The organism is Nocardia sp. NPDC005746 (assembly GCF_040630785.1).
Classification (GTDB): domain Bacteria; phylum Actinomycetota; class Actinomycetes; order Mycobacteriales; family Mycobacteriaceae; genus Nocardia.
This window is the reverse complement of sequence record NZ_JBEXYE010000010.1, coordinates 113,912-170,878: the sequence shown is the minus strand read 5'-3', so window position 1 is coordinate 170,878 and position 56,967 is coordinate 113,912. Positions and strand designations below refer to the sequence as shown.

Below are 56,967 nucleotides of genomic sequence, written 5' to 3'. Positions count from 1 at the left end.
ATACCCTCCCCGCCCGGTGGGACACCGTGGTCGGTTCGGGCGGCATCGGATTGTCCCTGGGCCAGCGCCAGCGGCTGGCCCTCACGCGTACCCTCGCGGCCCCCCGCTCGATCCTGCTGCTCGACGAGCCCACCGCCCACCTCGACGACGACTCCGAGGCGACGGTGCTCGCGGCCCTGGTGGACCGCGCACGCGCCGGAGCAACCGTGGTGGCGGTGGCGCATCGCGCGTCGATCCTCGCCATCGCGGACCGGGTCATCGAGGTCACCTCCACGGCGGGCGGACGCCAGGGCCGGCCCGGCATCGGTGTGGCAGAGGGTCTTCCGCCCGGCGCCTCCGAATCGGGGCCGCCCGGCGGGAGCGGCATGCGTCCGGGCGCCGCGAAGGAGGCGTCGCTGCGATGAGGGCGATACTGGCCGACTTCCGGCGGATCCGGGAACTGCTCGAACTGTCACGGGCGCGGATGGCGCTGTCGATCGGATGGGGTGTGCTCGCGCTCGGCAGCGGGCTCGGACTGGCCGCGCTCGCGGCCTGGCTGATCGCCCGCGCCTGGCAGATGCCGCCGGTTCTGGATCTGAGCCTCGCCGTGGTGACCGTTCGGGCGCTGGGCATCTCGCGAGGGCTGTGCCGGTACCTCGAGCGGCTCGCCACCCACGACGTCGCACTGCGCGCCATGAGCACGGCGCGAACCACCACCTATCGCACGCTGGCCGGCGCGAATATCTGGCGGCCCCGACGGACCGGTGCCGCGAGTTTCGGAACAGCCGACGGCGCGGGCCGCTCCACCTCCACCGGCGCGCCCCGGACCGACGCCGAAGCCCGGCACGGGGATCCGACCCAGCTGCGCCGGGGCGAACTGCTCGGGCGGGTGATGAGCGATATCGACGACCTCGGTGCCGTCGTGGTGCGGGCGTTCGTGCCGATCGCGGTGGCGGTGATCCTGTCCGTGCTCGCCGTCGGACTGCTGGCGAGCATCTCGGTGCCGGCGGCGGTGATTCTGGCGGTGGCGCTGGCGGTGTCGGGGATCATCGCCCCCTGGCTGTCGGCGCGGGCGGCCGAGGAAGCCGAACTGGCGGTGCGGTCCGACCGCACCGAGTTCACCGCCGAGGCGCTGACCGTCCTGGATCACGCACCCGAATTGCGGGTCGCGGGACGGCTTTCCGAAGCGGTCGGCACGGCCACCGCTGCGGGGCAGCGCGCGGTCGCGGCCGAGGACCGGGCGGCGGCGCACAGCGCGTGGGCGGCGGCGGTGCTACCGCTGTCCATCGGGGTCAGCGTGCTGGGGGCACTGCTCATCGGGATCGTGTTGTACGGCGGCGGATCTCCGGTGCCGACGGCGGGATTCCAGACCGTCACGCCCGGCGGCATCTCGCCGATGGCGTTCACGGTGCTCGTGCTGGTGCCGCTGTCGGCCTTCGAAGCGGTCGCGGTGCTGCCCGCCGCCGCGCAGGCGCTCACCACCGGCCGGGCCGCTCTGCGCCGCCTCGACGAGCTCGAATCCGGGGACCCGGCTCCCCGCGAATCCCAGGCCGCCGCACCGAAATTCCCGCCCCTGCCGCAGGGCCGCCGGATCGCGGTGACCGGGCCCAGCGGTGCGGGGAAGACGACCCTGCTCATGGAATGGGCGGGACTGTTCGGCACACCCGAGCCCGGCGTCACGTTCTTCGCCGAGGACGCGCACCTCTTCGGCACCACCGTGCTGGAGAATCTGCGCGTGGCCCGCGGCGACATCACCGCCGCCGAGGCCGATGCCGCCCTGCGCGCGGTCGGGGCGGGGGAATGGCTGGACTCACTGCCCGACGGAGTCGAGACCGATCTGGTCGGCGGCGCCGCGGCGGTGTCGGGCGGCCAGCGCCGCCGGATCCTGCTGGCCCGAGCCCTCCTGTCGCCCGCGCGAGTGCTACTGCTCGACGAACCGACCGAGCACCTCGAGGCCGAGGCCGGGGCCGAAACACTGCGCCGCCTCTTGAACGAATCGAGTGGCCTGGTTGATCGCGACCGGACGGTCGTGGTCGTCACCCACCAGCTGCCTCCGGACACCAAGGCCGACACCATCGTTCGCGTCCATCCCGGAGGTGCGATCGACATCGGTCCCCGTATTCCCGAAACCACGGCCTGACCTGCCTTTTCGCAGTCCGCGAAAATACGTTGCCGCTGGTGCCGGATCCGACTAATTTCGTCGGTACACAGGAAGGAGGTGGTTCGAGAATGATTTCTAGGACGCGTGAGGTGGCTGCCAGCTAGGCGCTACCGCTGCAATCGGATTCCGATCGCGCGAGCCCTCGCGAATCCACGGCAGTCACCCGGCCCCCGAGTTACGGTCCGTCCGACCGGACTTGCGTGAAGAACGTTGCATCCTTCCGCGGGTATGACTCGAGGGCCGTACTGCGCCGCCTCCCCGGAACTTCAGCGGGCGGCTGAGAGCCGTATGAGTTGGCATTCCGTGCCTGCGTCGGGTGCCCAAACAATTTTGGGGGTACCCCATGAGGTACCCCCATCGCAGTGAAATCAGTTGTCGCGTGCCGTATCGGCAGGCTCTCAGCCGATGTACCGCTTCAACCGCGCGGAAAGTCGCGGCTCGAGCGCGCCGTCGGCCGCGATGCGCTCCTCGACGTAACCGAGGTCGCCGCCCTCGACGATGCCGTAGAGCCGCTTCGCGCCGCCCACCACGATGCCGGACTGGCTGCGGATCACCACGTCGGTGGCCAGCTCCCAGGACGACTGGGTCAGGGCCTGGCCATAGAACAGCTCGACAATGCCGGTCGAGTGCGTGAGCAGCAGCTCCAGCACCTCGTCGTCGCCGTCGATACCGACCCGCCAGAAGCCGCTCTCGCGCAGGTCCGGGCCGTCGAACTCGCCCTCGGCGGTCAGCTTCCAGGACCGGGCTTCCCAGGTCAGGTAGTCGCCGCCGTCGTGGGCGACGATGATCTGCTGACCGAAGCGGTAGTCGCCGGTCTCGGGGTCGTTGCCCTCGCCCTCACCGCGCCACACGCCGACCAGCGGCAGCAGCGCGAGCATGGACGAGCTCAGATCGGGGCCCAGCCGCAGATTCGCGGTGTCCACGGGCAGCGGCAGATCGGGGAGCGCCGGAACGTTCAGCCCCCCGGTCGACTTGGCCCGCTCGACCGCCTCCGCGACCGCCTGGTCGCCGCTGCGGCGCGAACCGGCGGCGTCATCGGACGCCGAGCCGTTGGCCACTCCGTTTTCGGTGTTCTCGTGGGCCGGATCTGTCACGACTCGGTGAACAGCCGGTAGAGGACGTACAGACCGAACCACGCGATCAGCACGGACACGAGTACCAGCAGAATTTCGAAGGTAAGCACCACGTCTCGGAGTCTAATCCCACCGCCGGGATCCGGTGAAAACGACCCCGGGAAAAATGCGCCGACCTACGAGAACGGCCCCGGGATCATGAATCCCGGGGCCGTTCTTGATGTTTCGCTTACTTGGCGACGGTGACGTCCACGTTGTGGATGCCGTTGCCCTCCGGCGACACCTCGGTGGTGCCGTTGCCGGACGCCGACAGCGCGCGGATGGTCCACGAGCCCGGCGCGGCGAAGAAGCGGAAGTCGCCGGTGCCCGAGGCCACGACCTCGGCGGTGAAGTCGCCGTTGCCGTCCAGCAGGCGGACGAACGCGCCACCGACGGTCTGGCCGTCAGCGGTCAGGACGCGGCCGGTGATGACCGTCTCCTTCTCGACGTCGACGCCGGCCGGGATGGCCTGTCCCTGGGTAGGTGCTGCACACATATTGATTACGCTCCCAACTCGATCGGTGCACCGACGAGGGAACCGTATTCGGTCCAGGACCCGTCGTAGTTCTTGACGTTCTGGTGGCCCAGCAGCTCCTGCAGCACGAACCAGGTGTGCGAGGAACGCTCGCCGATGCGGCAGTACGCGATGGTCTGCTTCTCGCCGTCCAGACCGGCCTCCTTGTAGAGCTCCGCCAGCTCGGCGTCGCTCTTGAAGGTGCCGTCCTCGTTCGCGGCCTTGGACCACGGGACGTTGATGGCGCCGGGGATGTGGCCCGGACGCTGCGACTGCTCCTGCGGCAGGTGCGCCGGAGCCAGGATCTTGCCCGAGAACTCGTCGGGCGAACGCACGTCGACCAGGTTCTTGGCGCCGATGGCGTCGATGACCTCGTCACGGAAGGCGCGGATGGACAGGTCCTGCGCGGAGGCCTTGTAGTCGGTGGCCGGGCGCGCCTTGATGTCCTTGACCAGCGGGCGGCCGTCCAGCTCCCACTTCTTGCGGCCACCGTCGAGCAGCTTCACGTCCTGGTGGCCGTACAGCTTGAAGTACCAGTAGGCGTAGGCGGCGAACCAGTTGTTGTTGCCGCCGTACAGCACCACGGTGTCGTCGTTGGAGATACCGCGCTCGGACAGCAGAGCCGAGAACTGCTCCTGGTTCACGAAGTCGCGGCGGACCTGGTCCTGCAGGTCCTTCTTCCAGTCGAGACGCACGGCGCCCTCGATGTGCCCCAGGTCGTAGGCCGAGGTGTCCTCGTCCACCTCGACCAGGACGACGCCCGGGGTGTTCAGGTTCTCTTCGACCCAGTCTGCGGAGACCAGGACATCGGAGCGAGCCATGTTGTTCCTTTCGGTGCGGTGCCGTGTTCAGGCGTTGCGTTCGTGTGGCTGAGTAATAGGGATGGTCAGGGGCGGAGTCGGGCGACCAGCGGATAGATCTGGCAACCCAGGCAGATGCCGAACGCCGCGTTCAGGAAGGCCGCGAACAACGCGAATCCGGCGAAGATGGAGCCTGCCACCGTGCTGCCGGCCGCGAAGCCGATCACGCCCAGCACCGCGAAGACCAGACCCACCAGCTGCGCGAACCGCAGCGGGGCAACGGGTTCCAGCTCGGTCGGCGCGCCGTTGCGCGGCGCGACCAGGGCGGCGTAGATCCGGCCGTACGGGCTGCGCTTGGGGCCGTTGGCCGCGCCCAGGCCGAAGACCACGGCCTGCGCGGCCAGCAGCACGGCGGCCGCGGGGGCCGAGACGGAAGCGAGAATCAGGACCAGGGTGAGCACCGCGGTGGTGATCCAGGCCGCGAACCGGGGACCCCGGACATCGACCTGCTCCACGGGCGGTGCGCTCGTAGTGGTGTTCGACATGGAAGGAAGGACTCCTGCGCTCGAGGATGTATTGGCCGGATCGCCGGAGGATCGACATGATCTCTCAACAGCGGGGGATACAACCGGTCGGCGACAGAGTTATAGAAAGGCCGACCGGCTAGCGGCACAGGCAGCAACAACCACCGAGCCGGCACAGGTCTACCGTGCGGCGTCGGGTGAGCATCAGCTCGCGGTTGGATTGCACGAGAGGGAGTTTACCCAATTTTCGGGGGAAATTGGACCCGGGGTCCGTAATGCTGGTCACTCATCGGCCGCGGCGATCGTCAACGAGGCCATTGACGTGCGCAGATCCGCGGCCTTCGGAACGCCGGAGATCCGGAAGCGTTCCAATCCTCGAGAATCCAATCCGAAAGTGGTCGGCAGCGAGAGCACGTTCAGCTCCCGGGCGAGCGCCGCGAACTCGTCGATGTCGACCTCCAGATCCAGCGGCGGCAGCTCGGCGGCGGCCAGTTCGGCCACCACGCCCGCGACCACGCGCCGCACGGCCACGCACGGGCCGCACCAGTCGGCGGAGAAGTGCAGGACGGTCGGCCGGCCCGGGACGACCCCGGCCGCGGCCAGCAGGGTGGCCCGGGTGGATTCCGGTTCGTGCCGCGGCGCGGCGGCGCGCTCGCGCACCCGGCCCTCGTTGCGGCGCAGCAGCAGGCCCACCGCGACCGCCGCGACCAGCATGACCGTCAGGACTCCGAGGGCGATCATTTCTGTAGCCGATCCAGGTCGACGGTCACGGCGCGACCGGTGCCCTCCACCACGATCTGCCCGGCATTGGCCTCCACCGAGGTCGGGGCGATGCCGAACGGCATATTGCGGGTGTCGATGGTGTGGGTGAAGCGGGCCAGGATGGCGGGCTTGTCCTGCTCGGAGATCACGGTCCGATCCTGTTCGGGCAGCACCGAATCGGAGTCGGCCTGCAGATCGCGCCCGGCGATCGAGATCGCGGTGATGCGCACCTCGGCGCCCTCGAGTCGCAGTTCGGCCAGCACGTGGACCTTCTTCTTGGTGACCTTCTGCGCGGTGTCCGCACGCGAATCGGTGACCGCGACGGTGTCGGCGTTCGGGCCGATCGGCACCGTGCCTTCCAGGATGATGATGCCCGTGGTGCTGGGCCCGGTGCCGGCGGCATTGCCGGAGCCGTCGGACTTGTCGGTGGGCGGGCCGAAGACCTGGAGGTCCGGAATCTTGAACAGGCGTCCGAGTTCATTGGGTTCGATGCGCATGCGGGCCTGCACCTCGTCGACCGGGACCTGCGCCACCTCGCCGTCGACCAGTTGGCGCATGGGCAGGCGGACGCCCTTCAGATTGGCCTCGACCATGATCTTGCCCGGAATGTCGGGGCGCATGGCGCGGGCGCGGATGTCCATATTGATGTACTCACCGCCCAGCGCCTGGGCCACGAACGGGTGGCGAGGCGACTCGTGGAAGGTGATCTCCGGATCGGCGCTCAGATCCGAACCGGTCCGCAGCAGCCGCGAGACGCGGTACTCGGAGTAGGCCGCGACCCCGAAATCGAGCAGCACGACCAGCCCTGCCAGGCAGAGCAATCCGATGAGCAGCCTCCGGAAACGCATAGCTGCACACTAATAGGGTGCCGTCGCCGATCCGCTTCGGATCCACCTACGGGAGTCCGTTCAGGAAGGGGCGGACGCTGGTGATTCGCGCCGTCAACCCGCCCGTGGTGGCAGCGGGGGGCAAATACGAGACACCACAGGCTAATGTAGGCAGCGATTACCTGTGATGACCTGCATGGGGTAGTGGCCGACAGCGCGGTAGCCACACACATGCCAGATGGGATGGAGGGCCCCCATGGAGCTGCTCCTGCTGACCTCCGACCCCAACCCCGAGGCGGTGCTGCCGTCACTGGCGTTGCTGCCGCATCATGTGCGGCCCGCTCCGACGGAGGTGGCGTCCCTGCTCGAGGCGGGATCCGCCGACGTGGCGCTGGTGGACGCGCGTACCGATCTGGCCGCCGCGCGCGGCCTGTGTCGTTTGCTGGGGAGCACCGGCTCGTCGGTGCCGGTGGTGGCCGTGCTGACCGAGGGCGGTCTGGTCGCGGTGAACGCCGACTGGGGGCTGGACGACATCCTGCTACCCGGTACCGGGCCCGCCGAACTGGACGCCCGGCTGCGACTCTTGGTGGCGCGCAACGGCGGCGTGGCCAGCCCGGAGAACACCGGCAAGATCACCCTCGGTGAGCTGGTCATCGACGAGGGCACCTACACCGCACGACTGCGCGGCCGCCCGCTGGACCTGACCTACAAGGAGTTCGAGCTCCTCAAGTACCTGGCGCAGCACGCCGGTCGGGTGTTCACCCGCGCCCAGTTGCTCCAGGAGGTCTGGGGCTACGACTTCTTCGGCGGCACCCGCACCGTGGACGTGCACGTGCGACGACTGCGCGCCAAGCTCGGCAGCGAGTACGAGTCGCTGATCGGCACCGTGCGCAATGTCGGATACAAGGCGGTGCGCCCGGCGCGCACCCCGGGCAAGGGCGACGCGGTCACCTTCCCCGACTCCGACGGCACCGACGACTCCGAACTGACCTCGGCGAACGGCGCGATCTGATGACCTCCTGGACCGACCGGCCCGATTCCGAGACGGCCGGGCAGGTGCGGGCGCTGCTGGAGCGGGCCACCGCGGCCGACGGCGTGGCCCCGGTGTCGGAGCAGGCGGTGCTCTCGCTGGCCGGAACTGATTCGCCCGCAAGACATCTGGTGGACATCCGGGACGGCGCCGTCGTGGGGTACGCGAACCTCGTGCCCGCGCACGACGAGCACCCGGCGATGGCGGAGGTGGCGGTCGATCCGGCGGCCCGCGGCCGGGGTATCGGCGCAGGTCTGGTGGCTGCCGCGCTCGAGGCCGGGGGCCTGGGCGCGCGCGTGTGGGCGCACGGTGACCTGCCGCCCGCGCGGGCGGTGGCGGCCCGACTGGGTCTGTCCGTTTCGCGTGAATTGTGGCAAATGCGAAGAGAGCTGGCTAATTCGGAGCTACCCGAGCTGGCGGTGCCCGCCGAGCTCGAACTGCGCACCTACGCCGGGCCTTCCGACGACGCCGAACTCCTCCGTGTGAACGCCTCGGCCTTCTCCTGGCATCCCGAACAGGGCGGCTGGACCCAACGCGATATCGACGCCCGCCGCGCCGAATCCTGGTTCGACCCGAAGGGTCTGTTCATCGCCGTGGATCCGGCCCACCCGGACCGCATCCTCGGATTCCACTGGACCAAGGTGCATTCCGACGAGACGCCGCCGATCGGCGAGGTCTACGTGGTCGGCATCGACCCCGACGCGCAGGGGCGCGGTCTCGGCCGGTTGCTCACCCTGGCGGGTCTGCACTACCTGAAGGACCGCGGCCTGGACGCCGTCCTGCTCTACACCGAGGGTGACAACACCGCGGCCGTACACACCTACACCCGGCTCGGATTCGGTCGATTCCATATCGACGTCGCCTACTCTAGCGTGTCCTGAATTACGCTCGGCAACGGTGCGGCTAATGTCACACGCGGTGCGCCGCAATCAGGGTGGGTTGTTCATCTCCCGTTCACCTGCCCTGGTCTAACTGTCAACCAGCCGCCCTTACGTTGCAAGTGGGCCGCAGACCGCTGCCCGGTGCGCTAGTTCGCAGCGAACAGCCGCCAAACGCGCCCGTCCGACCGTTGAGGGGTTGGACGTGCAAGTGATTCCCCCGGAGGAATTGGTGAATCTCAAGCGCAGCAGCGCCCTGCTCGGTGTGTTGGCCGCGGCCGGCGCCCTGACCCTGTCGGCCTGTGGCAGTGACAACAACGCCACCGGCGGCGGCGCCAAGATCGATGTCGCCTGTGGCGGCAAGACCTCGCTGAAGGCCAGTGGCTCCACCGCGCAGAAGAACGCGATGGACCGTTTCGTCGCCGCGTACCAGACCAACTGCTCGGGCGCGAAGCTCGACTACACCGGTTCGGGCTCGGGCGCCGGCGTCAACGAGTTCATCGGCAACCAGACCGATTTCGCGGGCTCCGACTCGCCGCTGAACGCCGAGAAGGGCGAGACCGACAAGGCCGCCGCTCGTTGCGCCAGCCCCGCCTGGAACCTGCCGGCCGTCTTCGGCCCGATCTCCGTGGCCTACAACCTGCCCGGCATCGAGGACCTGGTCCTGGACCCGCCGACCATCGCCAAGATCTTCTCCGGTGACATCACCGCGTGGAACGACCAGGCGATCCGGGCCCTGAACACCAACAAGGCCGACAAGCTGCCGTCGGACAAGATCGGCGTGATCTTCCGCTCCGACGAGTCGGGCACCACCGACAACTTCCAGAAGTACCTGACCACCGCCGGTGGCTACACCAAGGGCGCCGGCAAGGCGTTCAACGGTGGCGTCGGCGAGGGTGCCAAGGGCTCGGACGGCACCTCGGCCGCGGTCGCGAACACCAAGTTCACCATCACCTACACCGAGTGGTCCTTCGCCAAGGCGCAGAAGCTGTCCTCGGTGCGCGTGCTGACCACCGCCACCTCCAACGACCCGAAGCCGGTCGAGCTGACCGCCGAGTCCGCGGGCAAGGCCGTCGACGCCGCCAAGATCAAGGGCGAGGGCAACGACCTGGTGCTGGACAACAGCTCGATCTACAAGCCCACCGCCGCGGGCGCGTACCCGATCATGCTGGCCACCTACGAGATCGTCTGCTCGAAGTACAGCGACGCCGACACCGCCAAGGCCGTCAAGGCGTTCCTGACCTCCGCGGTCGGCAATGGCCAGACCGGTCTCGCCGAGGCCGGCTACGTGCCGCTGCCGGACGCGTTCAAGACCAAGCTCACCACCGCGATCAACGCCATCTCCTGATCGCCTGATCGAAACACGATGACCGTGCACGACGACATTGCATCCGCGGGTCTGTCCGTTTCGACCGACCCGCGGGAAGACCGTGCCCAACTGCCGGGGGATACTGCGCTCATGCCGACCGAACCCAGCACCACCCCGGCCGCGGGGCGCGCACCCAAGAAGTTCGGCGCGGAGTTCGCTTTCCGCTCGGCGGCCACGGCCGCCGGCGGGATCATCGTCGCCGCCATCGCCCTGATCGCCCTGTTCCTGCTGATCCGGGCGTGGCCCTCGATCATGGCGAACAAGGCGAACTTCTTCACCACCACCGAGTTCAACGTCAAGGACGAGAACAACCTGCGGTTCGGCATCAAGGACCTGTTCATGGTCACGGTGCTGAGTTCGCTGTTCGCCCTTGCCATCGCGGTGCCGATCGGGGTGGGGATCGCGCTGTTCCTGACGCAGTACTCGCCGAAGGCGCTGGCGCGTCCGTTCTCGGTCATCGTGGATCTGCTGGCCGCGGTGCCGTCGATCGTGTTCGGTCTCTGGGGATTCCTGGTCGTGGCCCCCAAGCTGGGGCCCTTCCAGGACTTCCTGAACAAGCACCTGAGCTGGTTGTTCCTCTTCTCCGACGGCAATGTCAGCATTGCCGGCGGCGGCACCATCTTCACCGCGGGCGTGGTGCTCGCGGTGATGATCCTGCCGATCATCACCTCGGTCTCCCGTGAGGTGTTCGGCCTGACCCCGCGCTCGCACATCGAGGCGGCGCAGGCGCTGGGCGCCACCAAGTGGGAGGTCGTGCGCCTCACCGTGCTGCCCTTCGGCCGCTCCGGCGTGATCGCCGGTTCCATGCTCGGCCTGGGCCGCGCGCTCGGTGAGACCATCGCGGTCCTCATCGTGCTGCGCACCTCGACCAAGGCGGGCAGCTGGTCGCTGTTCGACGGCGGCTACACCTTCGCCTCGAAGATCGCCTCCGCGGCTTCGGAATTCAGCTCGAAGCTGCCGACCGGTGCCTACATCGCCGCCGGTTTCGTGTTGTTCGCACTGACGTTCGTCGTCAACGCACTGGCTCGGCTCGCCGCCGGCGGGAAGGTCAACGGATGACCACCACACTCGACAAGCCGATCAAGGCGCCGACCTTCCGGCATGTCAGCCCCGCTCGCCGGATCAAGAACAACATCGCCACCGGCCTGGTCTGGCTGTGCTTCGGCCTCGCGCTGGTGCCGCTGCTGTGGGTGCTGTTCGTGGTGCTGCAGAAGGGCGGGGCCATCGTGGCCTCGGCCGGCTGGTGGACCAAGTCGCAGAACGGCGTGCTGCCCGACCAGCGCACCGGCGGTGTCTATCACGCCATCTACGGCACCATCGTGCAGTCCGGCATCGCCGCGGTGATCGCGGTGCCGCTGGGCATCATGGCCGCGGTCTACCTGGTCGAGTACGGCCGGGGCTGGCTGGCCAAGACCACCACCTTCATGGTCGACATCCTCGCGGGTGTGCCCTCGATCGTGGCCGCCCTCTTCATCTTCGCGCTGTGGATCGCCACCTTCGGCAACCCGCAGAGCGCCTTCGCGGTGTCGCTGGCCCTGGTGCTGCTGATGCTGCCGGTGGTGGTGCGCAGCACCGAGGAAATGCTCAAGCTGGTTCCGGACGAACTGCGTGAGGCGTCCTACGCGCTCGGTATCCCGAAGTGGAAAACCATTGTGCGGATCGTCATTCCGACCGCCGCGCCCGGCATGATCTCCGGCATGCTGCTGGCCGTCGCCCGTGTCATGGGTGAGACCGCGCCGGTGCTGGTGCTGGTGGGTTACTCGAAGGCGATCAACTTCGATGTCTTCAACGGCAATATGGCCTCGCTTCCGCTGCTGATGTACCAGGAGCTGTCGAACCCCGAGCCCGCCGGCCGCGAGCGCATCTGGGGTGCCGCGCTGACCCTGATCCTGATCATCGCGCTGCTGTACCTCGCCGCCGCGGCGGTCAACAAGCTGCTCACGCGGAACCGATAGAAGGAAAGACTGATGGCCAAGCGAATTGACGTCAAAGACCTCAATATCTACTACGGCAAGTTCCATGCGGTCGCCAATGTCGGGCTGACGGTGCTGCCGCGCAGCGTGACCGCCTTCATCGGTCCGTCCGGTTGTGGCAAGTCGACCGTGCTGCGCGCGCTCAACCGCATGCACGAGGTGACCCCGGAGGCCCGCGTCGAGGGCGCGGTGCTGCTCGACGGCGAGGATATCTACGGCGCCACCGTCGACCCGGTCGGCGTGCGCCGCACCATCGGCATGGTGTTCCAGCGGCCGAACCCGTTCCCCACCATGTCGATTCGCGACAATGTGGTGGCCGGGCTGAAGCTGCAGGGCGTGCGCAACAAGGGCCGGCTGGACGAGGTGGCCGAGCAGTCGCTGCGCGGCGCCAACCTCTGGAACGAGGTCAAGGACCGCCTGGACAAGCCGGGCGGCGGCCTCTCCGGTGGTCAGCAGCAGCGTCTGTGCATCGCCCGCGCCATCGCGGTGTCGCCGGACGTGCTGCTCATGGACGAGCCGTGTTCGGCCCTGGACCCCATCTCCACGCTCGCGATCGAGGATCTGATCACCGAGCTGAAGAAGGAGTACACCATCGTCATCGTCACCCACAACATGCAGCAGGCCGCGCGTGTGAGTGACCAGACCGCCTTCTTCAACCTGGAGGCGCAGGGCAAGCCGGGCAAGCTCATCGAGATCGACGAGACCGAGAAGATCTTCTCGAACCCGTCGCAGAAGCAGACCGAGGACTACATCTCGGGTCGCTTCGGATAGTCACAGACCTTCCGGCGTCTCTTACGGCCCCTGCCCTTGCGGCAGGGGTCGTTTTCTATGCCCTGAGTGGTTGTGTGCAACCGTTAGTAACAGTTAGTCTGACGCTCGTTGGTAAACCGATTGGTTTAGTACAAGGAGGTGTCGGATGACCGTCTCAACGGCGAGCCCGAAATCCGGACGGGCCGCGGCGGACCTGCCGCAACGGGCGAAGATCGCGGCGCTGGTCGCCATCTGTCTCGCGGAACTGCTCGTGGTCCTGGACAACACGCTGGTCAATGTGGCCCTGCCGTCCATGGCCGTCCAGCTGAAGGCCGACATGAGCGGCCTGCAATGGATCGTGGACGCGTTCACCCTGGCCTTCTCCGGCCTGCTGCTCGCCATGGGACACCTCGGCGACCGCTACGGGCGACGGCTGTTCATGATCATCGGACTGGGCGGCGTCGCGGTCATGTCCGCGGCGGGCGCGCTGTCCTCCGGACTCGGCCAGGTCATCGCGGCCCGCGCCGGCATGGGCGTGTTCGCGGCCGTGGTCTTCCCGGCCACGCTGGCCCTGCTCACCAATATCTTCACCAAGTCCCGCGAACGCGCCGCCGCCATCGCGCTGTGGACGGCCATGGCCGGGATCGCCGTCGCCATCGGGCCGACCGTGGGCGGCTGGCTGCTCGAGTACTTCTCCTGGCACTCCGTGTTCTGGATCAATGTCCCGGTGGCGCTGGTGGCCATCGGCGCGGTCCTGGCCACCGTGCCGGAATCCCGTGCACCGCACGTGGATCGGCTCGACCGGGTCGGCATCCTGCTCTCCCTGGCCGGGGTGACCGCGCTGGTGTGGTCCATCATCGAGGCCCCCAAACACGGCTGGTTCGCCACCGAAAGCCTTGCGGGCTACCTGCTCTCGGCCGCGCTGCTGGCCGCATTCGTGGCCTGGGAACTACGCGTGCCCGCACCCGTGCTGAACATGCGCCTGTTCCGCAACCGCCGCTTCGCGCTGCCGTCGCTGGCCATCACCGTGTCCTATTTCTCGGCGTTCGGATTCCTGTTCCTGATCACCCAGTACTTCCAGGGCGTGAAGGAGCTGTCGCCGCTCGAATTCGGCATCCACTCACTGCCTTTCGCGGTGGCGGTCGGCTTCGGCGCGCCCATCGCGACCCTGCTGGCGCAGCGGCTGGGCACCACGGCCGTGGTGGTGTCGGGGCTGCTGATCCTGGCGGTCGCCATGTACATCGCGGGCCGGACCACCGTCGACACCCCGTATCTGGGACCGGTGGTGGTGTCCATGATCCTCATGGGCCTGGGATTCGCGGTGGTGCAGGGTCCGGCGACCGAATCCATCATGGGCGCGGTGCCCGTGGAGGAGGCCGGCGCGGGCTCGGCGGTCAACGACACCACGCGGGAGGTGGGCGGAGCGCTCGGTGTGGCCCTGCTGGGGTCGATCATGACCTCGGTGTACGCGGACAGGATCGGCGGCCGGATCGCGGCGATTCCCGCGCAGATCATGAATCCGCAGCAGAAGGAGCTGGCGAGCAATACGCCGATCAGCGTCCTGGAGATCGTGAAGGCCCCGGTGAATCCGCTTGTCGCACCGGCGAAAGCGGATCTGATTCACGCCATGAAGGTCGCGGCCATGCAGGGCGCCGAGGCCGCGTCATACGTCGCGGTCGGCACCCTGGTCGTGTGCGCGGTCATCGTGGCCGCGACCTTGCCATGGCGTCCCGAACGGGGCCGTTCGGTCCTGATGGGCTGGCGTGAGTCCGACGAGGACTAGATCGATTCCTTCTCGGAATCCGGGTCCGGGGGCAGCACGCCGGTGACGAGGAAGACGACGCGGCGGCCGATCTCCACGGCGTGGTCTGCGAAGCGCTCGTAGTAGCGACCCAGCAGCGCCACGTCCACGGCCGCCGCGACACCGAACTGCCAGTCGCGGTCCATGATCAGCGTGAACAGGTGCTTGCGCAGGTCGTCCATCGCCTCGTCGTCGTCGGTGAGCTTGGCGGCCCGCTCGGGATCGCGGGTCTCCAGCACCTCCTTGGCGGTGGCGCCCATCTTGACCGCGACACGGCCCATCTCGGCGAAGTAGCTGTTCACGGCCTCCGGCACGGCGTGGGCCGGGAAGCGGCGCCGGGTCATCTTGGCGACATGCAGGGACAGCACGCCCATCCGGTTCACGTCGGAGACGATCTGGATGGCGCTGACGACCTGCCGCAAATCACCGGCGACCGGGGCCTGCAGCGCGAGCAGCGCGAAGGCCTTCTCCTCGGCCAGGGTGATCATCTCGGCGATCCGGTCGTACTCGCTGATCACCTGCTCCGCGAGCTCGAGATCGGCGGTGAGCAGGGACTGGGTGGCCCGCTCCATCGCCGATCCGGCGAGCCCGGCCATGCCGCCGAGCAGATCGGCGAGCTCGGCCATTTGTTCGTTGTAGATGACACGCATGAGTCAAGACATTAGTGCGCGTCTTTGACCAAGTCACCAACGGTGGGTTAAACGTAGGTTCTGGTCGGTTCCGGCAAAGTCGCCGCAGCTCCGACCGGTCCGGGGGACGGCCTACTTGCAGAGGTCGTCGGCGGCGTTCACATGCTCGAGGTCGGAGGGCAGTGTGACCGGAGCCGCACTGGGCCCGCCCGCGTCGCTCGGCGTGTCGGGCAGGGTCTGCCCGAAGGCGGTCGGGGTCTTCACGGTGCCCGAGAAATCCGACCCCACCACGACCTCGACGATGCTGCCCAGCCCGCTCGCCGGTTCCAGGATCGCGCCCGGAATCGCGCTGGCCACGGTTCCGGCATCGGCCTCGTGGCCGCTGGAGTAGCGGACCTTGGTCTTGGCGGAGACGCCGTCGGCGTAGTTGCCGGTGCTGTAGATCTGGAAGCCCTGCGCGGCCAGCTTGGTCGCGGTGGTGCCCGCGATGCCGCCCTGGCCGGAACCGTTGGACACCTGCACCGAGACCGTCTGCGGATCCACCGCGGCCGGTTTGGGTTTGGCGACGGGCACGCCGGCGGGGGCCGCCGGGGGCTCGGACTTCTTCTCACCGGGCAGCGGCTGGTCGTCGATGACCGCGCGGAAGATGGCCTTGATGTCCGATTCGCGCGGGATCTCGTTGCCGTACGAGGTGGTGCCCGCGGTCGGGACGGTCAGGAAGGTGATGCTCCCGGCCTGCATCTTCTGCATGGAACGGCCCAGGGTGAGCAGGTCCTTGGTGGTGACGCTGTCCATGAAGGAGTGCTTGGCGAAGGCGTTGATGAACCCGTCGAGCTTGGCCGGGTCGAACAGCACCTTGCTGGACAGCGCGCTGCGCAGCAGGGATGACAGGAATCGCTGCTGCCGGTTGATCCGGTCGTAGTCGCTGCGCTCCTCGCCGTACACGTGGCGGGCGCGCACGTAGTCCAGGGCGGTGGAACCGTTGACCGTCTGCTTGCCCGGGGTGGTCAGGACCGTTCCGAGGACCTCGTCGACCAGCGGTTTGGTGGTGCACACCTCGACGCCGCCGACCACGTCGACCATGGACTCGAAGCCGGCGAAGTCGATGCCGACGAAGTGGTTGATCTTCAGGCCCGACATCTTGGTGATCACCTTGGTCAGGCACTTCGGCCCGCCCAGCGCGTAGGTGGCATTGAGCTTGTCGCCGTCGGCGGCCGGGAACTTCTGGCTGGAGTAGGCGGCCTTCTCGTTGTCCCAGCCCTCGCAGATCGGACGGGAGACGTCCAGGTCGCGGGGGAAGGACACCGCGACCACACGGGACCGGTTGGCCGGGATGTTGACCAGCATGACGGTGTCCGAGCGCGCGCCCTCGGCGTCGTCCACACTGCCCGCGCCGAGAGTGCTGTTGGTGCCCGCCCGGGTGTCGGTGCCGACGATCAGGAAGTTCTCGTCGCCGTTCTGCCCGTCGGCGTCGACGACGTCCGTGCTGTTCGGATCGAGCGCGACGACCTGCTGGAAGTTGCCGTCCTTGGCGCGCAGATAACTCCAGCCGCCCGCCGTCACGAGCAGCGCGAGCACCGCGAACATCGCGGTGGCGCCGCGGGCCACCAGGCCGGCGCGCCGGCTGCGGCGGCGGCTGGTGCTCGACACCCATTTGGCCGGTGTGGAACCCACGGAGGCAGGTAGCGCGGTGGTCGGATAGTCGGCGGGCGAGGCGACCCGGCGGCCCAGCAGGGCGCGGGCACGCGCGGCCGTGGTCGGGGCGGCGGGGATGGCCTCGGTGACCGGGGGTAGTTCGTCGGTGACCAGATCTGCGGTCGGGTCTGCCCGGCGTACGGTCCGGCTGCTGCCGGTGCCCGGCGCGGCCGCCACCCGGCGGAGGTGGCTGTCGTCGCGCACGGTGCGCTGCGAACCTGTGCCGGGCTGGTTTCCGGCGGGCGGGGGCTGGGTGCTCGGTGCGGGCGGGGGAACGACGGGCCGGGCGCCGGTGGCGGGTGCGCCGTTCGGCGGGGGCACGGGAGCCGGTGCGGCCCCTTCTCGTTCGGCCGTGCCGTTGGTGGCCGCCGGTTCGTTCGGCTTGCCCGCGTCGGTGCGGGGGCGGCGACGCGTCTGGCGCTCGCTGTCCACCCGCTCGACCAGGTCCTGCACGGAGATGGGGGCGGCGGCGGAGTCCGCGTCGTCGGTGTGCCGGGAGCGGCGGGCCGCGCGCGACGGATCGTCCCCGTCCGCGGAGTAGCGCTCCCAGGGGGCGCGACCTCCGGGCCGTGGCGTACGCCCGTACCGATCGTCACCCACCAACGAACCTCACTTTGCTCTTGATGCCGAGGGCCATGATAACGATTTCGCCACGGTGAACCACTCGAACATGTGTCCACCCAGGTAGATCCGTTTTTTCTGCTTTGTCGGGATGCTTCGACCGCTGGGACGAACGTTCCGCAAAGTGTGCCAGGGCCTCGGCCCTACGCCCGGGAGCTGGGCCGGACATTGACCGGATCGTGCCGGATCGCCGGCAGCGGCAGGCGGCCGGATCAGGGTGGTCGCTAGCCGCCGGAATGCATGACGTCGGCGGCGGCCGGGACGGTCGCGTCCTCCGGATCGTCGAGCCAGCCGTCGGGCAGCGCGACCTTCGCCTGCGGGGAGCCCTGCCGCCCGCGCGGTCCGAGCGCGTCCTCCGGGAACGGCACGTCCGGATCCAGCTGCCCGACCAGATCCCCGATCTGAGCCAGGCTGGTCACGGTGGCGAACTGCCGCCGCAGCGCGGAGCCGACCGGGAAGCCCATCAGGTACCAGGCCATGTGCTTGCGGATGTCGCGCATGGCCTTGTCCTCGCCGTCGTGCTCGACGAGCAGGGCGGCGTGCCGGTAGAGGATCTCGCCGACCTTGCCGAGCGTGGGTCCGGCGGGGATGGGCTCACCGCGCAGGGCGGCGCTCAGTTCGCCGAAAAGCCACGGCCGCCCCAGGCAGCCGCGGCCCACCACGACGCCGTCGCAGCCGGTCTCGGCCATCATGCGCAGCGCGTCGTCGGCGCTGAAGATGTCGCCGTTGCCGAGCACCGGGATGGTGGTGACGGTCTCCTTGAGACGCGCGATGGCCGACCAGTCGGCCTGCCCGGAGTAGAGCTGGGCGGCGGTGCGGGCGTGCAGCGAAACCATCGCCGCGCCTTCCTCTTCGGCGATCCGGCCGGTGTCGAGGTAGGTGGTGTGGTCGTCGTCGATGCCGATGCGGAATTTGAAGGTGACCGGCACTTCGCCTGCGGCCGCGACCATTTCGCGCACGATCTCGCGGAACAGCCGCCGCTTGTAGGGCAGGGCGGAGCCGCCGCCGAGACGGGTGACCTTGCGAACCGGGCAGCCCAGGTTCATGTCGATGTGGTCGGCCCAGCCCTCGCCGACGATGATCCGCACGGCCTCGCCGAGGGTCTTGGGGTCGACGCCGTAGAGCTGCATGGAGCGCGGGGATTCGTCGGGGCCGAAGGCCATCATGTTGAGGGTCTTCTCGTTGCGCTCGACAACCGCGCGGGCGGTGATCATCTCGCACACGTACAGCGATGTGGCGCTGCCGAATTCACGGCACAGGGTGCGGAAGGCGACATTGGTGATGCCCGCCATCGGGGCCAGCACGACCGGCGGATCGAGCGGGTAGGGCCCGATCCGCAGCTCGGTCTTGGGGGCTTCGAGCGAGGCAGTCACGCTCTCCAGTCTCTCATCCGCGTGGTGGCGGCCAGAGCCGCCCGTCCACTCGAGTGCCCCCGGTCACAGCGTCAGCGGGCGGCGGGCCGGGTGCCGGGCTGGAACGTGAAGCTGATGGCCTCCATGACCGGCTTGCGCTGGGTCTTCTGGATGGCGGCGATCCGCCACTCCCCGTCGGTGTCGCGCACGACGGTGTGGGTGACGAGCTTGCCGAGCTTCTTGGGCTGCTTCTTGCCCACGTCCCCGGCCGACACGACGACGACGGTATCGGCGCCGTAGCGGCGGATGTCGAGGGTCTCGCCCCACATCCGGGTGCCCTTCAGGAACGAGTCGAACAGCGCCTGGTGGGCCCGGCCGATCTCCGCGCCGCCGTGGTACACGGTCCCGGCGAAGGTGACGTCGGTGGCGTCGGTGGTGAAGCAGTCGCCGTAGGCGGCGCCGTCGCCGTCGTTCCAGGCCGCGGCGACACGGTTGAGCAGGGCGTGGATGGCGTCGAAATCGGTGCTGCCGTTCATGGTTCAATCCCCTTCAGGTATTTGCTGCTCCTGGAAAGTATCTTCTCACAAGAAGTATCTTCCCTCAAGAAGAGAATTGAATCGGAGGCGTCCCCATGCTGTCGGACCCCGCACGGGCCAGTGCGATCTACCGCCGCTACCTCAGCGCCCTGGTGCTGCACGCCCAAGCCGGGGCGCGGGCCGTCGGACTCGGCGCGACCGATCTGTACGCCCTCAACATCCTCGACCTGAACGGCGCCATGACCCCGGGCGAACTGGCCGCCCGCACCGGACTGACCACCGGGCCCACCACCCGCCTCATCGACCGCCTGGAGCAGGCGGGTCATGTGCGCCGGGTCCCCGATGCCGCCGATCGCCGCAAGGTCCTCATCGAACCGATCCCGAACCCCGGCGACCTCGAGCGGGTGCTCGCCCCCGCGCGCCGCAAGGTCGGCGAGATCCTGCTCGGCTACACCCCCGAGCAGCAGGAAGTGCTGTTCGACTACTTCGAGCGCGCGGGCCTGGCGTTCCAGGAGGCGGTCGACGAGATCGACTGACCCGGAGACGACGACGGCCCCCCGGGATCGGAATCCCGAGGGGCCGTGCCGAATTCGAGCCGGGTCAGGCGTTGGCCGCGGCCAGGTCCCGGTCGCGCTTGGCGGCCTCGCGGGCCAGCATCTTGTCGCGCTGCTCCTCGAACTTCACGACGTCCTTGCCGAGCCGCTCGAGGAAGAGGCCCAGACGCTCGCGGGTCTCCTCACCGCGCGCGGTGAAGTCGGTGCGCTCGAAGATCTGCCACTTCTTGAGCACCGGGTTCACCACCTCTTCGAGGTGCTGGCGCAGGTCGTAGATGCCGTGCTTGGCCATCAGCACGCCGTTGCGGCGGAAGTTGGGCATGCCGGCGCCGGGCATCTGGAAGTTCTCCAGGATCATGGTGATCGCCTCGAGGGCCTGGTCCGGGCAGAGATCCAGGGCCGCGCCGCACATGTTGCGGTAGAAGATCATGTGCAGGTTCTCGTCGGCGGCGATGCGCTGCAGCATGCGGTCGGCGATGGGGTCGTCGCACACGCGGCCGGTGTTGCGGTGCGAGACGCGGGTGGCGAGTTCCTGGAAGGTCACGTACGCCACCGAGTGCAGGAAGCCGGCGCTGCCGGTCTGCTCGAGCTGCTCGGTGGGGGAGGCGAACCCGTTGGTCATGTGGATCATGCGGGCCTGCTCGAGGGCGACCGGGTCGACGCCGCGGGTGACGACCAGGTAGTCGCGCATGACGATGCCGTGGCGGTTCTCCTCGGCGGTCCAGCGGCCGACCCAGGTGCCCCAGGCGCCGTCCTGGGAGAAGTTCTCGGCGATCTCACGGTGGTAGGAGGGCAGGTTGTCCTCGGTGAGCAGGTTGGTGATCATGGCCGCCTTGGCCAGTTCACTCAGCTTCGACTGCGACGGATCCCAGTCCTCACCGCCCATGGCCGCGAAGTTGCGGCCCTCGTCCCACGGCACGTAGTCGTGCGGGTGCCATTCCTTGGCCAGGGAGAGGTGGCGATTGACGTTCTCCTCGGCAACCGGCTCCAACTCCGTCAGTAGCTCGAGTTGAGTCAGATCCTTTGCCATACATATGCCCTTCGTGTCGTGCGTCGTGCTGTCGTACCCTCGCCGGCCTGCCGCCGCGGCCCATACCTTACGTGACCGTAGGGTGATGTGAAACTCATCTGTGCGCCATTGCGGGGTAGGTGAGGGATGTCATAAGAAGCGCGGCCCACAGCGTAGGGGGTCTATCGCTGTGGGCCGCGCTTCGTTAGCCGTGCATCAGCAATGGATGCGAGATCACTTCTTCCCGAGCAGACCGCCCAGGACGCTGCCGAGAACGCCACCGGCGTTCTGGCCCATGGCCTTGCCGAGGATATCGCCCAGACCGCCCGCGCCGCCCTGACCGCTGGTGGCCCCGCCGAGCAGGCTGCCGAGGATGTCGCCGAGACCGCCGGCGCCGGCCGCGCCGGGCTGAGCGGCCGCGCCGCCCCCGCCGAGCATCTTCTTGCCGAGGTACGCCAGCACGATCGGCGCGAGCATCGGGAGCAGTTTGCCCATCAGGTCGCCGCTGATATCGCTGCCGCCGACATTGCCGAGAGCGCTGATCACCGTGTTCTTCTCGGCGCCGAACGTCTGGTCGATGATCTGGCTACCCGTGGAGGTATCCACCTGGCTCATGTCGACACCGCCGTCGAGCAGACCCAGCGGCTGGTTGGCGACTTCGTTCTCGAGATTCAGACCGACCTCGGGGTTGCCGGCCTGTGCCTGGAATCCGCCGAGCAGGACTGGCACGGCCGCGCCGACCGCGGTCTTGGCGGTGGCCTCGTCGACGCCGAGCTGTTCGGCGATCTGGGCGATTGGAACTTGAGAGAGCAGGTCATCGAAGGAAGTCATGAACTCCGCCTGTGGTGATGGATTCCCGGGAAAAGCCCTACCGAGGTCACGCTAGGTGAAACCCGGACAGATTGCCACAGATTCGCGGATGTGGCGAGGGCCCGGAACGGCTGTTCCGGGCCCTCGCGTGAGTGTGCCCCCACCAGGGCTCGAACCTGGGACCTGCGGATTAAAAGTCCGTAGCTCTACCAACTGAGCTATAGGGGCGTGCGGGACGTCAGTTTAATGGGCCGGGCCCACAAGTGTTAAACGAGTATCCGATTGTGCTCTGGCAGACGGTATTTGCGCAGGTCATAGTGGTGGCGTCGAGTGTGCGGCGGGTCGGGGAGGGGTGCCCTGACAGCGCGATCGGCGTGACGGGGCGTGCCGACGGTGTGACCGGCCGTGCCGATCGTGGGGGCTCGGCGAGCCGGGGCGGCGTGTTGGGGGGACGATGTGGCGCTGTGAGGGTGCGGACCGGTCGGTGCGTCACCGCGACGGGGCAGAGCCGGGGTGCCACGGGGGTCGGCGCGGAGTGTGGGTGGGGTGAGGTGACGGTGTGGTCCCGTCATGCCCGGACGCGTCCGGGTGGGCGTTCGCGCGCCCGCGGACGCGTGTCGGGCTCGGCCTCGGATGACCCTCGCAATCGCCTTGCCACTCAGTTTGTTTCGTGGCCCTCGAGTGTGAATATCATCCAATGGTGATGCGTGGCAAGCTTTTTGGGGTGGGGGGAAGCGGCCGGTCCAGCCCGGTCCGAGCGCGGGGGTCGCGGCTCGGCGGTGCCGCGGGCCGGGTGGCGTCGTCGCGCGTTCCCGGGATCGCCGGGGCGAACTTCGCTGAGATATGGGCGAATTCGTCGTTTCGGACCAATCGTCCATACGATTGCTGTGGAATTGCGGTTTTCGTTAGGAGGTGTACTGGCTAACTGACTTTCCGGTACACGTCACGCTGGGTGAACTTTCCGGGTACGGTGACCGACTGGTGAATTCCCGAAGAGCTGGGATTGCCCCGGCGGCACGGGATTCGGCTTATCGTTGATATGCCCGAACGTGTCGCGACCGGTCCGGCCGATCGCGGCTCCAACAGATGAAGCTGCGGGGAGGCGGACCAGGACGACGTGAACGCCCGGGCGTGCACCCCGCGCGGTGCGCCGGGTGGGAAAACCTATACCAGTTGGTGTGTTTCAAGTTTTTCGCGCTTTTCCGTACCAAGAGTTTGGTAATTCCGGGCATAGCCCGTTTTGAAGTATTTGAAAAACACGTAACTTCGCGTCGAGGCCGTACCGCGGTCGGCGACGGTTAGCTAGCTTCGGAGGCGTTTCGAGCATGGCACGGCAGCAAGAGCGGGCCCGCCGGACACGCGCGGCGATCATCAGGTCCGCCGCCGTTGAGTTCGGGAAGAGCGGCTATGCCGCTGCATCGCTCAACCGCATATTGGAAGGTTCCCGGGCGACCAAGGGGGCCATGTACTTTCACTTCGACTCCAAGGAGGACTTGGCGCGCGCGGTGCTGGAAGCGGCGGTCGACCGCTACCGGGCATCGACCGAAAGGTGGCTGACCCGAACCGATCTCGGACCACTCGACGTGCTGCACGGCATGATCGACGAGATCGCGTTGCGGCTGGAGAACGACATCATCATCCAGGCCGAGTTCCGGCTCATCATCGAGCCGGAGTTCTATCGCGACATCCAGGCCGGCGGCGGCCGCATCCTCGGGCGCGCCATCCGGCAGCTCGCGGTCCGGGCCGCGGAGCACAAACAGCTGCGCCCGGATTCGGATCCGGACCGGTTCACCCGCACCCTGGCGGCGGCCCTGGCGGGCCAGCGCTACATCGCCGATGTGCTCACCGGTCCGGCCGATCTGCGGGCCCGGTTCGCCGAGGCGCTCGAGGTGATCGTCGACGCCACCGCGACACCGGAGTGGGCCGAGGAGTTCCGCCGCGTGGGCTGGCGGGTGTCCGCCCGGCTCGAAGATCTCAACTTGGGACTCTGACCAGCTGATTTGGGAATCACGCGGAGCCTGTCATAAGCTATCTCCGCTCCCAACGGAAGCCGTTGAGCAAACGGTCCGGAGAAATCCGGCGGGCCCCCTTCGTCTAGCGGCCTAGGACGCCGCCCTTTCAAGGCGGTAGCGCGGGTTCGAATCCCGTAGGGGGTACAACGATGGTGACATCGTTGTCGGAGCAAGCAGCAAGGCCCTGTGGCGCAGTTGGTTAGCGCGCCGCCCTGTCACGGCGGAGGTCGCGGGTTCGAGTCCCGTCAGGGTCGCAAGATCTTTTTGCGACAGCAAGAAGCGCACGAAACTTGGCATTCGAATCGGGTGCCTTTCGGCCAGGTAGCTCAGTTGGTACGAGCGTCCGCCTGAAAAGCGGAAGGTCGCCGGTTCAATCCCGGCTCTGGCCACTCGATCGCAGGGAGCCCCTGCTCGCGGACAACGCGAGCAGGGGCTCTTTACGTCTGTCTTGTGGGGGTCGAGCCCCCACAAGACAGGCGGAGGGCTCCGCCCCGGCCCCCGGCTCCCGCCGCGGTTCGATCCGAATCGTTCTGTCATTGCGTGTTTTGTCGTATGTGCGTCCGATCTTGGTGGAATGCTGGGTTGCATGGCTGAGGACAACCAGTGGTATTACTGCATCTCCCATCACAAGGCGGAGCAGGGAAAGTCCTGCTGGGTCGGGGACCGGATGGGGCCGTATCCGGATCAGGCGACAGCCGAGCGGGCGTTGGATATTGTGCGAGAACGAAACCGGCGTGCCGACCAAGAGGACGACTGACGCTCGGGTGACGGGGGTGACCGCGCCTACACGGTGCGCTCACGAGGCACTCAGGCGGACCAGGTACGGTTTCTGAGCCAGAAGACGACCGATCGGGAGGGCGTACCTTGAAGGTCACCGTGGTGGTGCCGACCTACAACGAGCGGGAGAACCTGCCCGTTGCGGTGGAGCGGCTGACCGCACTGCCGGTGGAGGACCTGCATGTGCTGGTGGTGGACGACAATTCACCGGACGGCACCGGCGAGGTCGCGGACAAGCTGGCCGCCGACCTGCCGAACGTGGTGAGCGTGCTGCACCGGACGGAGAAGGACGGCCTGGGCCGCGCCTACATCGCCGGCATCACCAAGGCGCTCGACGAGGGCGCGGACGTGGTGATCCAGATGGACGCCGACCTGTCGCACCCGGCCGAGGTCATTCCGGCCATGCTCGACAAGCTGAAGACCACCGACGCCGGCGTGGTGCTCGGATCCCGGTACGTCCCCGGCGGTTCCACCGCCGCGGAGTGGAAGTGGTACCGCAAGGCGCTCTCCGCCTGGGCCAACTTCTACGTCAACATGATCCTGCGTCTGGGCGTGAAGGACGCCACGGCCGGGTTCAAGGCGTGGAAGGCGGACACGCTGCGCGCCATCGACGTGGCCTCGATCAAGTCGAACGGTTACTCGTTCCAGGTCGAGATGAACTACCGCACCGTCAAGAAGGGCATCTCCATCGCGGAGGTGCCGATCCGCTTCGAGGAGCGCACCAAGGGCGCCTCGAAGATGAGCCTCAAGGTGCAGCTCGAGTCCGCGGCCATGCCGTGGAAGCTGCTGTTCGGGCGGGCGGTTTAAGAACTCCCGGCGCTAGGGGTTACCCGTATCGCCAGGCCAGTGGAGCAGCGTGTCGACGAACAACTGTCGGACCTGCTCCACTTCCGCGTCCAGGCGGGCCGGGTCCCAGCCGCTGACATCGATCGGCGGTAGGACGGCCACGTCCACCACGCCCTTGCGGACGATCGCGGAGTTGCGCCAGGCGATCTCGCCGGCATTGCGGATCACCACGGGGATGATCGGCACGCCCGCCTGCATGGCGATGTGGAACGCGCCCTTCTTGAAGGCGCCGACGCGCGGCGTCAGGGAGCGGGTGCCCTCGGGGGCGATCACCACCGACAGTCCGCCGCGCAGGGTGTCGACGACCGGTTCCAGCGCGGCCTTGGCGGCCTTGGTGTCGGCGCGGTCGATGAAGGTGACCTCCACGAACCGCATGAGGGGCCCGAAGACCGGGTTCTTGGTGATCTCGCGTTTGGCGATGCCGGTGAATCCGGCGCCCAGCACCTCGGCCAGCACCACGATGTCGAACTGGCTCTGGTGGTTGAAGATGAACACCGCCGGTCGGGGCGCGCGGGCGTGTTCCGCGCCGGTCACCCGCACCTTGACCTGGGTGCCGCGCAGGGTCGAGTCGGCGGCGTGGGTCATCATCGAATCCGCCATCTGGCGGCGCTGTTTCGTGTGTGCCTTGGCGGCCACGCCGAACAGCGCCCCGCCGAGTAGACCCGTGAATCCGGCCAGGGTGCGGGCGTAGTCAGTGGCCCTGGGGGCCTGCCGGGGCCGGAAATGCAGGACCGGCCATTCCCTTTCGGCCGCCTCGAGCACGACGCGCGGGTCCGGGTTGACGGCCACCGGGTGCCCGGCGGTCTGGAGCAGCGGCAGGTCGGCGGCGCTGTCGGCGTAGGCCCAGCTCTGGGTGAGGTCGATGTCGTGGGCGATGGCGAAGCGGCGGACGGCGTCGGCCTTGCCGTTGCGCCACAGCGTCTTTCCCTCGACATGCCCGGTGAGCACGCCGTCCTGCACGGCCATGGCGGTGGACAGCACGTGCGGGATGCCGAGTTCGGCGGCGACGGGTTCCACCTGGTAGCGGCTGATCGAGCTGATCAGGACCAGGGTGTGGCCGGCGGCCTCGTGCTCGCGGACCAGCCGCCAGGCCTCGGGGTAGATGTGCCCGTACACGTTGCGCGCGAACACCTGCCGTCCGAGGTCGATCAGGTCGGCTTCGGGCACCCCGGCCCAGTCGTACATGGCCGATTGCAGGAAGCGTTCGTATTCGCCTTCGCTGCGGGCGCCGCGGATGCTGCCGAGCAGGCTGGCGGTGAGCGCACCGCGGGCGCTGCCGCGGCGCAGCAGGCGGCGGGCGAGCGGGGGCGGGTTGAAGCCGTGCACGACGGTGCCGCCGAAGTCGAAGATGGCGGCGACCTGCGGGCCCTGCGGTCCGGTGCGCACGGCCTCGAGGGCGGTGGCGAGATCCTGTGCGCCGATGGGCCGCTGGGTGACGCCGACGCCGGGTCGCAGGGTCGGGTTGGTGCGTCCCGCCGCGCGGCCCCGGACCCGGTGGGTCACAACGCTTCCATTCGGTTGGACGGGTCCAGGGTGGCCGCCCGGGTGATGCGCTGCCCGATGGCGCGCAGTTCGGCGGCGAAGGCGCTGCGCCGGGCGGCCAGGTCGGCCGGATCGCCGGCGGGGGTCAGCAGGCCGTGGTTGTCGGCGAGTTTGACAGCACTGCCGAACAATTCCGAGGACACCGATTCGGGGCTGTGCAGGCGTTGTTGCAGCAGCATCTGTTTGCCGACCTGGAGGCATTCGTCGATGAGGGCCTTGCGGTCGACGGGGTCGACCGGGTCGCGGGCGGCGAGCCGTTCGGCCACCACCAGTTGTGCGTCGAAGAAGGAGCGCAGCACGCGGTGGGCCATCATGAAGCCGGAATCGGCGAGCCGGGCCTGGATCTCGGAGCCGAGGGTGCCCGCGGCGGTCCGGTGATGCCATTCGGGGTCCACACGCAGCATCTCGGCGGTGAGCTGGGTGGTGAATTCGGCTCGTTCGGGGAAGAAGAACTCGAACTTAAGCAGGTCGCGCAGGCGGTAGGCGGCGTCCCACCCGGCGCGCAGCTGGTCGCCTTCGGGGGCTTCGACGGCGGTGAGGACGGCGAGTTCGAGGATGGCGCGGTTCACGAACCAGTGCACGGCGCTGTTGCGGTAGAACGCGGCCTCGAGGTGCGCGCCCGCGTTGATGGCGTACACCGGTTCCAGTCCGGCCCGGTACACGGTGACGACGGTGGCGACGGCCAGCTGTTCGAGGACCACGGCGAGCCCGTGATCGTCGCGCAGCGTGTCGAGCTCGCCGGTCGGCAGGCCGCGGCTCTCGATGTAGCCGAGTACGGGCGCGATGGCGTTGCGGAGTTCGGGCCGGGTCAGCGCGCGTTCGTGGACGCCGAGCAGCACCAGGGTGGTGAGCGCGTTGACGGTGATCGGGGTGACCTCGTTGATGCCGACGGCGACCTCGAAGGCCAGCCGCTGCACGGCCAGCTGCTCGCGTTCGACGGCTTGTTCGGTGCCCGGATCCTGGTGTCCGGTCAGCGGATCCCCGTTGGCGGCGAGGCGGTCGCGGGCCGAGAGCGGGGTGCCGAAGCGTACGTACACGTGCCCGGCGGAGTGCTGCTGGTTGCGGACGTAGCGGGCCAGCCAGGTGAGGCCCTCGGGTTGTTTACGGCCGCCGGTCTGTTCGTCGGCGATGGCCCCGATCTCGTTGAGCCGTTCGTAGGTGATGGAGACCGGCACCAGCATGACGTCGTCGATGCGTTTCGAACGCAGCGCCGCCGCAAGGTAATTCAGCAGTCCGTAGCGTGGCGGCCGGAGTTTGCCGGTGCGGGTGCGCCCGCCCTCGAAGTACCACTCCAGGTTGAAGCGTTTGGTGAGCAGGTAGGCGAAGTACTCCTCGACGACGGCCTTGTAGACCTCGTCGTCGCCGAAACTGCGGCGGATGAAGACGGTTCCGGTGCGCCGGGCGATCGGCCCGATCGGCCAGAACTTGAGGTTGGCGCCGCCGACCACGTGGTTGGGCGGGAAGTCGTTGCGCGCCAGGATGTCCCCGAGCACGAAGGCGTCCACGTAGGAGCGGTGCGAGGGCAGGAAGACCAGCGGATAGCGGCGGTTGAGCGAGCGCAACCGGTCGAGTCCGGTCTCGTCGGCGTCGACGTTCCAGGTGGAGGCGTGGACGGGCCGCATGGCCTGGGTGAACAGGTCGGAGACGAGGCGGCTCTGGGCGGCGACGAGTTCGCGCAGGCCTCGCTCGGCACGCCGGTAGACCTCGCGTGGGGGGAGTCCGGATTCCAGGGCGATGATGTCGAGCCGGCGCAGGAATTCGGGGGAGTCCAGGATCTCCTCGACCACCAGTCGCGGCACCTTGTACCGGTCGCCGATGACGGCGCGCTCGGCGCGTTCCAGCGCGACGATGCCCGCGCGCACGATGGCCCGCCCGAAAGCGTCGGGCACGATGGCGGATCCGGGGTTGTTGGCGCGCAGCTCGCTGAGCCGGGCGGGCTGCCCGGTGAGGATCAGGTGCCGGTCGGGCGCCTTGCCGATGAGCCGCCGCTGCATGAACCGGTGCGGTTTGCGCGGGTTGGACAGGGACAGCAGGTCGCTGAAGGTGGTGCGGCGCACGCCGTCTCGTTCGGGCGGCAGCCACAGCACGCGGACCGGCACCACCAGCGGGTCGTCGGCGCGTCCGACGAGGCGGTCGGTGACGGCGGCGGGGTCGAGGTCGATCTGGGTGACGGGGGCGGAGGTGCCGAACTCCTGGGTGATGCCGCCTTCGGCGAGCCAGCCCCCGATGAGTTCGCGTTCCACCCGGGAGGCGGCGTCGACCAGGGCGACCACGGATTGCGGGGCGGTGAGCGCGGCTTCGGGGAGCCGACTGTCGTGATCGAGCATCTTCGTTCCCTCCGCCTGAGCCGCTGCGATCCATTGAAGCCCAAACCGGGGCGGTGGGACGGGAGGTCGGGCAATTCACCGGTCCGACCCGGAGTTTCGCGGTGTTGCGCGGTGGTGGTGACGGACGTCGCGATGCGGGCCTCCCCACAAATGGAAAGGTAATGCTAACCTCACTGCCAAGTTAGGTAAGCATAACCTTGGAGGTCTGGTGTCGGTCGCTGACGAACGGGTACGGCTCGAGGGGGAGCAGCGGTGGGGAGAGTACGTCACCGATCCGGTCGCGGCCGTCACCGCGCTGGCGGCGGCGGATCGCTTCGGTGAGTACGTGGTCTACGAACGGCCCGGCGAATGGGTCTTCGCCGCCGACCCGCTGGGCGGCGTCGAGCTGGACGCGGGCGAACTGCGGGTGAGCTGGGACGGACAGACCACCGCGGGACCGTGGTCGGGCAATCCGGCGCAGGCCCTCGACCGCGCGCTGGCCGGGCTGCCACTGGAGGGCCGCAACGCCTTCGGCTGGATCGGCTTCGAGTTCTGCGCCTGGTCGCTGGGCGCGACCGAGCACGTGCACCCGCGGGCCACCCTGGCGCACTTGATGATTCCGCGCATCGAGGTCCGCATCGACGCCACCGGCGTGCGGGTGTCGGGCGCGACGCCCGCCGAGACCGGCGACATCCACGAGCTGATCGCCGCCGCGCAGGACACCGCGCTGCCCGTCGCGTATCCCGTGGACGTCACCCCGGACCCGACCGGCTATCAGGACCGGGTCGCCGCGGGCGTGGCCGAGATCCGGGCCGGCAAGTACCAGAAGGTGATTCTGTCCCGGAAGGTCGATCTGCCCTTCGCGGTCAATATCCCCGCCACCTACCGCCTGGGCCGCGCGAACAACACCCCGGCGCGCTCGTTCCTGCTGCGCCTGGGCGGCCTGGAGGCCGCGGGCTTCAGCCCGGAACTGGTGGCGGCCGTGGATCGCGACCGGGTGGTCACCACCGAGCCGCTGGCCGGGACCCGCGCCTTCGGCCGCGGCGACGACATCGACCTGGCCGCCCGCGCCGACCTGGTGCGCGACCCGAAGGAGATCGTCGAGCACGCCATCTCGGTGCAGACCTCGTTCGCCGAGATCGCCGCGGTCGCCGAGCCGGACACCACCGCGGTCTCCGACTTCATGGCGGTCCGTGAGCGCGGCAGCGTGCAGCACCTGGCCTCCACCGTGCGTGGGCGGCTGGCCGCCGGCCGCAGCCCGTGGGACGCGCTGGAGATGCTGTTCCCGTCCGTCACCGCCTCCGGCATCCCCAAGGCCGAGGGCGTGGACGCGGTATTCCGCCTCGACCACGATCCGCGCGGCCTGTATTCCGGTGCGGTGGTGACGGTTTCCCCCGACGGCGCGCTGGAGGCGACGCTGGTGCTGCGCGCGGTCTACCAGTCCGGTGCGGGCGCCTGGCTGCGCGCGGGCGCGGGCGTGGTCGGGCAGTCGCGGCCGGAGCGGGAGTTCGAGGAGACCTGCGAGAAGCTGGGCAGCGTCGCGCCGTACGTGGTGCGGGCCTGATCCCCGAACCGGCGATCCGAGGGTCAGATCGGGAATTCGACATCCGTCAACCGCTCGGACAGCTCCCAGAGCTGCCGGGCGGTTTTCTCGTCGTGGGAGGCGGCGTTGGAGCCGACCCGGGTCGGGTGGCCGCGCCAGTTGAACCGGTCCGGCCCGTAGTAGGCGCCGGGTTCGACATCCGCGGTGGCCGCGTACAGGGTCGGCAGCGCGCCCATGTCGGCGCTCTGCGCGATCAGCCGGTTGCCGAGGCCGACCAGCTGTTCGAGCACGTTCTGGGTCTCGGAGCTGATCTCGGTGGCGGCGTAGCCGGGGTGCGCGGCGACCGTCAGTCTGGCCGATCCGGTGACCGTGAGCCGCCGCTGGAGTTCGTAGGTGAACAGCAGCATGGCGAGTTTGGACTGCGCGTACGCGCCGAACCGGGAGTAGGCGCGCCGCTCCCAGTTCAGGTCCTCCAGGTCGATGCGCCCGATCAGGTGGGTGAGGCTGGAGGTGTTGACCACGCGCTCCGAGATCCGGTTCAGCAGTAGGCCGGTCAGCGCGAAATGGCCGAGATAGTTGGTGCCGATCTGCAATTCGAAGCCGTCGGCGGTGGCCCGCTTGGGCACCGCCATCACGCCCGCGTTGTTGATGAGGACGTCGGCCCGGTCGACGGTGCCGGCGAAAGCGCGCACGGAGGCCAGGTCCGCCAGATCGAGGGCGCGGATGTGCACGTCCCCGGGCATGGTGGCGGCCACCGCCCGCGCCTTGATCTCGTTGCGGCAGGCCATGATCACGCGCGCTCCGGCGGCGGCCAGGGCGCGCGCGGTGGCCTCGCCCAGGCCGCTGGTCGCTCCGGTGACGATGACGATCCGGCCACTCTGGTCAGGAATATCCGATTCGTTCCACCCACCCATAGGTGAACTCTATGACGGAACGGCTCTCAGCGCGCGGCGAGGGCCTTCTTGTCGATCTTGCCGACCGCCGTCACGGGCAGGGAATCGGTCTGCCGCAATACATCCGGGAGTTTGTAGGTGGCCAGGCCGCGCTCGGTGAGGAAGGTCTTGACGGCCGCCAGCGACGGCAGCTCGCCCTCGGTCACCAGGAACACGCCGACCTTCTCACCCAGGGCCGCGTCGGGCAGGCCCACGGCGGCCGCGTGCCGGACGCCCGGATAGGCGAGCAGATGCTCCTCGAGTTCGTCGCAGGAGATGTTCTCGCCGCCGCGGTTGATCACGTCCTTGATGCGGCCGGACACGATCAGGTGGCCGCTGGGCAGGCGGCGCACCAGGTCGCCGCTGCGGTAGAAGCCGTCGGGGGTGAAGGCACGGGCGTTGTGCTCGGGGGCGCGGTAGTAGCCGCGCAGCGTGTAGGGGCCGCGGGTGAGCAGTTCACCCTCCTCGCCGTCGGCGACGTCGTGGCCGTGCTCGTCCACCACCCGCACCTCGTCGCCGGGGGCGAGCGGACGGCCCTGGGTGGTGCACACCAGGTCGTCGGAGTCCTCGGCGCGGGTGTAGTTGAGCAGGCCCTCGGCCATGCCGAACACCTGCTGCAGGCGGCAGTCCAGGGCGGGGGCGACCTCGCGGGCGTTCACCTCGGCCAGTTTCGCGCCGCCGACCTGGAGCAGTCGCAGCGAGGACAGGTCCGCGTCCTCCCATTCCACTGCCGCGCACCACAATTGGGCCAGCGGCGGCACCACGGCGGTGACGGTCACCCGGTGCCGTTCGATCGCGGCGAAGGCGCTCTCCGGGCTGGGGTCGGTGACGAACGCCATGGCCCCGCCGGTGGCCACGGTGCCGAGCACGCCGGGGCAGGCGAGCGGGAAGTTGTGGGCGACGGGCAGGGTCGCGAGGTATACGTCGTCGGGCCCGAGTTCGCAGACCGCTGCACTGGCGGTGGCGTTGTAGACGTAGTCGTCATGGGTGCGCGCGATCAGCTTGGGCAGTCCGGTGGTGCCGCCGGACACCAGCATGAGCGCGATGTCGGAGGCGTCCACCTCGGGCAGCGAATCACCGTCGGCGGGAATCGAATCCAGGTCGGTGAACGGCCCGGGGTCGCCCAGGATCAGGATGTGCCGCAGGTCCGGGAGTTGTGGGCGGACCTCGGAGGCCAGGGCGCGGTAGTCGAAGTCGCCGAGCCGGTCGGCCGCGATGTAGGCGACCGCGCCGGAAAGCCGGGCCAGATGCTCGATTTCGGCGCGGCGGTGCGCGGGCAGGGTGAGCACCGGGATGATCCCCGCGCGCAGCACGCCGAACAGCAGCGGCAGGAACGCGGGGGTGTTGGGCAGCTGGATCACCACGCGGTCGCCGGATCGGATGCCGAGCTTCAGGAGGCCGTGCGCCATCCGGTCCGCGGCGCGGTCGAGGTCGGCGTAGGTGGCCGGGGCGCGGCCGGGTTCGTCGCTCAGCAGCGCGGGCCGTGTGGGCCACTGCCGGGCGGCGTCGCGCAGGAGTTCCCCGAGCGGTCGGCCCGCCCAGTAGCCCTCGCGCCGGTACCGCTCGGCGAGGTCGGCGGGGAAGGCGACGAATCCGTCGCGGTGGCCCGCGGCGGCGGGTGCGGTCGTTGTCACGGCTCTGGCCTCTTGCTGGTAAGGGTGTCCTTGCATAGGTTAGGCAACCCTATCTCAATGGGTTACGCTTCTGCCCATCGATCCCGTCGAACAAGGAGTACCAGCGGAATGGAGTCACCCCAGGGGCCATCGGCGAACATCGCCCGGGACGAGATCCGTGCCGCCATCGCCGGACACCTCGGTCTCGAACCGGCCGATATCGCCGACCACGACGACCTCATCCAGCTCGGCCTCGACTCCATCCGCACCATGAAACTCGCGGGCGGCTGGCGCAAGCGCGGCCTGGCCGTGAACTTCGCCCAGCTCGCCGCCGAGCCCACGGTCGCCGCCTGGCACAGCCTGCTGAGCGGGACCGGCGAGGAGAGCGCGGCGGAGACCAATCGCGAGGCCGCGCAGGCTGATTCGGGACCGGAGCCGAGTAGCGAGCTCGCCGCGGTCGGCGTCGCGGCGGCCGATGACCTCGAAACCGGCGTCGACGACGGCGCCCCGTTCGCGCTCGCGCCCATGCAGCACGCGTACTGGATCGGGCGGTCCGACAGTCAGCAACTCGGCGCCGTCGCCGCTCACCTCTACGTCGAATTCGACGGGGCCGGTGTCGATCCCGCCCGCCTGGGCGCCGCGGTCGAGGCGCTTCTGCGGCGGCATCCGATGCTGCGCACCCGGTTCCTGCCCGACGGCACCCAGCAGACCCTGGAGCGCCCGGGCCGGGACGTCTGGAGCGTCACCGACCTGCGCGACGCCGCGCCCGAGGCGGTGGAACGGGCGCTGGAGGAGCTGCGGGACCGCCGGACCCACCAGCTGATGGCCGTCGAGGACGGGCAGGTCGTCGATATCGCGCTGACCCGGCTGCCGGAGGGCCGCACCCGGCTGCACCTGGACGTGGACATGCTCGCGGCCGACGCCATGAGCTACCGCATCCTGGTCGCCGACCTGGCGCGCCTGTACCACGGTGAGCAGCTGCCGCCCCAGGACTACACCTTCCGCGAGTACCTGGCCGAACACGCCGGTCCCGCACCGGAACACGCCGCCGACCGCGCGTGGTGGCAGGCCCGCCTGCCCGAGCTGCCGGGCGCGCCGGAACTGCCGCGGGCTTCCGAGGCCGCGGTGGCGGAGCCGGGGGAGCGGGCGGCGCGGACCGTACGGTTGCACCGCTGGCTGTCGCCGGAGGCCAAGGGCCGCATGTTCGCCGCGGCGCACGCCCGCGGCATCACCCCGGCCATGGCCTTGGCCTCGGTGTTCGCCGAGAGTATCGGCGGCTGGTCGGCACAGCGCCGGTTCCTGCTGAATCTGCCGCTGTTCCACCGGGAACCGGTGCACCCGCAGGTGGACGGCGTGGTCGGCGACTTCACCTCCTCGGTGTTGCTGGAGGTGGACGTCACCGAGCCGGCTACCGTCACCGAGCGCGCCCGGGCGCTGCAGCGCGAATTGCACGCCGCCGGAGCGCATTCCGGTTACACCGGCCTGGAGGTGCTGCGCGATCTGGGCCGCCTGCGCGCCGAACCGGTGCTGGCCCCGATCGTCTACACCAGCGCCATCAATCTGGGCGAGCTGTTCGCCGACCAGGTCACCGACACCTTCGGCGACCCGGTCTGGATCATCTCGCAGGGTCCGCAGGTACTGCTCGACGCGCAGGTCACCGAAGTTCGCGGCGGTCTGCTGCTGAACTGGGACGTCCGCTCCGACGCCTTCCCGCCGGCCATGGTCGAGACCATGTTCACCCGCTACATCGACGCAGTCCTGCGCCTCGCGGGCAGTGACGAGCCCGGTCCGGACGCCGCCACCGAAGCCGCCCACACCACCGCCGGTTTCGGTGGCGCGGGATGGGACGCCGAGGCCGCGGTGCGAATTCCCGTGGAGCAGGCGGTGGTTCGCGCCCAGGTGAACGCCACCGACGGCCCGGTCAGCGGCCGCGCGCTGCACAGCGGCCTGTTCGACCACGCCGCCGCGCACCCGGACGCTCCGGCGATCGTCTGGGAGTCCGACCGCGTCGATCCGACGGGTGCGACGGACGGCCGTGAATCGGGCGTCGTCGCAGACATTCTCACGTATCGGGAGCTGGCCGCGCAGGCGCTCGCGGTGGCGGGTGCGCTGCGGGCGGTGGGTGTGCGGCCGGGCGACGCGGTCGCCGTGCAGTTGCCGAAGGGCGCGGATCAGATCCTGGCTACCGTCGGTGTACTGGCCGCGGGGGCCGTGTACGTGCCGATCGGGTTCGACCAGCCCGACCGGCGGCGCGCCGAGATCCTGCGGACCGGTGCGGTCGTCGCGGCGGTGACGACCGGCGGCGAGGTGCCCGGGCTGCCGACCGTGGCCTTGCGCGCGGCGCGGGAGTACCCGGAGCCGTTGGCGCAGGCCGTGATCCCGGATCCGGAGGCGATCGCCTACGTGCTGTTCACCTCCGGCTCCACCGGGCGGCCGAAGGGTGTGGAGGTGCCGCACCGGGCCGCCATGAACACCATCGACGACCTGAACGAACGCTTCGGGATCGGTGTGGATGATCGGGCGCTGGCCCTGTCGGCGCTCGAATTCGACCTGTCCGTCTACGACATCTTCGGTCTGCTGAGCGCCGGCGGCGCGGTGATCGCGCTGGATGAGGGACAGCGCGCGGAGCCGGGCCGCTGGGTGGAGCTCATCCGCCGCCACCGGGTGTCGGTGCTGAACTGCGTCCCCAGCCTGCTGGACATGACGCTGGAGGCCGCGGCCGGGAAACCTGTGGACAGTTTGCGCATGGTGATCCTGGGCGGCGACTGGGTGGACGTGGCGCTGCCGGGCCGCCTCGCCGCGGTGGCTCCCGGCTGCCGGTTCGCCGGGCTGGGCGGGGCCACCGAGACGGCCATCCACTCCACGATCCGCGAGGTCGTGAATGCCGAGGTGCCGCCGGAGTGGTCGGCCGTCCCGTACGGCACCCCGCTGCGCAATGTGCGTTGCCGTGTGGTCGGCCCGTCCGGTCAGGACTGCCCGGACTGGGTGACGGGTGAACTGTGGATCGGCGGCGAGGGTGTGGCCGCCGGGTACCGCGGGGACCCGGAGCGCACCGCCGACCGGTTCGTCACCCACGACGGCCTGAACTGGTACCGCACCGGCGATCTGGCCCGCTATCTGCCCGACGGCTGCCTGGAATTCCTGGGCCGCGCCGACCATCAGGTCAAGATCCGCGGCTACCGGGTGGAACTCGGCGAGGTGGAGAGCGTGCTGCGCGGCCTGCCGGGTGTGCGGCACGCCATCGCCGCTGTGGTGGGCGCGGCCGCGCCGAAGCTGGCCGCCGTCCTGGTGGCCGACGACGGCGTCGCCCTGGACGTCCCGCTGATGTTGGAGGCGGCCGCGAATCTGTTGCCCGCCTACATGATTCCGGATCGAGTGGAGACGCTCGCCGAGCTGCCGTTCACCTCGAACGGCAAACCGGATCGCAAAGCCATCGCCGGGCTGCTGGCCGAGGGCGAGCGGGCGGGCGAATTCGTCGCGCCCCGAACCGATGTCGAGCGCGCCGTGGCCGACATCATCGCGTCGGTGCTGGGCCGCGAGTCCGTCGGGGTGACCGACGACTTCTTCGCCCTGGGCGGCGATTCGGTGCTGGCCACCGCGGTCATCGCCCGCGTGCGGGACTGGCTGGACTCCCCGGACACGGTGGTCGCCGACTTCTTCGCGGCCCGCACGGTCGAGGGTCTGACCGCCCGGCTGCTGGAGCGGGAACGCCGGGCCGGCGCCACCGGCCGGCTCGACGGCGTGGCCCGCCTCTACCTGGAGGTGGCCGCCATGTCCGACGACGAGGTGCTCGCCCTCTCCTGAAGAAGCGTGATCCCCGCGCCCCTTTCACAGGGTGCGGGGATCGGCGGCAGGTGTCTCAGTGCGCGCACCCACCAGGCCGCCGACACGGATCGGCGGGAGCCCTGTTTCCAGATCAGGACCAGAATGCCCGGCAAACCCGCGAGTATCAGGGCGTCCATGGTCGCGGACGCTACCGCTCACGCAGGTCAAAGGGATGAATAGGACACGGACACGCCGCGCTCGGTACCCGCTCGGGACGGGCGGCAAATCCCGCGTCCGGGAACCGTTAACGCCGACATCGGACGTGCGCGCCTCCGCGCCCCTAGACTCGATGCCGTGAGCGGCTGGGACATCTCCGACATCCCCGATCAAGCGGGCCGGACCTTCATCGTCACCGGGGCCAACAGCGGGCTGGGCGCGGCCACCGCGCGAGCGCTCGCCGGCGCGGGCGCGAAGGTGATCATGGCGTGCCGTAATGAAGTGAAGGCGAGAGCGGTGGCCGATCGGATCGGCCCGAACGCCCAGGTGCGCCGCCTGGACCTGGCCGACCTGGCCTCGGTGCACGAGTTCGCCGACTCGGTCGACGGCGCGGACGTGCTGATCAACAACGCGGGCGTGATGGCGGTGCCGCTCAAGCGCACCGCCGAGGGCTTCGAAATGCAGATCGGCACAAACCATCTCGGCCATTTCGCGCTGACCGGGCTGCTGCTGGACAAGATCCGGGACCGGGTGGTCACGCTGTCCTCGGGCATGCACGCCATCGGCCGCATCGATCTCGAGGACCTGGACTGGGAGCGGCGCAGCTATCAGCGCTGGGCCGCCTACGGACAGTCCAAGCTCGCGAATCTGATGTTCGCGCGGGAACTGCAGCGCCGCCTGACCGCCGCCGGATCGGCGAAGCTGTCGGTGGCCGCGCATCCCGGGTATGCCGCCACCGACCTGCAGGGGCACACCGAGTCGATCTACGACACCCTGATGTCGATCGGCAACCGGCTGTTCGCGCAGAGCGCCGAGATGGGCGCGCTGCCAACGCTGTTCGCCGCGACCGCCGAGGTCGAGCCGGGCGGCTTCTACGGGCCCACCGGGCTGCGCGGCATGCGCGGCTACCCCGGGCCCAGCCCGTCCAGCGCGGCCTCCAAGGACGAGGTGACCGCGCGGCGGCTGTGGGAGCTGTCCGAGCAGCTGACCAAGGTCAGCTATCCGTTCGTGCGCCGCTGAACCGAAATCCGGGAGCATCGCTGAGCCGAAAGGCGGGGTTGGTGAGCATTCCATTCGATCGACAGGATCAACTCGACAAGATCCGGCAGGGATTGATGCAGGGCGAGCAGATCCTCGCCGTGTACGACGCCATCGGCGTGGGCACCGGATTCCTGGGGCTCACCGACCGGCGGGTCGTCATCCAGGACAACTCGTTCGTGGGTAAGAAGATCGCGATCACGTCCATCCCCTACGCGCGGATCTCGAGCGTGAGCATCCTGACCAACAAGTCGTTCGCGGGCCAGTTCTTCTCGTCGGGGCACATCGCCATCAGCACCGGGCACCACACCTACGAGGTGGAGTTCCGCGGCGACGACAAGACACGGCACGTGCACGACGTGATCCTGCACTACATCCTGCACTGACCCGGGTATCCCATCAGGTGGGATACCCGTCCCAGTGACCGTGGCGTACGCCACACGCACGAAAATGGATCTCTGGTACAGTGCCAGGCATGCAGCGTCAGTATTTCTGGTTTAGCCAGCCGGCCCCGGGTGGGTCGTGCGGCGTGACCTCGCGCTGACATCCTCCACCCCGAGCCGGACGAAATCAGACCGGCTCCAAGGGGTTTCGCAATTCTCCGTGGGTCGGCCTGGGACAAGGAAAACCACCCATGAGCACCACCGCCGATCTCGACCGGCATGCCGATCTCGATGACCAGCGCACCCTCAGCGTCAGTCCGCTGAGCTCGCCGCGCGAGGTCCGTGCCGCCCACCCGATCGACGACACCCTCGCCGGCACCGTGCGCGCCGGCCGCAAGGCCACCGTCGACGTGCTCAACGGCACCGACGACCGCCTCATGGTGATCGTCGGCCCGTGTTCGGTGCACGATCCCGAAGCCGCCATGGACTACGCCCGTCGCCTGGCCGCCAAGGCCGCCGAACTGGACGACCGCCTGCACGTGGTGATGCGCGTCTACTTCGAGAAGCCGCGCACCACGCTGGGCTGGAAGGGCCTGATCAACGACCCGCACCTGGACGGCAGCTTCGACATCAACACCGGCCTGGACCTGGGCCGCCGCCTGCTGGTCGACATCACCGCGCTCGGACTGCCCGTGGCGTGCGAGTTCCTGGACCCGATCACCCCGCAGTACATCGCCGACCTGGTCGCCTACGGCGCGATCGGCGCCCGCACCGCCGCCAGCCAGGTGCACCGGCAGCTGTCCTCGGCGCTGTCCATGCCGGTCGGGATCAAGAACGGCACCGACGGCGACGTGCAGGTCGCGGTGGACGGCGTGCGCGCCGCGGCCGCCTCCCACGTGTTCCCCGGCACCGACCTGGACGGGCGTTCCGCGCTCATCCGCACCGCCGGCAACCCGGACTGCCACGTCATCCTGCGCGGCGGCTCCAACGGCCCCAACTTCGACGCCGCCTCCTGCTCGGAAGCCCTTCTGCGCCTGGAGAAGTCGTCGCTGCCCCAGCGCCTCGTGGTGGACGCCTCGCACGGCAACTCCAACAAGGACCACAACAAGCAGGTCGACGTGGTCACCGATCTGGCCGAGCGCATCGCGGGCGGCGAGGACACCGTGGTCGGCCTGATGATGGAGTCCTTCATCGTCGCCGGTCGCCAGGACCTCACCCTCGGCAAGCCGGAGGACCTCACCTACGGCCAGTCCATCACCGACGCCTGCATCGACTGGGACACCACGGTCGCCCAGCTGGAGCGCCTCGCGGACGCGGTCGCCCAGCGCCGCGTGGGCCGCGCGTAGGTTCCCGATCCGATAGACCCGCACCCGGGCGCGGCGAGTTCGCCTCGCGCCGAACGCATCCGGCGTGCACACTGAGTTCGGCGCACACCCAGTCCGGCGGGTGTGCGCCGAACGCTTTTCCGGGTATCGACTGGTCAGAGGTCCGCGGGCCAGTGGGGGCTGGGTGTATCCGGATCGGTGCGCAGCCGCCCCGCCACCCAGATGTCGCGGCGGACGCCGCGCTGCATGCCGCCGCCGCGGATCAGGCCCTCGTAGTGCATGCCGATGCGGCGGGCCACGGCCGCGGACGGATGGTTTCCGGTGAAGGCCCGCCACTCCAGGCGCTCGAAGCCCAGCGCCTCGGGATCCAGGCCGACGGCCGCCACCAGTCGCGCCGCCCGGGTCATCACGCCCGCGCCGCGGGCGGTGGGGGTGAGCCAGAAGCCGATCTCGGCGGTAGCGTCGTCGCGGCGGGGATAGAGCGGGCTCAGGCCGATCATCCCGACCACCGGGCCGTCGGCCGCACCGCGCACCGCCCAGGTGGGGCTGCGGGCGGCCCACCCGGGGCCGACGATGTCGTAGATGAACTTCTCCGCGTCGGCGCGATGGTAGGGGACCGGCATGGTGGTCCACGCGCCGATCGAGGGCTCCTGGCACAGGGCGGTGATGGCGTCGATGTCGGAGACGGCGGGCGGCGACAACCAGACCGTGCCGTCGGAGAGGAATTCCGCGTCCATGCGGTCATGCTGTCACGGAATCGGGCGGGCGCGATCGGTAATTCTCGGTGCCCGGGCGCAGCTCTGCCAGTGACCCGCTCCGGCTCTGCCGGTGACCGGCTGTAGCGCTGTCGGTGGCCGGTCGTAGGATCGGTGCGATGGTTGCCGCTCTCCTCGCCGACTTGTTCGAAACGCATCGGCCGCATCTGGTCTCGGTGGCCTACCGGCTCACCGGGAGCGTGAGCGACGCCGAGGACGCCGTGCAGGAGAGCTGGTTACGGCTCGCCGCGGCCCGCCAATCCGAGATCCACGACCTGCGCGCCTGGCTCACCACCGTGGTCAGCCGGCTCTGCCTGGACCGGCTGCGCAGCGCGGCGGTGCGCCGCGAAACGTATGTGGGGCAGTGGCTCCCGGAGCCGGTGGTCACCGCGGTGACGCCGTCCAGCACCCCCGATCCGCTCGCCGCGGTGATGCGCAAACAGGAGTTCCGGTTCGCCGCCCTCGTGGTGCTGGACACGCTGACTCCGCCGCAGCGGGTGGCCTTCGTTCTGCACGACGGCTTCTCGGTGCCGTTCACCGAGATCGCCGACATCCTGGACGTTTCCGTCGATGCCGCGCGACAGCTGGCCACCCGGGCCCGCAAGGCGGTGTCGGACGCGCCGGAACCGGCCGCCGACGCCGAGCACGAGGCCGCGGTGCGGACCCTGCTGGACGCGCTGGCCAGCGGGAACGTGGACGCCGTGGTGGCAGCGCTGCATCCGGACGTGCGCACCGTCGGCGACGGCGGCGGCAAGGTGTCCACCGCGGTCAATGTGGTTGCGGGCGTGGACAAGAACGCGCGCCTGTGGCTGGGGCTGTGGCGCAAGTTCATGCTGGTCGGCGCGGGCGGCGGCCCCGGCGATCCCGCGCCCGGCCGGGAACTCGAACCGGTCCTGGTCAACGGGCAGCACGGCATTCTCGCGCACTCGATCCCGGCCCGGGACGGCTATGCGGGCAATCCGCGGCGGGTGTACGCGTTCACCGTGCGCGACGGCAAGGTGTGGGGCGTCTACGACGTGGTGAACCCGGACAAACTGAGCGGCATCCGGCTTCCGCGCTGACCTGGCTGTGCGGTGAATCACGGCCGCCGGCCGTTCCCGGCGATGGATTAGGCTCCGGACATGCCGCGTATTCCGACCGTCGCCCGTCTGCAGCCGTTCGCGTCGACGATCTTCGCCGAGATGACCGAACTGGCCGTCCGTCACGGCGCGGTCAACCTCGGCCAGGGCTTCCCCGACAGCGACGGCCCCGCGGGCATGCTCGAGGTGGCGCGGCAGGCCATCGCCGACGGCTTCAACCAGTACCCGCCCGGCCGCGGTGTACCCGCCCTGCGGCAGGCCATCGCCGCCGACCGCGCCCGCCGCTACGGCACCCACTACGACCCCGACAGCCAGGTGCTGGTCACCGTCGGCGCCACCGAGGCCATCGCGGCCACCGTGCTCGGCCTGGTCGAACCCGGCGACGACGTGGTGCTCATCGAGCCCTACTACGACTCCTACGCGGCGGCCATCGCCCTGGCCGGAGCCCGGCGCCGCACCGCCCGGCTGGTGCCCGACGGCGACGGCTTCGCGCTCGACCTGGACAGCCTGCGCGCCGCCATCACCCCGAAAACCCGGATGCTGCTGGTGAATTCGCCGCACAACCCGACCGGCACCGTGCTCTCGCGCGCCGATCTCACCGCCATCGCCGAACTCGCCGTCGAACACGACCTGTACGTCATGTCCGACGAGGCGTACGAACATCTCTGCTACGACGGGCACGAGCACATCAGCCTGTCCACGCTGCCCGGCATGTTCGAGCGCACCATCGTGATCTCCAGTGCCGCCAAGACCTTCAGCGTCACCGGCTGGAAGATCGGCTGGGCCTGCGCGCCCGCGCCGCTGCTGGACGCGGTGCTGGCCGCCAAGCAGTTCCTCACCTTCGTCGGCGGCGGCCCGTTCCAGCCCGCCGTCGCCCATGCCCTCGACCACGAGCAGCAGTGGGTGGCCGCGTTGCGCGACACCCTCGCGGAGAAGCGACTCCGCCTCTCCGCGGCGTTGTCCGAGGCCGGTTTCGGCGTGAAACGCAGTGACGGCACCTATTTCGTGTGCGCCGACATCACTCCGCTCGGCGCGTCCGACGCCTACGCCTTCTGCCGTGAACTGCCCGAACGCCTCGGCGTGGCCGCGGTGCCGGTCAGCGTCTTCGCCGACGACAAGGCCGCGTGGAACCATCTGGTGCGGTTCACCTTCTGCAAGAAGGAGGAGACCATCGCCGAGGGCGTGCGCCGCCTCCGGGCCGGCCACCAGGCCGAAGCGGTGCGCTGACCCGGACCCGGTGGCCTCTGGTCGGGGGTCCAGTCGGTGGTGAGTGGACCGCGACAGCGGACCGATGCGGCCGGAGAATCGGTCGCATGATCGAAGCGAGTGCGGTGCTGGGCGTGGCCGCCGCGGCGCTGGGGCTGGTGCTCACGCCGGGGCCGAACATGATGTATCTGGTGTCGCGGACCGTGTCGCAGGGGCGGCGGGCCGGACTCGTGTCACTGGGCGGGGTGGCGGTCGGATTCGGGGTGTATCTGGCGGCCGCGACGGCCGGGATCACCGCGGTCTTCGCCATGGTGCCCGCGCTGTTTCTGACGGTGAAGGTCGCGGGCGCGCTGTACCTGGTCTACCTGGCCTGGCAGACCTTGCGGCCGGGTGGGGCCGGGCTGTTCGCGCCGACCGAGCTGCCCGCGGATCCGGCTCGGCGGCTGTTCACGATGGGGCTGGTCACCAACCTGCTCAACCCCAAGATCGCCATCCTCTACATGGCGCTGATCCCGCAGTTCGTGGTGCCCGCGCACGGGCGGGTCTGGCTGCAGAGCTTGTCGCTGGGCGCGGTGCAGATCGCCATCGCGGTCACCGTGAACGCCCTGATCGTGCTGAGCGCGGGCGCGGTCTCGACCTTCCTGGCCCGGCGGCCGCTGTGGCTGCGGGCGCAGCGATACGTCACCGGGTCGGTGCTCGGCGCTATGGCCGCCCTGGTGCTCTCGGACCGGGCGCGGCCGGTCCCGGCCTGATCAGGCGCGCAGCGGGCCGGGGTAGAGGAACTCGTCGGCCGGACGGTCGGTGCGGTCCAGCCAGGCGGCCAGGAACCCGGTCAGATCGACCGGCGAGCGCGACCCCAGGAAGGTCCGGAACTCCGGCATGGACGCGTTGCCGTACCGGTGCGCCATGACGAAATCACGAACCGCTCCGAAGAACGCGGCGTCGCCCATGGTCCGGCGCAGCGCGTGCAGGAACAGCGGACCCCGGTAGTAGACCGCGGTGAATTCGTTGTCCTTGCCGGGGTTCTGGAGCGCGATCTCCCAGAACTTCGGATTGTCATGGTATTTCGCGACGGTGTCGCGGTACTCGGCGTCGACGTCCTTGCCGTCCTTGCGTTCCGGCCACAGGTAGTCGGCGGTGTAGCTGGCGAAGCATTCGTTCAGGCAGACGTCGGACCACTGCTTCACCGACATGGAATCGCCCCACCACTGGTGGGCGATCTCGTGCACCACGGTGCTCAGATCGGTCCAGGGCGCGTAGATCGGGCGCGACTGCGTCTCCAGCGAGAATTGGAGTCCGGTGTCGACGTAGAGGCCGCCCGCGGTGTCGAACGGGTACGGGCCGTACAGCTCCTCCTGGAAGTCCAGGATCTCGGGCAGCCGCGCCTCCAGGTCCCGGCCCTGGCCCGCGCTCGGCGCGAAGGCGCTCAGCAGCGGAGTTCCATTGGCGCGCCGCTGTTCCAGGAACTCGAACCGGTCGACGGCGACCGTGGTCAGGTAGCCGATCACCGGCTGACGCATCTCCCAGGACACGGTCCGGTTCACGCCCTGCACGGTGTCGGACACCTTGTCGCCGATCGACATCACCTCCCACTCCTGCGGCACCGTGGCGTGCAGGGTGAAGGTCGCCTTGTCCAGGGGCGTGTCATTGAGCGGGTACCAGCTGCTCGCCGAATGCGGTTCACCCGCCACGAACGCGCCGCCGCTGGGCGAGAACACCCAGCCCTCGCCCTCGGTGCCGGTCACCTCGCCCGCGTACTCCACCCGCACGGTGAACGGCAGGCCCGGGAGCAGCGGGAGCAGCGGGGTGACCGACAGCTCGTGCTCGCCGTTGCGGTCGAACCAGGCGGGCAGGTTGTTGACGGTCACCTTGGACACCGCCGGGCCGCTGTAGTCCAGGTTGAACACCCGCAGCGCCTGGGTCGCCACCGCGTCGACGCGGGTGTCCCCGGTCAGCTGATGCGTCGGCGGGTCGTAGGCGATGGTGACGTCGTAGTGGCCGACGTCGTAGCCGCCGTTGCCGTCCAGCGGGTAGTACGGATCGCCCGCGCCGGGCGCGCCCGTCAGCGGGTCGCTCGAATCCGCCTGCGCGGGAGCCGCGTTCGCGCCCAGCAGCAGTACCGCCCCCACCGTCAGGTACCGCCAGTTCCGAAGCATCCGCTCCAGCCGCCCTTTCCACACACACGTACGAGTGCCGACGAGCTGATGCTAATCGGCTGCGGACTCAGCTACCGCTGCCCGACACGGCCACACTCGCCCCCAGGCCGATGATCATCACCCCGCCCGCGCCGCCGACCGCCTCCAGCCGCTTCGGCGAGCGCGCGAACCATTCCCGAGCCGAACCCGCCGCCAGCGCCCACACCGAGTCGGAGACCAGCGCGACGGCGATGAACAGCAGCCCGAGGATCAGCATCTGCGCCGGGACCGGGCCGGCGTGCGGGGCCACGAACTGCGGCAGCACCGCGGAGAAGAAGATGATCGCCTTCGGATTGGTGACGCCCACCAGCATCGACTGCCGCAGCGCCCGGCCGGTGCCGACCGGCTCGGCCCGCGCCTGGAACGCCTCCCGCAGCGCGCGTCGATCCCGGATCGCCTGCACCCCGAGGTAGATGAGATAGAGCGCACCCGCGAACTTCACGATCGCCAGCGCGATCGCGGACGCGGCCAGCAGCGTGCCCAGACCGGCCGCGACCAGCACCATGACGCCGAGGACGCCCAGGGAATGGCCGAGCACGGACAGCAGCGCGGCCCGCCGCCCGTAGGACAGCGCCCGGCCGATGACGAAAAGCACTCCGGGGCCGGGGATTACGATCAGCGCGACGGCCGCGATCAGAAACGCCACCAGATTCGTGACGGGAACCATCACCCCATCCTACGAAGCGGCGCAAGCGAAAATCGCGGGTTCGGAGCGGATCGCTCAGCCGCGCAACTCCTCCGGCAGCTGCTGCGGATCCAGCAGCAGGCGCTTGGCGTCCGCGCCGCGCACCTTGGTGGCCAGATCCAGATTGTCGGTGAGCAGCTTCCACTCGACCTCGTGGATGGCCTCGCGGGCGCGTTCGATGATGTTCAGGTCCCGGGTGCCCCAGGCGATGGGCATGGCGCTCACCGACTGCCACAGGTCGCCGACCGGGCCGGGGGCGCGGTCCACGCGAACCGTCACCGCCGGTACCCGTTCCCCGGTGCGGGCCCGGTGCCCGGGGAGGGAACGGACCGTGCGGGTCACCAGGGCGTAGCGGGGGCCGGGGGCGTTCGGCTTGGCCAGATCGACCAGGGCCAGCAGGGTGGCCCCGTCCCCGTGGGTCTCCGACACCACCGCGGGCACCAGGGCGCCCGCGGCGTAGAGCTTGTCCACCCGGCCGCGATGCGGCATCCAGTACCCGATGAACAGCGCGGTCACCGCGGCGGCCAGGAAGGCCACCGCCAGCAGCCAGGACCACGGGTGGTTGACCCAGATCAGGAACGCGGTGCCCAGTCCCAGCGCGGTGGCCGCCGTGTATGCCCAGATGCGGAGTCGTCGCAGATACGCGACCACCTCGTTGACCGCCCGAGCATGGTCGCGGTCCACCGCGAATTCGAAGCGCCGCACGTACGTCCCTCCCGCCTTATGGAGGCTCTTCCTCCACTTATCCTATCGTCGGACCCAGCAGGTCGTCCGCATCGGTGATGCGATAGGCATACCCCTGCTCGGCCAGGAAACGCTGCCGGTGCGCGGCATACTCGGCGTCCAGCGTGTCACGTGCGACCACGGAATAGAAGTGAGCTTGGCCGCCGTCGTGTTTCGGCCGCAACAGCCGCCCGAGCCGTTGCGCCTCCTCCTGGCGCGACCCGAAGGTGCCCGAAACCTGCACCGCCACCGAGGCTTCCGGCAGGTCGATGGAGAAGTTGGCCACCTTCGACACCACCAGCACCGGGATCTCGCCGCGGCGGAAGGCGTCGAACAGCTCCTCGCGCTCCTTGGTGCGGGTGGAACCCTGGATGACCGGGGCGTTCAGGTGCTCGCCCAGCTCGTCCAGCTGGTCCAGGTAGGCCCCGATCACCAGACTCGGCGCGTCCTTGTGCCGGGCCAGGATCGACTCCACCACCGGCAGTTTGGTGCGCGCGGTGGAGCACAGCTTGTAGCGCTCCTCCGGCTCGGCGGTGGCGTAGGCCATGCGCTCGGCATCGGTCAGGGTGACCCGCACCTCGACGCAGTCCGCGGGCGCGATCCAGCCCTGCGACTCGATGTCCTTCCACGGCGCGTCATAGCGCTTCGGGCCGATCAGCGAGAACACGTCGCCCTCGCGGCCGTCCTCGCGCACCAGGGTGGCGGTCAGCCCGAGCCGGCGGCGCGACTGCAGATCCGCGGTCATCCGGAAGACCGGGGCGGGCAGCAGGTGCACCTCGTCGTAGATGACCAGGCCCCAGTCGCGGCTGTCGAACAGCTCGAGATGCCGGTACTCGCCCTTGGTCTTGCGCGTGATCACCTGATAGGTGGCGATGGTGACCGGACGGATCTCCTTGCGCTCCCCGGAGTACTCGCCGATCTCGTCCTCGGTCAGCGAGGTGCGGGCCAGCAGTTCGCGCCGCCACTGCCGCCCGGCCACGGTATTGGTGACCAGGATCAGCGTGGTGGCCTTGGCCTTCGCCATCGCCGCCGCGCCCACCATGGTCTTGCCCGCGCCGCACGGCAGCACCACCACGCCGGAGCCGCCCGCCCAGAACGACTCCGCGGCCAGTTCCTGATAGTCGCGCAGATGCCAGTTGCTGGACTGGTAGTCCAGGTCGATCTGGTGCGCCTCGCCGTCGACGTAGCCGGCCAGGTCCTCGGCGGGCCAGCCGACCTTGAGCAGCATCTGCTTGATGCGGCCGCGCTCGGACGGATGCACGATCACCGTGTCGTCGTCGATGCGCGCGCCCAGCATGGGCTGAATCTTCTTGTGCCGCAGGATCTCCTCCAGCACCGCGCGATCCAGGCTGACCAGGACCAGCCCGTGCGCCGGATGCTTCATCAACTGCAGCCGCCCGTAGCGGGCCATGGTGTCGACGATGTCGACCAGCAGCGGCTGCGGCACCGCGTACCGGCTGAAGCTGACCAGTGCGTCGACCACCTGCTCGGCGTCGTGCCCGGCGGCCCGCGCGTTCCACAGCGCGAGCGGCGTCACCCGATAGGTGTGCACGTGCTCGGGCGCGCGTTCCAGCTCCGCGAACGGCGCGATGGCCTGCCGCGCCGCGCCGGCCGACTCATGATCGACCTCCAGCAGCAGCGTTTTGTCACTCTGCACGATGAGTGGACCGTCGGTCACGAACACCTCCTGGCTTGATCCGGGCCCGAACGGGCCTTGACCATTCTCCAGGAAGCCACCGACAAAGCCACGTGACCTGCGTCCCGTGCCCGGATCCACGGTCGATGACGCCCCTGACCGGGCCGATGCGTCGTGCGGGATTCGATGAAATCGGTCAAGACCAGAGTTCTGGTGGCTACGATCACTCAAAAATTGGACGCTTGTCCATTTGGACGTTTGACCCAAGGGAACTGAAAAGAATGCAGAGACGCTGGACGCGCGGGCTGCTCGCCGCCGCCGTCGCGGGCGGGGTGATGGCCTCCGCGGTCGTCGCGGACGCCGCGCCCACCGCCACCTCGATCGGGCGGATCCACACCGACGGCTCGCACTTCGTGGACGACAGCGGCCGGGTCGTGCTGCTGCACGGGGTCAACAATGTCGACAAGGAACCGCCCTTCCTCCAGGCGGGGGACGGCCTCACCGTCACCGCGGACGACGCGGCGCTGCTCGCTCGCCACGGCTTCAACACCGTCCGGCTGGGCGTGTCCTTCGACGGGCTGATGCCGACCAAGGGCGTCGTCGACACCGGGTATCTGGATCGGGTCGCGGACATCGTGGACACCCTGGCGGAGTGCGGGATCCACACCGTGCTCGACAACCATCAGGACGGGTTGTCCGAGGTGTGGGGCGGGAACGGTTTTCCGGAGTGGTCCCTCCACGCCCGCCCGGGAGCGGGGGAGCCCAATCTCGGTTTCCCCCTCTACTACCTGATGCCCAGCATGAACGCGGGCTGGGACGAGGTGTGGAACAACTCCTACGGCGCCCTCGACTACCTCGGCCAGGCGCTCGGCGCGCTCGCCGCGAAGATGAGCGGCCACCCCGGAGCGATGGGAATCGAACTGCTCAACGAGCCGTGGCCGGGGAGCGCGTTCCTGTCCTGCTTCCCCAACGGCTGCCCGGGCTTCGACGTGAAATACCAAGCGGCCATGCAGAAGCTGACCGACGCGGTGCGCGGGAGCAATGGCGACCTCATGGTGCTGTGGGAGCCCAACGTCACCTGGAACGAGACCATGCCCAGCAACCTGGGCAAGAATCCGCCGATCAGCGCCCCGAACATCGCGTTCGCGCCGCACGACTACTGCATGCCCAGCCAGATGGCCATCTATATGGGCCTGCCCACGTTCCTGCGCGGCCTGTGCCCGCTGCAGCAGGACAAGACCTGGGGCAATATCGACGCCCTCACCGCGCGCACCCAATTGCCGACACTGGTCACCGAATTCGGTGACGGCGACGCGACGGTGCTGCGCAATACCCTGGTCCGCGCGGACGAGCGGTTCGCGAGCTGGCAGTACTGGCACTATTCCTCCCGTTTCGGGGCGGGCGGGCCGAAGCCGGATCCGTTCCTCGGGGACGTCGGCAAGCAGCTGGTGCGTACCTATCCGCGGGCGACCGCGGGCACGCCCGGGCGGATGATCTTCGATCCGGACACCGGTGACTTCGCCTACCGGTACACCCCGCGCGCGGGGACCACGGAGATCTACGCCTCGGATGTCCACTATCCGGATGGCTACGCGGTGCGGGTCGAGGGCGGCCACGTGACCTCCGCGCCGGGTGCGCGGGTGGTGACGGTGGAGACCGACGCGTCGACGCCGGTGACCGTGTACATCAACCGTCCGGGCTCGAAGGGCGCGACCGTGCCCACCGGTCCGATCGGGACGGGTTCGGCCAGTGGGTCGGCGAGCGGTTCGGCGGGCAGCGGTTCGGCGAGCGGCTCCGCGGATTCCGGGTCCGGCAGCGGATCGGGATCCGGTTCGGCGCAATGATGCGCGAAAGCTATTGCCCCGCTTGTGTAACGAGTGGGGCGCGGATATCGACACACGGCAAAGGGGCGCTGTTGGTCGCGTGCCCAGTTTGTCGATCGAGAGGTAACCATGTTGTATTTCGGCCTGCCGATGCTCAGCACCCTGCCCACCCTGCTCGTGAACCTCTCGTGGCTGGGTATGCGCGGATTGTCCATGCTGCTGCACTGAATCGCGGGCACTGATCGGTGATGTCGTCCGGACATAACCCGGCGTCGGATGCGGGTCCGGGCGGCACACAGGTATTCTCACCGCGTTCACAGCCGTGAACGGTTCGGTGAGAAAGGTTTTCGCTAGTGAAGCTCGCAGGAACGAGGCCGTTGGTGCGTCTCGTGCTCGCCCTCGTGGCGGTGGCCGTGGCCGTGTTCGCCGTTTCCGGCTGTTCGGCGCTCCAGAACGCCAGCAAGTCCGACACCGCCAAGTCCAAGGTCGGTGACTGCATCAATGTGATCGAGGGCTCGGCCACCGACTCCAAGACCGCGCCCGTCGACTGCTCCGACCAGAAGGCGGTCTACAAGGTCGCCGCGGTCGCGGACAAGAAGACCGACTGCAAGGAAGAGCAGACCTCCTACGAGGAGACCCTCAACGGCGGCACCACGGCCTTCCTATGCCTGAGCCCCAACTTCAAGAAGGGCTCCTGCTACAACGAGAGCCAGACCACCGGCTACAAGTTCGTGGCGTGCACGGCTCCGGAAGCCTCGTTCAAGGTGATCGACCGGATCGACGGCCAGGCCGACGAGTTCGCCTGCGACCCGAGCACCGCGATCGGGTTCCGCATCGTCCCCGAGCCGAAGACCACCTTCTGCCTGGGCAACCCCAAGGGGTAGGCCCAGCTCTCGGGACTCGGTCCTCCGCCTCTCCGCGGCCGGGCCTCGCCCCGAACCCGGGAAACCCTCCAAGTTGCGCCCCAAGGATCGGCCCGGTACTCATCGGCATCACCAATGCCGTTCGGGTGCCGGGCTTTTCCTATTCCACCAGGGCGACCGAGGCGATGCGGTGCAGCGTGAAGTGGCGGACCGCGCCCGTGACCGGGTCCAGGGCGTCGAGTTGCCCGCCGCCGACCTTGAGCGGCTCCACCACGCGCTGTGAGGCGACGCCCTGGGCGTCCACATAGCCGATGTGGACGCGGCGACGGGTGCGGGCGGCCAGCTGGAGCAGGTTCAGGGTGGCCTGGGTGCTGGTGCGGGAGCCGTCGGAGCGAACCGTCTGCCCGGCACGGGCATGCGCGGCGCGCTCGCTCGCGCGCAGTTCGGCCACCAGGGATCGCAGCTGGTCGGTGCTGGGCGGGTTGGGTCGCCAATTCGGGTGCGGGCGCTGCCGGGCGGGCAGGCGCGCGCCGCGCGGCCGCAGGTCCACGATGGCGCCCGCGGAATCCTCGCCCGCGGGGCTGAATCCGGCGGCCCGTAAGCGTTCCAGCACCTCGCCCAGCGGGGCCTGGGAGATGGCGACCGTCGGGGCCACCGCGCGCAGGGCCAGTTCCCCGGCGACCGGCGCGGCGAGTACCTCGGCGAGCAGGGTGGGATCGTCGCTGCGCACGAAACTCTGGGCCATGCCCACGCGCAGGCGGCCGTGGCGGCGGGCCACATCGTCGATGAGGTAGGTCAGCGACTGGGGGACCGGGGTGCGGGAGTGGGTGGTGAACAGGTGGTGCAGTTCCGCGGACGTGGCCCCGGCGTCCAGGGCGCGGCGCACCGAGGTCTCACCGATCCGGTACACCGTGGCCGCGCCCGCCGATTCGACATCGGCGACCATGGCGATCCGGTCCTGCAGGTCGGGCACCAGCGGTCCGGGCGCGATGACCGTCAGATCCGCCTGCACCAGCACGTGATCCACCGGTTCGGGCAGCGCGATCGCCATCTCCGATTCGGCGTCCTCGGGACTGCCGTGCAGCAGGGCGCGCCCCGCGGAGGTGACCGCGCCGCGCGCCAGCAGTCCGAGCGCCTCGGCCTCGGCGAGGGTGGCGCGCACCGCCTCCAGCCGGTAGTGGCGGCGCCGGCGCGGTTCCCGCCAGGCCAGGATGCGGCCCAGGTCGGCGGCGGAAACCTCGGTGCCGGGCGGGAATTCGGCCAGCAGGCCCAGGACGGCGTGCCGGTCGCGGACCGCGTACACGGTGCGCAGCTCCGCCGAGAGCGCCGCCAGGGGTTTGTCGTTGGCGTCGCGTAGCCCGATCATCCACGGCAGCCGGTCCAGTTCCAGCCAGGCCTGCGCCAGCACCGCCCAGCGGCGCGAGGGCACCACGGCCAGCCAGGCGTCGGAGGTGGTGGTCGGCGTCCAGAAGTCGTCGGTGCCGTCGCTGTCGGGTGCGGGTTCGGGGGTGCCCTTGTCGATCAGGCGGGCGGCGGCCAGGATCTCGGCGAGCAGGCCGAGCCGGTCCTCGTCGATGCCGGTCTGCTTGGCGACCCGGCGTAACTCGCGCACCCCGAGGCCGCCCGACCGCAGTACCGGGGCGGGCGCGCGGCCGAGCACCTCCAGCACGGAGGCGCTGTGCCGCAACAGTTCCCCCACCTCGCCCGCGGCCACCGCGTTGATGTCGGCGGGGGCGTGCTTGGTGGTGTCGGGGTGCGGGGCCGCGAGCGCGTGCGGATCGGTGACCGGCTCGTTGCGCAGCACCTGCCCGACCGAGACCGGCAGCTCCACGGTCTCCTCGTCGATCCAGTTGAGCAGCCGGTGCGCCAGCAGCCGCTGCACCGGACGGTCGTCGGGAGTGCCGGGCGCGGCGTCGCGGGTGCGGCCGCGCGGGCCGGTGCTCGCCAGCTTGTCCAGCAGTGCGCGTTCCTGTGGCGTGGACGCGGCCAGGGCGGCGCTGATCTCGGGTTCGGTGAGTGAGTCCGGCAATTCGGTGGTGCTGCCCAGCGGCCAGGGCAGGGCCTCCTGCGCGGCCGGTGACACGCGCAGGGCGGTGTCGGGACCCCAGACCAGGGCGCGGGCGCGCAGCTTGGCCAGCGCGGCGTTCACGGGCGCGGCGGGCACCCGGTCCGAGAGCAGCTTGCGCAACGTCTTGGCGGGGAGGGGAGCGCCGTGGCGGCCGTCCCCGGCTCCTTGCACCACAAGGGTTTCGATGACGGCGAAGTCGAGGGTGTTCAGCTCGTCGCCCGCGCGCAGCACCGAGGCGCGCTGTTCGGTGCGGGCGGCCAGCACCGCCATCGAGGCGGGCAGCGGGACGGCCAGGTCGGGTCGCAGCTCCAGCAGCGTCACGAGTTCGTCGTCGCCGCGCTTGGAAAGCCACTCGGCCAGCGTCAGATCCGCGGATTTGGCGGATTTCGCGGGCTTGGCCGTGGCCGTGGAATCGGCGGGCGCGTCCGGGTCGCCCGTCGGGGTGGGGGTTTCGGTCACTTCACCCGATCCGTCGGGGAGTGTGGGCGCGGTTCAGCGACCGCCGCGGCCACCAGGCGGTAGACAGGGCCTGGAGTCGTACGCGCGGCGGTCGCTCGGGAACGAGCGCCGTCAACCGCATATCGGTCGGTGCGACGGATCAGCGGTTGACGATGGTGTGCGGGTGCACGTAGGGCAGCTGCTCGACCGGCAGCGGGAACTCCATGTCCTCGCCGTAGGGGGAGAGTCCACCGGAGCGGGTCGAGGAGAGCTCGGTGACCGCGTGATCGCCGTTGGTCTCCGGCCAGCCGTTGTCCACATAGGGTTTGTTCGATTTGTTCACCACGCCGCTCATTCTGGCATGAGCACCCACCGGCCGCCCTCCCCGGCACTGTGTCTGTTTGCCTCCGCTTCGCTGCGGCGTGTTCGAGGCCCTGTTACCTCGGTCTTCGTTACCTCGGTCTTCCCGCCTCCGCTTCGCTCCCCGCTCCAAGCGCCGGGAGGCGGAGCGCAGTCCGGGCCGAGGCGGGCCTCGAACCGGAGGGAATCCCGGAGCGGGAACGACGAAGGCCCCCATCGTCATTGATGGGGGCCTTCGGAGAGTGAACGGGGCGCTGCCTACTGGGGCAGCAGGCCCTTGTTCGCCTGGAAGAAGTTCACGACGCCCGGATCGAGCTGGGTGCCATTGGCCTTGGTGGCGTTGAGGAAATCCAGTGCGGGCTGCGGGATCTGAATGCCCTGCTGCTGGGCGACCGCGATCGCGCGGTCGACGGCCTGGAAGACTTCCTGCGTGCCGTTGGTGGCGCTGCCGGGGCCGGCCTGCTGCTGCGGGGCCCACTGCGGGACGTCGGACGCGGCGGGCGCGGGCGCCGTACGCGGGGTGGCGGAGCTGGAGAGGCCGAGGCTCGAGGAGCAGGCGGGCCAAGCGCCCCAGCCCTGCGTGGCGAGCACCTTCTCGGCGACCGCGATCTGCTGTTCACGGGTGGCCTGGTTGGCGGTCGCGGCGTACTCGCCGCCGCCGTGGGCGGTCCAGGTGCCGGGGGAGAACTGCAGTCCGCCCTGGAAACCGTTGCCGGTGTTGATGCCCCAGTTACCGCCGGCTTCGCACTGTGCGAGCTTGTCCCAGTCGGAGTCGGGTGCCGCGCTGGCGTTTCCTGCCATGGCCACTCCCGCGCCGCCGAGAGCGATGCCGGTCAGGGCAACCTTGGCGACAGTGCGGCCGGTGTTGGTCGGCTTGCGATGGCGTCCACTCATTTTCGGGTCTTTCCTCTCGTACGCGCCTGCGAGACCGACTACCGGGGTCGGACTGAGAGGTCGTCCGGCCCGGCGCACTGGCTGTGCGCTATGCCTCGTCTTCGCCCCTCGTTCCAGTTGGGGGTCCGTACCCGCGGGGCGAAGTTCGGTGCGGCGGGCCGGTGGCGCCGGGCTGACCCGGCTGGTGGAGAACATTACGACGCTCGCCGCGAAAAATCACCATTTGGTAACCGTCGTGTCCGTTCGGGTCTTTTACCGGCGCAACGGGTTCCACAGGGCTTCTGTGCAGGTGGTCACGGTGAGTCTCGGCCGATAGGGGTCTGTCACCACTCCGTGACCCTCTCGTTATGTGACGAAGATCACAGGCGTGGCCGGGTAACGAACTGGGCAATCTCAGCGCGCCTTGCGCCCCGACCACAGCGCGTAGACGATCGACAGCAGGAAGCCGAGCGGCGCGCACATGGCGAGCAGGTACAGCCACACCCCCGGCTTCGAATCGGTCAGCAGCCCGACGCCGAAGATGGCGAAGACCGCCAGCAATCCGATCGCGAACAGCCCCATGGCGATGTAGAGCAGCCAGCCCGCGGAACGGCGAGGGGCCTGCTCGGAAGAAGTGTCGGACACCTCTCGACCGTAAAACTGATGTGCTCGGGCTATTCGCACCGGGGTAGACTCGGAGTTCAGTCGCGTCCTGCATAGCTGTGTGGGGCGCGTTCTTTTGCCCGGTTGCTCCGGGCTGGAATGACGAACGGGTGAGCGCAGTGCCGACCGGCAAGGTGAAGTGGTACGACGTCGAAAAGGGCTTCGGCTTCCTGTCCCAGGATGAGGGAGAAGACGTCTATGTTCGATCGTCGGCGCTGCCCGATGGTGTCGAGGCGCTCAAGCCCGGCCAGCGTGTCGAGTTCGGTATGGCCGCGGGTCGCCGTGGCCCGCAGGCGCTTTCGCTGAAGCTGCTGGAGACCCCCACCCTGCGCGAGGAGCGCGGCGGCCGGGGCGAGCGCGGTGGTCGCGGCGGCCGCACCGACGGCGCCCCCGTCAACCGGAAGTCGCCCGACGAGCTGCACGGCCTCATCGAGGACATGATCACGCTGCTGGAGACCAAGGTGCAGCCGGATCTGCGTCGCGGCAAGTACCCGGACCGCAAGACCGCCCAGCGCATCGCCGAAGTGGTGCGTGGCGTGGCGCGCGAGCTCGACCACTAGGTCGCACGCGCTCGAAACGGCAATCGGGCCCCGGTGATTCGATCACCGGGGCCCGATTCACGTTGGGGCGGACCCGGTTTCCCGGGTCCGGCCGAGCTCAGCTGAACAGCGCGGGATCGAACGCGGGGGTGTGCACCGCCCAGATGCCGCGGGAGATGACGCCCTCGTTGCCGGCCTCGTCGCGCGCCGGAATGGGCAGGTGCAGCTCCATGATGGCCAGCTTCACGCCCTCGTTGGCGGGGGTCTTGATGGTCAGCGTGCGCGGCTTGTCCCACTTGGAGTCCTGGTCGCGCTCCGGCTTGCCGGACAGCTTCCACGGCTCCTTGTAGGTGAGGATCTCCGCGTCGGCCTTGTTGTTCGGCAGGCGGTAGCCGATCAGCAGCTCCCAGGGCGCGTCGACGATCTCCTTGGGCAGCGACAGCTGGATGGTGGAGCCGGGCGGCACGTCGAGGTCGGAGACCGCCTCGGTGGTGTTGCACTTGCCCATCGAGAGGCGTTCCTTGGACACCTCGAGGTCGCAGTACAGGAAGGGCGCGACCGTCACGGACTTGCCGTGCGCGTACGCGGTGATCGCGGGCTCGGACTTGTCGGTGTGGCGGGCGATGACCACGATCGCGGCGAAATAGGCCACGGCCACCACGGCTAGAACCGCCAGCAGAGCGATGATCGTGCGGGCTTTGGGTTGGCTCACCGGGTTTCCTGTCCGTTACTGGGTGGGTTCCCCGCGCCGTGCGCACCGGGAATCTCCTGCTTGGCGTGCTGAGGTCGGTTACCGCCCAAACCGGGCAGCAGCGAATGACCACGGTAGCTGACCACGGTCTGTATCAAGCCCAGCGCCATGATGACGGAGACCACGGCGAATCCCTTCCACCACATGGTCGGCATCCACAGGGTGGGCAGCAGGACGCCCAGCGCGCCGCCGAAGACCCATGCCAGCTGCAGGACGGTCTCGGAGCGGCCGAAACCGGACGCGACCGATTCCGGGGGCAGATCGTCCTGGATGGAGGCGTCCAGTGACACCTTGGCCAGCGCGCTCGCGCCCGCCGCGATCAGCGT

At 69.3% G+C, this 56,967-nt stretch carries 51 protein-coding genes and 4 tRNA genes (2 of these 55 only partly in view); 27 read left to right on the top strand and 28 right to left on the bottom strand.

The annotated features are described in order from the left end of the window. Together ABZ412_RS20545 and cydC are read left to right on the top strand one after the other, a co-directional pair. Positions 1-404, top strand: the 3' end of a protein-coding gene (locus ABZ412_RS20545) for an ATP-binding cassette domain-containing protein (RefSeq protein WP_357282659.1). The gene continues 1,450 nt to the left of window position 1, outside the view; 404 of the gene's 1,854 nt are visible here — the last part of the coding sequence; its start codon lies off the left edge, out of view; the stop codon is at positions 402-404. Continuing rightward, positions 401-2,119 (top strand): thiol reductant ABC exporter subunit CydC, encoded by a 1,719-nt coding sequence (gene cydC / locus ABZ412_RS20540; RefSeq protein ID WP_357282658.1) that lies wholly within the window; start codon positions 401-403, stop codon positions 2,117-2,119. The genes ABZ412_RS20545 and cydC overlap by 4 nt, the downstream gene beginning before the upstream one ends. A gap of 419 nt (positions 2,120-2,538) precedes the next feature. On the opposite strand, the gene ABZ412_RS20535 is transcribed toward cydC, so the two are convergent. From ABZ412_RS20535 to ABZ412_RS20510, 6 genes are all read right to left on the bottom strand, one after another. Beyond that, on the bottom strand, positions 2,539-3,198 hold the full coding sequence (locus ABZ412_RS20535; protein WP_357282828.1) for an FABP family protein: 660 nt from the start codon (positions 3,196-3,198) through the stop codon (positions 2,539-2,541). Positions 3,199-3,442: 244 nt separating this feature from the next. Continuing rightward, positions 3,443-3,748 carry a DUF1416 domain-containing protein gene (locus ABZ412_RS20530; RefSeq protein ID WP_357282657.1) on the bottom strand — a complete coding sequence of 102 codons (306 nt, stop codon included), beginning with the start codon at positions 3,746-3,748 and terminating at the stop codon, positions 3,443-3,445. Between the two features lie 5 nt (positions 3,749-3,753). Then, entirely contained in the window at positions 3,754-4,587 is an 834-nt protein-coding gene (locus tag ABZ412_RS20525; RefSeq protein ID WP_357282656.1) for a sulfurtransferase, read from the bottom strand. 65 nt (positions 4,588-4,652) lie between these two features. Then, the gene (locus tag ABZ412_RS20520; protein WP_357282654.1) at positions 4,653-5,111 is read right to left on the bottom strand and encodes a DUF4395 domain-containing protein; all 459 of its coding nucleotides are present in this window, start codon (positions 5,109-5,111) and stop codon (positions 4,653-4,655) included. A gap of 261 nt (positions 5,112-5,372) precedes the next feature. After that, positions 5,373-5,831, bottom strand: coding sequence for a thioredoxin family protein (locus ABZ412_RS20515; protein ID WP_357282652.1), 459 nt, complete (start codon positions 5,829-5,831; stop codon positions 5,373-5,375). Continuing rightward, positions 5,828-6,700: an LmeA family phospholipid-binding protein gene (locus tag ABZ412_RS20510; protein WP_357282651.1), complete on the bottom strand. Its 873-nt coding sequence runs from the start codon at positions 6,698-6,700 to the stop codon at positions 5,828-5,830. Before ABZ412_RS20510 ends, ABZ412_RS20515 begins: the two co-directional genes overlap by 4 nt. 235 nt (positions 6,701-6,935) lie before the next feature. On the opposite strand from ABZ412_RS20510, the gene ABZ412_RS20505 reads away from it, so the two are divergent. From ABZ412_RS20505 to ABZ412_RS20475, 7 genes are all read left to right on the top strand, one after another. Then, the gene (locus tag ABZ412_RS20505; protein ID WP_357089585.1) at positions 6,936-7,691 is read left to right on the top strand and encodes a response regulator transcription factor; all 756 of its coding nucleotides are present in this window, start codon (positions 6,936-6,938) and stop codon (positions 7,689-7,691) included. Further along, positions 7,691-8,590 (top strand): mycothiol synthase, encoded by a 900-nt coding sequence (gene mshD, locus ABZ412_RS20500; protein WP_357282649.1) that lies wholly within the window; start codon positions 7,691-7,693, stop codon positions 8,588-8,590. The genes ABZ412_RS20505 and mshD overlap by 1 nt, the downstream gene beginning before the upstream one ends. A 229-nt stretch (positions 8,591-8,819) precedes the next feature. Beyond that, positions 8,820-9,935 carry a phosphate ABC transporter substrate-binding protein PstS gene (pstS, locus tag ABZ412_RS20495; protein WP_357282826.1) on the top strand — a complete coding sequence of 372 codons (1,116 nt, stop codon included), beginning with the start codon at positions 8,820-8,822 and terminating at the stop codon, positions 9,933-9,935. 111 nt (positions 9,936-10,046) lie between these two features. Beyond that, positions 10,047-11,015 (top strand): phosphate ABC transporter permease subunit PstC, encoded by a 969-nt coding sequence (gene pstC / locus ABZ412_RS20490; RefSeq protein WP_357089579.1) that lies wholly within the window; start codon positions 10,047-10,049, stop codon positions 11,013-11,015. Further along, entirely contained in the window at positions 11,012-11,911 is a 900-nt protein-coding gene (gene pstA, locus ABZ412_RS20485; protein ID WP_357282647.1) for a phosphate ABC transporter permease PstA, read from the top strand. The genes pstC and pstA overlap by 4 nt, the downstream gene beginning before the upstream one ends. A 12-nt stretch (positions 11,912-11,923) precedes the next feature. Then, positions 11,924-12,700, top strand: a complete 777-nt coding sequence (gene pstB, locus ABZ412_RS20480) for a phosphate ABC transporter ATP-binding protein PstB (RefSeq protein WP_357282645.1) — start codon at positions 11,924-11,926, stop codon at positions 12,698-12,700. Positions 12,701-12,845: 145 nt separating this feature from the next. Next, positions 12,846-14,462, top strand: coding sequence for an MFS transporter (locus ABZ412_RS20475; RefSeq protein ID WP_357282644.1), 1,617 nt, complete (start codon positions 12,846-12,848; stop codon positions 14,460-14,462). Here ABZ412_RS20475 and phoU read toward each other — a convergent pair. The 4 genes from phoU to ABZ412_RS20455 form a co-directional block, all read right to left on the bottom strand. Beyond that, positions 14,459-15,130 (bottom strand): phosphate signaling complex protein PhoU, encoded by a 672-nt coding sequence (gene phoU / locus ABZ412_RS20470; RefSeq protein ID WP_357282642.1) that lies wholly within the window; start codon positions 15,128-15,130, stop codon positions 14,459-14,461. The two genes, ABZ412_RS20475 and phoU, sit on opposite strands and share 4 nt — an antisense overlap. 111 nt (positions 15,131-15,241) lie before the next feature. Continuing rightward, positions 15,242-17,404 carry an LCP family protein gene (locus tag ABZ412_RS20465; protein WP_357282640.1) on the bottom strand — a complete coding sequence of 721 codons (2,163 nt, stop codon included), beginning with the start codon at positions 17,402-17,404 and terminating at the stop codon, positions 15,242-15,244. A gap of 245 nt (positions 17,405-17,649) precedes the next feature. Beyond that, entirely contained in the window at positions 17,650-18,798 is a 1,149-nt protein-coding gene (gene dusB / locus ABZ412_RS20460; protein ID WP_357282638.1) for a tRNA dihydrouridine synthase DusB, read from the bottom strand. Between the two features lie 71 nt (positions 18,799-18,869). Further along, positions 18,870-19,313: an SgcJ/EcaC family oxidoreductase gene (locus tag ABZ412_RS20455; protein ID WP_357282636.1), complete on the bottom strand. Its 444-nt coding sequence runs from the start codon at positions 19,311-19,313 to the stop codon at positions 18,870-18,872. A 95-nt stretch (positions 19,314-19,408) separates the two neighbouring features. Between ABZ412_RS20455 and ABZ412_RS20450 the strand changes: the two genes are divergently transcribed. Continuing rightward, on the top strand, positions 19,409-19,849 hold the full coding sequence (locus ABZ412_RS20450; protein ID WP_357089559.1) for a MarR family transcriptional regulator: 441 nt from the start codon (positions 19,409-19,411) through the stop codon (positions 19,847-19,849). Positions 19,850-19,913: 64 nt separating this feature from the next. Here ABZ412_RS20450 and ABZ412_RS20445 read toward each other — a convergent pair whose 3' ends face one another. From ABZ412_RS20445 to ABZ412_RS20435, 3 genes are all read right to left on the bottom strand, one after another. Beyond that, positions 19,914-20,897, bottom strand: a complete 984-nt coding sequence (locus ABZ412_RS20445; RefSeq protein ID WP_357282633.1) for an acyl-ACP desaturase — start codon at positions 20,895-20,897, stop codon at positions 19,914-19,916. Between the two features lie 213 nt (positions 20,898-21,110). After that, positions 21,111-21,707 (bottom strand): DUF937 domain-containing protein, encoded by a 597-nt coding sequence (locus ABZ412_RS20440; RefSeq protein WP_357282630.1) that lies wholly within the window; start codon positions 21,705-21,707, stop codon positions 21,111-21,113. Positions 21,708-21,841: 134 nt separating this feature from the next. Then, positions 21,842-21,914 (bottom strand) — tRNA-Lys (locus ABZ412_RS20435). Between the two features lie 1,097 nt (positions 21,915-23,011). Here ABZ412_RS20435 and ABZ412_RS20430 point away from each other — a divergent pair. From ABZ412_RS20430 to ABZ412_RS20405, 6 genes are all read left to right on the top strand, one after another. Next, positions 23,012-23,677: a TetR/AcrR family transcriptional regulator gene (locus ABZ412_RS20430; RefSeq protein ID WP_357089553.1), complete on the top strand. Its 666-nt coding sequence runs from the start codon at positions 23,012-23,014 to the stop codon at positions 23,675-23,677. A gap of 92 nt (positions 23,678-23,769) precedes the next feature. Beyond that, a tRNA-Glu gene (locus ABZ412_RS20425) sits at positions 23,770-23,842 on the top strand. Positions 23,843-23,878: 36 nt separating this feature from the next. Then, positions 23,879-23,952, top strand: a tRNA-Asp gene (locus ABZ412_RS20420). 61 nt (positions 23,953-24,013) lie between these two features. Further along, positions 24,014-24,087 (top strand) — tRNA-Phe (locus ABZ412_RS20415). Between the two features lie 197 nt (positions 24,088-24,284). Next, positions 24,285-24,455, top strand: coding sequence for a hypothetical protein (locus tag ABZ412_RS20410; protein ID WP_357089550.1), 171 nt, complete (start codon positions 24,285-24,287; stop codon positions 24,453-24,455). Between the two features lie 125 nt (positions 24,456-24,580). Continuing rightward, complete coding sequence (locus ABZ412_RS20405; protein ID WP_357282825.1) at positions 24,581-25,282, top strand: polyprenol monophosphomannose synthase; 702 nt, start codon at positions 24,581-24,583, stop codon at positions 25,280-25,282. A 12-nt stretch (positions 25,283-25,294) separates the two neighbouring features. Here the strand turns inward: ABZ412_RS20405 and ABZ412_RS20400 are convergent, their stop codons facing one another. Together ABZ412_RS20400 and ABZ412_RS20395 are read right to left on the bottom strand one after the other, a co-directional pair. Beyond that, positions 25,295-26,824: an HAD-IB family hydrolase gene (locus ABZ412_RS20400; protein ID WP_357282627.1), complete on the bottom strand. Its 1,530-nt coding sequence runs from the start codon at positions 26,822-26,824 to the stop codon at positions 25,295-25,297. Further along, complete coding sequence (locus ABZ412_RS20395; RefSeq protein WP_357282625.1) at positions 26,821-29,190, bottom strand: glycerol-3-phosphate 1-O-acyltransferase; 2,370 nt, start codon at positions 29,188-29,190, stop codon at positions 26,821-26,823. Before ABZ412_RS20395 ends, ABZ412_RS20400 begins: the two co-directional genes overlap by 4 nt. A 208-nt stretch (positions 29,191-29,398) precedes the next feature. On the opposite strand from ABZ412_RS20395, the gene ABZ412_RS20390 reads away from it, so the two are divergent. Beyond that, a complete protein-coding gene (locus tag ABZ412_RS20390; RefSeq protein ID WP_357282622.1) occupies positions 29,399-30,733 on the top strand; it encodes a salicylate synthase in 1,335 nt (444 codons plus the stop codon). 23 nt (positions 30,734-30,756) lie between these two features. Here ABZ412_RS20390 and ABZ412_RS20385 read toward each other — a convergent pair whose 3' ends face one another. Then, entirely contained in the window at positions 30,757-31,626 is an 870-nt protein-coding gene (locus ABZ412_RS20385) for an oxidoreductase (RefSeq protein ID WP_357282619.1), read from the bottom strand. A 26-nt stretch (positions 31,627-31,652) separates the two neighbouring features. Beyond that, on the bottom strand, positions 31,653-33,278 hold the full coding sequence (locus ABZ412_RS20380) for an AMP-binding protein (RefSeq protein ID WP_357282617.1): 1,626 nt from the start codon (positions 33,276-33,278) through the stop codon (positions 31,653-31,655). 108 nt (positions 33,279-33,386) lie between these two features. On the opposite strand from ABZ412_RS20380, the gene ABZ412_RS20375 reads away from it, so the two are divergent. The 4 genes from ABZ412_RS20375 to ABZ412_RS20360 all read left to right on the top strand — a co-directional run bounded on the left by ABZ412_RS20375 (position 33,387) and on the right by ABZ412_RS20360 (position 40,005). Beyond that, the gene (locus ABZ412_RS20375) at positions 33,387-37,061 is read left to right on the top strand and encodes an amino acid adenylation domain-containing protein (RefSeq protein ID WP_357282615.1); all 3,675 of its coding nucleotides are present in this window, start codon (positions 33,387-33,389) and stop codon (positions 37,059-37,061) included. A 315-nt stretch (positions 37,062-37,376) separates the two neighbouring features. After that, positions 37,377-38,258, top strand: a complete 882-nt coding sequence (locus ABZ412_RS20370) for an oxidoreductase (RefSeq protein ID WP_357282613.1) — start codon at positions 37,377-37,379, stop codon at positions 38,256-38,258. A gap of 41 nt (positions 38,259-38,299) precedes the next feature. After that, a complete protein-coding gene (locus ABZ412_RS20365; protein ID WP_357282611.1) occupies positions 38,300-38,662 on the top strand; it encodes a PH domain-containing protein in 363 nt (120 codons plus the stop codon). A gap of 248 nt (positions 38,663-38,910) precedes the next feature. Further along, positions 38,911-40,005 (top strand): 3-deoxy-7-phosphoheptulonate synthase, encoded by a 1,095-nt coding sequence (locus ABZ412_RS20360; protein WP_357282609.1) that lies wholly within the window; start codon positions 38,911-38,913, stop codon positions 40,003-40,005. 134 nt (positions 40,006-40,139) lie between these two features. On the opposite strand, the gene ABZ412_RS20355 is transcribed toward ABZ412_RS20360, so the two are convergent. After that, positions 40,140-40,721: a GNAT family N-acetyltransferase gene (locus ABZ412_RS20355; RefSeq protein WP_357282606.1), complete on the bottom strand. Its 582-nt coding sequence runs from the start codon at positions 40,719-40,721 to the stop codon at positions 40,140-40,142. A gap of 137 nt (positions 40,722-40,858) precedes the next feature. On the opposite strand from ABZ412_RS20355, the gene ABZ412_RS20350 reads away from it, so the two are divergent. From ABZ412_RS20350 to ABZ412_RS20340, 3 genes are all read left to right on the top strand, one after another. Next, positions 40,859-41,800, top strand: a complete 942-nt coding sequence (locus ABZ412_RS20350) for a sigma-70 family RNA polymerase sigma factor (protein ID WP_357282604.1) — start codon at positions 40,859-40,861, stop codon at positions 41,798-41,800. 60 nt (positions 41,801-41,860) lie between these two features. After that, complete coding sequence (locus ABZ412_RS20345; RefSeq protein ID WP_357282601.1) at positions 41,861-43,045, top strand: pyridoxal phosphate-dependent aminotransferase; 1,185 nt, start codon at positions 41,861-41,863, stop codon at positions 43,043-43,045. An 86-nt stretch (positions 43,046-43,131) separates the two neighbouring features. Then, positions 43,132-43,776 (top strand): LysE family translocator, encoded by a 645-nt coding sequence (locus ABZ412_RS20340; RefSeq protein ID WP_357282599.1) that lies wholly within the window; start codon positions 43,132-43,134, stop codon positions 43,774-43,776. Here ABZ412_RS20340 and ABZ412_RS20335 read toward each other — a convergent pair whose 3' ends face one another. The 4 genes from ABZ412_RS20335 to ABZ412_RS20320 form a co-directional block, all read right to left on the bottom strand. After that, a complete protein-coding gene (locus ABZ412_RS20335; RefSeq protein ID WP_357282597.1) occupies positions 43,777-45,180 on the bottom strand; it encodes a M1 family metallopeptidase in 1,404 nt (467 codons plus the stop codon). 67 nt (positions 45,181-45,247) lie between these two features. Next, on the bottom strand, positions 45,248-45,886 hold the full coding sequence (locus ABZ412_RS20330) for a LysE family translocator (RefSeq protein ID WP_357282594.1): 639 nt from the start codon (positions 45,884-45,886) through the stop codon (positions 45,248-45,250). 54 nt (positions 45,887-45,940) lie between these two features. Next, positions 45,941-46,609: a DUF3239 domain-containing protein gene (locus tag ABZ412_RS20325; RefSeq protein WP_357282592.1), complete on the bottom strand. Its 669-nt coding sequence runs from the start codon at positions 46,607-46,609 to the stop codon at positions 45,941-45,943. Positions 46,610-46,646: 37 nt separating this feature from the next. Beyond that, positions 46,647-48,305: a DNA repair helicase XPB gene (locus ABZ412_RS20320; protein WP_357282590.1), complete on the bottom strand. Its 1,659-nt coding sequence runs from the start codon at positions 48,303-48,305 to the stop codon at positions 46,647-46,649. A 239-nt stretch (positions 48,306-48,544) separates the two neighbouring features. Between ABZ412_RS20320 and ABZ412_RS20315 the strand changes: the two genes are divergently transcribed. Both ABZ412_RS20315 and ABZ412_RS20310 read left to right on the top strand, forming a co-directional pair. Next, positions 48,545-50,107, top strand: a complete 1,563-nt coding sequence (locus ABZ412_RS20315; RefSeq protein WP_357282587.1) for a cellulase family glycosylhydrolase — start codon at positions 48,545-48,547, stop codon at positions 50,105-50,107. A gap of 359 nt (positions 50,108-50,466) precedes the next feature. Beyond that, the gene (locus tag ABZ412_RS20310; RefSeq protein ID WP_357282585.1) at positions 50,467-50,970 is read left to right on the top strand and encodes a hypothetical protein; all 504 of its coding nucleotides are present in this window, start codon (positions 50,467-50,469) and stop codon (positions 50,968-50,970) included. Positions 50,971-51,109: 139 nt separating this feature from the next. On the opposite strand, the gene ABZ412_RS20305 is transcribed toward ABZ412_RS20310, so the two are convergent. The 4 genes from ABZ412_RS20305 to ABZ412_RS20290 form a co-directional block, all read right to left on the bottom strand. Continuing rightward, positions 51,110-53,383: a helicase-associated domain-containing protein gene (locus ABZ412_RS20305; protein WP_357282823.1), complete on the bottom strand. Its 2,274-nt coding sequence runs from the start codon at positions 53,381-53,383 to the stop codon at positions 51,110-51,112. A gap of 232 nt (positions 53,384-53,615) precedes the next feature. Then, positions 53,616-53,801: a hypothetical protein gene (locus ABZ412_RS20300; RefSeq protein WP_213558185.1), complete on the bottom strand. Its 186-nt coding sequence runs from the start codon at positions 53,799-53,801 to the stop codon at positions 53,616-53,618. Positions 53,802-54,073: 272 nt separating this feature from the next. Further along, positions 54,074-54,709: a transglycosylase family protein gene (locus tag ABZ412_RS20295; RefSeq protein WP_357282582.1), complete on the bottom strand. Its 636-nt coding sequence runs from the start codon at positions 54,707-54,709 to the stop codon at positions 54,074-54,076. A gap of 393 nt (positions 54,710-55,102) precedes the next feature. After that, entirely contained in the window at positions 55,103-55,333 is a 231-nt protein-coding gene (locus ABZ412_RS20290) for a hypothetical protein (RefSeq protein WP_357282580.1), read from the bottom strand. Positions 55,334-55,470: 137 nt separating this feature from the next. On the opposite strand from ABZ412_RS20290, the gene ABZ412_RS20285 reads away from it, so the two are divergent. Then, complete coding sequence (locus ABZ412_RS20285) at positions 55,471-55,911, top strand: cold-shock protein (RefSeq protein ID WP_357282822.1); 441 nt, start codon at positions 55,471-55,473, stop codon at positions 55,909-55,911. Positions 55,912-56,008: 97 nt separating this feature from the next. Here the strand turns inward: ABZ412_RS20285 and ABZ412_RS20280 are convergent, their stop codons facing one another. Next, a complete protein-coding gene (locus ABZ412_RS20280; RefSeq protein ID WP_357282577.1) occupies positions 56,009-56,602 on the bottom strand; it encodes a DUF2771 family protein in 594 nt (197 codons plus the stop codon). Further along, positions 56,599-56,967: the 3' end of an MFS transporter gene (locus ABZ412_RS20275; protein ID WP_357282575.1), read on the bottom strand. The gene runs 1,707 nt beyond the window's last position; 369 of the gene's 2,076 nt are visible here — the last part of the coding sequence; its start codon lies off the right edge, out of view; its stop codon occupies positions 56,599-56,601. Before ABZ412_RS20275 ends, ABZ412_RS20280 begins: the two co-directional genes overlap by 4 nt.

Coding starts and splice junctions, on each gene's coding strand:
- ABZ412_RS20510 (WP_357282651.1), bottom strand. CDS start 6,700: ATGCGTTTCCGGAGGCTGCTCATCGGATTGCTCTGCCTGGCAGGGCTG.
- ABZ412_RS20350 (WP_357282604.1), top strand. CDS start 40,859: ATGGTTGCCGCTCTCCTCGCCGACTTGTTCGAAACGCATCGGCCGCAT.
- cydC (WP_357282658.1), top strand. CDS start 401: ATGAGGGCGATACTGGCCGACTTCCGGCGGATCCGGGAACTGCTCGAA.
- ABZ412_RS20315 (WP_357282587.1), top strand. CDS start 48,545: ATGCAGAGACGCTGGACGCGCGGGCTGCTCGCCGCCGCCGTCGCGGGC.
- ABZ412_RS20505 (WP_357089585.1), top strand. CDS start 6,936: ATGGAGCTGCTCCTGCTGACCTCCGACCCCAACCCCGAGGCGGTGCTG.
- ABZ412_RS20475 (WP_357282644.1), top strand. CDS start 12,846: ATGACCGTCTCAACGGCGAGCCCGAAATCCGGACGGGCCGCGGCGGAC.
- ABZ412_RS20330 (WP_357282594.1), bottom strand. CDS start 45,886: ATGGTTCCCGTCACGAATCTGGTGGCGTTTCTGATCGCGGCCGTCGCG.
- ABZ412_RS20375 (WP_357282615.1), top strand. CDS start 33,387: ATGGAGTCACCCCAGGGGCCATCGGCGAACATCGCCCGGGACGAGATC.
- ABZ412_RS20410 (WP_357089550.1), top strand. CDS start 24,285: ATGGCTGAGGACAACCAGTGGTATTACTGCATCTCCCATCACAAGGCG.
- ABZ412_RS20515 (WP_357282652.1), bottom strand. CDS start 5,831: ATGATCGCCCTCGGAGTCCTGACGGTCATGCTGGTCGCGGCGGTCGCG.
- ABZ412_RS20530 (WP_357282657.1), bottom strand. CDS start 3,748: ATGTGTGCAGCACCTACCCAGGGACAGGCCATCCCGGCCGGCGTCGAC.
- ABZ412_RS20520 (WP_357282654.1), bottom strand. CDS start 5,111: ATGTCGAACACCACTACGAGCGCACCGCCCGTGGAGCAGGTCGATGTC.
- pstB (WP_357282645.1), top strand. CDS start 11,924: ATGGCCAAGCGAATTGACGTCAAAGACCTCAATATCTACTACGGCAAG.
- ABZ412_RS20385 (WP_357282619.1), bottom strand. CDS start 31,626: ATGGGTGGGTGGAACGAATCGGATATTCCTGACCAGAGTGGCCGGATC.
- ABZ412_RS20445 (WP_357282633.1), bottom strand. CDS start 20,897: ATGGCAAAGGATCTGACTCAACTCGAGCTACTGACGGAGTTGGAGCCG.
- ABZ412_RS20345 (WP_357282601.1), top strand. CDS start 41,861: ATGCCGCGTATTCCGACCGTCGCCCGTCTGCAGCCGTTCGCGTCGACG.
- ABZ412_RS20450 (WP_357089559.1), top strand. CDS start 19,409: ATGCTGTCGGACCCCGCACGGGCCAGTGCGATCTACCGCCGCTACCTC.
- ABZ412_RS20395 (WP_357282625.1), bottom strand. CDS start 29,190: ATGCTCGATCACGACAGTCGGCTCCCCGAAGCCGCGCTCACCGCCCCG.
- ABZ412_RS20335 (WP_357282597.1), bottom strand. CDS start 45,180: ATGCTTCGGAACTGGCGGTACCTGACGGTGGGGGCGGTACTGCTGCTG.
- mshD (WP_357282649.1), top strand. CDS start 7,691: ATGACCTCCTGGACCGACCGGCCCGATTCCGAGACGGCCGGGCAGGTG.
- phoU (WP_357282642.1), bottom strand. CDS start 15,130: ATGCGTGTCATCTACAACGAACAAATGGCCGAGCTCGCCGATCTGCTC.
- ABZ412_RS20340 (WP_357282599.1), top strand. CDS start 43,132: ATGATCGAAGCGAGTGCGGTGCTGGGCGTGGCCGCCGCGGCGCTGGGG.
- pstC (WP_357089579.1), top strand. CDS start 10,047: ATGCCGACCGAACCCAGCACCACCCCGGCCGCGGGGCGCGCACCCAAG.
- pstA (WP_357282647.1), top strand. CDS start 11,012: ATGACCACCACACTCGACAAGCCGATCAAGGCGCCGACCTTCCGGCAT.
- ABZ412_RS20440 (WP_357282630.1), bottom strand. CDS start 21,707: ATGACTTCCTTCGATGACCTGCTCTCTCAAGTTCCAATCGCCCAGATC.
- ABZ412_RS20355 (WP_357282606.1), bottom strand. CDS start 40,721: ATGGACGCGGAATTCCTCTCCGACGGCACGGTCTGGTTGTCGCCGCCC.
- ABZ412_RS20360 (WP_357282609.1), top strand. CDS start 38,911: ATGAGCACCACCGCCGATCTCGACCGGCATGCCGATCTCGATGACCAG.
- ABZ412_RS20295 (WP_357282582.1), bottom strand. CDS start 54,709: ATGAGTGGACGCCATCGCAAGCCGACCAACACCGGCCGCACTGTCGCC.
- ABZ412_RS20430 (WP_357089553.1), top strand. CDS start 23,012: ATGGCACGGCAGCAAGAGCGGGCCCGCCGGACACGCGCGGCGATCATC.
- ABZ412_RS20525 (WP_357282656.1), bottom strand. CDS start 4,587: ATGGCTCGCTCCGATGTCCTGGTCTCCGCAGACTGGGTCGAAGAGAAC.
- ABZ412_RS20455 (WP_357282636.1), bottom strand. CDS start 19,313: ATGAACGGCAGCACCGATTTCGACGCCATCCACGCCCTGCTCAACCGT.